This window comes from Haloterrigena sp. H1, from assembly GCF_005938085.1.
Classification (GTDB): domain Archaea; phylum Halobacteriota; class Halobacteria; order Halobacteriales; family Natrialbaceae; genus Natrinema.
The window spans coordinates 1-57,671 of sequence record NZ_SMZK01000006.1 but is presented as its reverse complement, the minus strand read 5'-3'; the positions used below and the strand labels follow the sequence as shown (position 1 = coordinate 57,671).

55 protein-coding genes and 6 pseudogenes (1 of these 61 running past the window's edge) are annotated in these 57,671 nt (G+C 53.0%); 22 read left to right on the top strand and 39 right to left on the bottom strand.

Annotation, left to right across the window (positions count from 1 at the left end; translation table 11 throughout):
* Positions 1–411 carry the 3' portion of a DUF790 family protein gene (locus E2L06_RS20960; RefSeq protein WP_138783382.1) on the top strand. The gene continues 921 nt to the left of window position 1, outside the view, so the window shows 411 of its 1,332 coding nt (coding positions 922–1,332); the start codon falls outside the window, past its left edge; it ends in the stop codon at positions 409–411.
* Between the two features lie 338 nt (positions 412–749).
* Here the strand turns inward: E2L06_RS20960 and E2L06_RS20955 are convergent, their stop codons facing one another.
* The 4 genes from E2L06_RS20955 to E2L06_RS20945 form a co-directional block, all read right to left on the bottom strand.
* Positions 750–962: a hypothetical protein gene (locus E2L06_RS20955; RefSeq protein WP_138783381.1), complete on the bottom strand. Its 213-nt coding sequence runs from the start codon at positions 960–962 to the stop codon at positions 750–752.
* On the bottom strand, positions 962–1,126 hold the full coding sequence (locus E2L06_RS22165; RefSeq protein ID WP_171052453.1) for a hypothetical protein: 165 nt from the start codon (positions 1,124–1,126) through the stop codon (positions 962–964). Before E2L06_RS22165 ends, E2L06_RS20955 begins: the two co-directional genes overlap by 1 nt.
* 157 nt (positions 1,127–1,283) lie before the next feature.
* The gene (locus tag E2L06_RS20950) at positions 1,284–1,844 is read right to left on the bottom strand and encodes an SWIM zinc finger family protein (protein WP_138783380.1); all 561 of its coding nucleotides are present in this window, start codon (positions 1,842–1,844) and stop codon (positions 1,284–1,286) included.
* A 758-nt stretch (positions 1,845–2,602) separates the two neighbouring features.
* On the bottom strand, positions 2,603–3,010 hold the full coding sequence (locus E2L06_RS20945; RefSeq protein ID WP_212750833.1) for a hypothetical protein: 408 nt from the start codon (positions 3,008–3,010) through the stop codon (positions 2,603–2,605).
* 428 nt (positions 3,011–3,438) lie between these two features.
* On the opposite strand from E2L06_RS20945, the gene E2L06_RS20940 reads away from it, so the two are divergent.
* Positions 3,439–3,882, top strand: a complete 444-nt coding sequence (locus E2L06_RS20940) for a hypothetical protein (RefSeq protein ID WP_212750832.1) — start codon at positions 3,439–3,441, stop codon at positions 3,880–3,882.
* 364 nt (positions 3,883–4,246) lie between these two features.
* On the opposite strand, the gene E2L06_RS20935 is transcribed toward E2L06_RS20940, so the two are convergent.
* The 11 genes from E2L06_RS20935 to E2L06_RS20880 all read right to left on the bottom strand — a co-directional run bounded on the left by E2L06_RS20935 (position 4,247) and on the right by E2L06_RS20880 (position 17,753).
* Positions 4,247–5,644: an IS701 family transposase gene (locus E2L06_RS20935; RefSeq protein WP_138783378.1), complete on the bottom strand. Its 1,398-nt coding sequence runs from the start codon at positions 5,642–5,644 to the stop codon at positions 4,247–4,249.
* Positions 5,645–5,928: 284 nt separating this feature from the next.
* Positions 5,929–6,204 (bottom strand): hypothetical protein, encoded by a 276-nt coding sequence (locus tag E2L06_RS20930; protein ID WP_249361545.1) that lies wholly within the window; start codon positions 6,202–6,204, stop codon positions 5,929–5,931.
* Positions 6,205–6,539: 335 nt separating this feature from the next.
* On the bottom strand, positions 6,540–6,974 hold the full coding sequence (locus E2L06_RS20925; protein ID WP_138783377.1) for a TRAM domain-containing protein: 435 nt from the start codon (positions 6,972–6,974) through the stop codon (positions 6,540–6,542).
* Positions 6,975–7,142: 168 nt separating this feature from the next.
* Positions 7,143–7,562, bottom strand: a complete 420-nt coding sequence (locus tag E2L06_RS20920; protein ID WP_138783376.1) for a hypothetical protein — start codon at positions 7,560–7,562, stop codon at positions 7,143–7,145.
* A gap of 323 nt (positions 7,563–7,885) precedes the next feature.
* Positions 7,886–8,086 carry an exodeoxyribonuclease VII small subunit gene (gene xseB / locus E2L06_RS20915; protein ID WP_138783375.1) on the bottom strand — a complete coding sequence of 67 codons (201 nt, stop codon included), beginning with the start codon at positions 8,084–8,086 and terminating at the stop codon, positions 7,886–7,888.
* Positions 8,083–8,418 carry a hypothetical protein gene (locus tag E2L06_RS20910; RefSeq protein WP_138783374.1) on the bottom strand — a complete coding sequence of 112 codons (336 nt, stop codon included), beginning with the start codon at positions 8,416–8,418 and terminating at the stop codon, positions 8,083–8,085. The genes xseB and E2L06_RS20910 overlap by 4 nt, the downstream gene beginning before the upstream one ends.
* A gap of 651 nt (positions 8,419–9,069) precedes the next feature.
* The gene (xseA, locus tag E2L06_RS20905) at positions 9,070–10,215 is read right to left on the bottom strand and encodes an exodeoxyribonuclease VII large subunit (RefSeq protein WP_138783373.1); all 1,146 of its coding nucleotides are present in this window, start codon (positions 10,213–10,215) and stop codon (positions 9,070–9,072) included.
* 306 nt (positions 10,216–10,521) lie between these two features.
* Positions 10,522–13,485, bottom strand: coding sequence for a type I restriction endonuclease subunit R (locus E2L06_RS20900; protein ID WP_138783372.1), 2,964 nt, complete (start codon positions 13,483–13,485; stop codon positions 10,522–10,524).
* Positions 13,482–14,810, bottom strand: coding sequence for a restriction endonuclease subunit S (locus E2L06_RS20895; protein ID WP_138783371.1), 1,329 nt, complete (start codon positions 14,808–14,810; stop codon positions 13,482–13,484). Before E2L06_RS20895 ends, E2L06_RS20900 begins: the two co-directional genes overlap by 4 nt.
* Positions 14,807–16,801, bottom strand: coding sequence for a class I SAM-dependent DNA methyltransferase (locus E2L06_RS20890; RefSeq protein ID WP_138783370.1), 1,995 nt, complete (start codon positions 16,799–16,801; stop codon positions 14,807–14,809). Before E2L06_RS20890 ends, E2L06_RS20895 begins: the two co-directional genes overlap by 4 nt.
* A gap of 772 nt (positions 16,802–17,573) precedes the next feature.
* Positions 17,574–17,753, bottom strand: coding sequence for a hypothetical protein (locus E2L06_RS20880; protein WP_138783368.1), 180 nt, complete (start codon positions 17,751–17,753; stop codon positions 17,574–17,576).
* A 616-nt stretch (positions 17,754–18,369) separates the two neighbouring features.
* Between E2L06_RS20880 and E2L06_RS20875 the strand changes: the two genes are divergently transcribed.
* The 3 genes from E2L06_RS20875 (at position 18,370) to E2L06_RS20865 (ending at position 21,261) form a co-directional block, all read left to right on the top strand.
* Positions 18,370–18,975 (top strand): hypothetical protein, encoded by a 606-nt coding sequence (locus E2L06_RS20875; protein WP_138783367.1) that lies wholly within the window; start codon positions 18,370–18,372, stop codon positions 18,973–18,975.
* Between the two features lie 88 nt (positions 18,976–19,063).
* Entirely contained in the window at positions 19,064–20,146 is a 1,083-nt protein-coding gene (locus E2L06_RS20870) for a hypothetical protein (RefSeq protein WP_138783366.1), read from the top strand.
* A complete protein-coding gene (locus E2L06_RS20865; RefSeq protein WP_138783365.1) occupies positions 20,143–21,261 on the top strand; it encodes a hypothetical protein in 1,119 nt (372 codons plus the stop codon). Before E2L06_RS20870 ends, E2L06_RS20865 begins: the two co-directional genes overlap by 4 nt.
* A 267-nt stretch (positions 21,262–21,528) precedes the next feature.
* Here the strand turns inward: E2L06_RS20865 and E2L06_RS20860 are convergent, their stop codons facing one another.
* Both E2L06_RS20860 and E2L06_RS20855 read right to left on the bottom strand, forming a co-directional pair.
* Positions 21,529–21,741, bottom strand: a complete 213-nt coding sequence (locus tag E2L06_RS20860; RefSeq protein ID WP_138783364.1) for a hypothetical protein — start codon at positions 21,739–21,741, stop codon at positions 21,529–21,531.
* Positions 21,742–21,811: 70 nt separating this feature from the next.
* Positions 21,812–22,804, bottom strand: coding sequence for a transposase (locus tag E2L06_RS20855; RefSeq protein WP_138781197.1), 993 nt, complete (start codon positions 22,802–22,804; stop codon positions 21,812–21,814).
* Between the two features lie 224 nt (positions 22,805–23,028).
* Between E2L06_RS20855 and E2L06_RS20850 the strand changes: the two genes are divergently transcribed.
* The 8 genes from E2L06_RS20850 to E2L06_RS20815 all read left to right on the top strand — a co-directional run bounded on the left by E2L06_RS20850 (position 23,029) and on the right by E2L06_RS20815 (position 33,540).
* Positions 23,029–23,334, top strand: a complete 306-nt coding sequence (locus E2L06_RS20850; RefSeq protein ID WP_138783363.1) for a hypothetical protein — start codon at positions 23,029–23,031, stop codon at positions 23,332–23,334.
* Positions 23,331–23,960 (top strand): hypothetical protein, encoded by a 630-nt coding sequence (locus tag E2L06_RS20845; protein WP_138783362.1) that lies wholly within the window; start codon positions 23,331–23,333, stop codon positions 23,958–23,960. The genes E2L06_RS20850 and E2L06_RS20845 overlap by 4 nt, the downstream gene beginning before the upstream one ends.
* Positions 23,961–24,219: 259 nt before the next feature.
* Entirely contained in the window at positions 24,220–25,086 is an 867-nt protein-coding gene (locus E2L06_RS20840; RefSeq protein ID WP_138783361.1) for a hypothetical protein, read from the top strand.
* Between the two features lie 427 nt (positions 25,087–25,513).
* Entirely contained in the window at positions 25,514–25,963 is a 450-nt protein-coding gene (locus E2L06_RS20835; RefSeq protein WP_171052452.1) for a hypothetical protein, read from the top strand.
* A gap of 95 nt (positions 25,964–26,058) precedes the next feature.
* Positions 26,059–27,150, top strand: a complete 1,092-nt coding sequence (locus E2L06_RS20830) for a tetratricopeptide repeat protein (protein ID WP_138783360.1) — start codon at positions 26,059–26,061, stop codon at positions 27,148–27,150.
* An 815-nt stretch (positions 27,151–27,965) separates the two neighbouring features.
* A complete protein-coding gene (locus E2L06_RS20825) occupies positions 27,966–30,206 on the top strand; it encodes a PD-(D/E)XK nuclease family protein (protein ID WP_171052451.1) in 2,241 nt (746 codons plus the stop codon).
* Complete coding sequence (locus E2L06_RS20820) at positions 30,203–33,142, top strand: exodeoxyribonuclease V subunit beta (protein ID WP_138783358.1); 2,940 nt, start codon at positions 30,203–30,205, stop codon at positions 33,140–33,142. Before E2L06_RS20825 ends, E2L06_RS20820 begins: the two co-directional genes overlap by 4 nt.
* A gap of 125 nt (positions 33,143–33,267) precedes the next feature.
* Positions 33,268–33,540, top strand: a complete 273-nt coding sequence (locus tag E2L06_RS20815) for a hypothetical protein (RefSeq protein ID WP_138783357.1) — start codon at positions 33,268–33,270, stop codon at positions 33,538–33,540.
* 126 nt (positions 33,541–33,666) lie between these two features.
* On the opposite strand, the gene E2L06_RS20810 is transcribed toward E2L06_RS20815, so the two are convergent.
* Entirely contained in the window at positions 33,667–35,364 is a 1,698-nt protein-coding gene (locus E2L06_RS20810; RefSeq protein WP_138783356.1) for an ATP-binding protein, read from the bottom strand.
* 90 nt (positions 35,365–35,454) lie between these two features.
* Here E2L06_RS20810 and E2L06_RS20805 point away from each other — a divergent pair, with 90 nt between their 5' ends.
* Positions 35,455–35,757 (top strand): helix-turn-helix domain-containing protein, encoded by a 303-nt coding sequence (locus tag E2L06_RS20805; protein WP_343192880.1) that lies wholly within the window; start codon positions 35,455–35,457, stop codon positions 35,755–35,757.
* Positions 35,758–36,026: 269 nt separating this feature from the next.
* Here E2L06_RS20805 and E2L06_RS20795 read toward each other — a convergent pair whose 3' ends face one another.
* From E2L06_RS20795 to E2L06_RS20775, 6 genes and pseudogenes are all read right to left on the bottom strand, one after another.
* Positions 36,027–36,962 (bottom strand): ArdC-like ssDNA-binding domain-containing protein, encoded by a 936-nt coding sequence (locus E2L06_RS20795; RefSeq protein ID WP_138783354.1) that lies wholly within the window; start codon positions 36,960–36,962, stop codon positions 36,027–36,029.
* Between the two features lie 181 nt (positions 36,963–37,143).
* The gene (locus E2L06_RS20790; protein ID WP_092935469.1) at positions 37,144–37,578 is read right to left on the bottom strand and encodes a PIN domain-containing protein; all 435 of its coding nucleotides are present in this window, start codon (positions 37,576–37,578) and stop codon (positions 37,144–37,146) included.
* Positions 37,579–37,830, bottom strand: coding sequence for an AbrB/MazE/SpoVT family DNA-binding domain-containing protein (locus E2L06_RS20785; RefSeq protein ID WP_092935471.1), 252 nt, complete (start codon positions 37,828–37,830; stop codon positions 37,579–37,581).
* Positions 37,831–37,909: 79 nt separating this feature from the next.
* The gene (locus tag E2L06_RS22160) at positions 37,910–38,062 is read right to left on the bottom strand and encodes a hypothetical protein (RefSeq protein ID WP_171052434.1); all 153 of its coding nucleotides are present in this window, start codon (positions 38,060–38,062) and stop codon (positions 37,910–37,912) included.
* Positions 38,063–38,235: 173 nt separating this feature from the next.
* On the bottom strand, positions 38,236–38,628 hold the full coding sequence (locus tag E2L06_RS20780; RefSeq protein ID WP_092935473.1) for a hypothetical protein: 393 nt from the start codon (positions 38,626–38,628) through the stop codon (positions 38,236–38,238).
* A gap of 168 nt (positions 38,629–38,796) precedes the next feature.
* Positions 38,797–39,087: pseudogene (locus E2L06_RS20775) on the bottom strand (hypothetical protein); the annotation flags it as partial.
* Between the two features lie 305 nt (positions 39,088–39,392).
* On the opposite strand from E2L06_RS20775, the gene E2L06_RS20770 reads away from it, so the two are divergent.
* The 3 genes from E2L06_RS20770 to E2L06_RS20760 all read left to right on the top strand — a co-directional run bounded on the left by E2L06_RS20770 (position 39,393) and on the right by E2L06_RS20760 (position 43,341).
* Positions 39,393–40,667 carry an IS4 family transposase gene (locus E2L06_RS20770; protein WP_138783233.1) on the top strand — a complete coding sequence of 425 codons (1,275 nt, stop codon included), beginning with the start codon at positions 39,393–39,395 and terminating at the stop codon, positions 40,665–40,667.
* Between the two features lie 288 nt (positions 40,668–40,955).
* Positions 40,956–41,933 (top strand): M48 family metalloprotease, encoded by a 978-nt coding sequence (locus E2L06_RS20765; protein WP_138783104.1) that lies wholly within the window; start codon positions 40,956–40,958, stop codon positions 41,931–41,933.
* 433 nt (positions 41,934–42,366) lie between these two features.
* Entirely contained in the window at positions 42,367–43,341 is a 975-nt protein-coding gene (locus E2L06_RS20760; RefSeq protein ID WP_138783103.1) for a hypothetical protein, read from the top strand.
* Between the two features lie 111 nt (positions 43,342–43,452).
* Here the strand turns inward: E2L06_RS20760 and E2L06_RS20755 are convergent, their stop codons facing one another.
* From E2L06_RS20755 to E2L06_RS20740, 5 genes and pseudogenes are all read right to left on the bottom strand, one after another.
* Positions 43,453–43,659 (bottom strand): hypothetical protein, encoded by a 207-nt coding sequence (locus tag E2L06_RS20755; RefSeq protein ID WP_138783102.1) that lies wholly within the window; start codon positions 43,657–43,659, stop codon positions 43,453–43,455.
* A 48-nt stretch (positions 43,660–43,707) separates the two neighbouring features.
* The gene (locus tag E2L06_RS20750) at positions 43,708–44,370 is read right to left on the bottom strand and encodes a hypothetical protein (RefSeq protein ID WP_092935479.1); all 663 of its coding nucleotides are present in this window, start codon (positions 44,368–44,370) and stop codon (positions 43,708–43,710) included.
* Between the two features lie 11 nt (positions 44,371–44,381).
* Positions 44,382–44,504, bottom strand: a complete 123-nt coding sequence (locus E2L06_RS22875; protein WP_262488537.1) for a hypothetical protein — start codon at positions 44,502–44,504, stop codon at positions 44,382–44,384.
* A 253-nt stretch (positions 44,505–44,757) separates the two neighbouring features.
* A pseudogene (locus tag E2L06_RS20745) lies at positions 44,758–45,122 on the bottom strand (hypothetical protein).
* Positions 45,123–45,128: 6 nt separating this feature from the next.
* Positions 45,129–45,629, bottom strand: coding sequence for a hypothetical protein (locus E2L06_RS20740; RefSeq protein WP_138783100.1), 501 nt, complete (start codon positions 45,627–45,629; stop codon positions 45,129–45,131).
* A 520-nt stretch (positions 45,630–46,149) separates the two neighbouring features.
* Here E2L06_RS20740 and E2L06_RS20735 point away from each other — a divergent pair.
* Together E2L06_RS20735 and E2L06_RS20730 are read left to right on the top strand one after the other, a co-directional pair.
* Positions 46,150–46,800, top strand: coding sequence for a helix-turn-helix domain-containing protein (locus E2L06_RS20735; RefSeq protein WP_138783099.1), 651 nt, complete (start codon positions 46,150–46,152; stop codon positions 46,798–46,800).
* 80 nt (positions 46,801–46,880) lie between these two features.
* Complete coding sequence (locus E2L06_RS20730; protein ID WP_138783098.1) at positions 46,881–47,300, top strand: HalOD1 output domain-containing protein; 420 nt, start codon at positions 46,881–46,883, stop codon at positions 47,298–47,300.
* Between the two features lie 394 nt (positions 47,301–47,694).
* Here E2L06_RS20730 and E2L06_RS20725 read toward each other — a convergent pair whose 3' ends face one another.
* From E2L06_RS20725 to E2L06_RS20710, 4 genes and pseudogenes are all read right to left on the bottom strand, one after another.
* Positions 47,695–48,057, bottom strand: a complete 363-nt coding sequence (locus E2L06_RS20725) for an ArsR family transcriptional regulator (protein WP_138783097.1) — start codon at positions 48,055–48,057, stop codon at positions 47,695–47,697.
* Between the two features lie 172 nt (positions 48,058–48,229).
* Positions 48,230–48,712 carry an Lrp/AsnC family transcriptional regulator gene (locus tag E2L06_RS20720; RefSeq protein WP_138783096.1) on the bottom strand — a complete coding sequence of 161 codons (483 nt, stop codon included), beginning with the start codon at positions 48,710–48,712 and terminating at the stop codon, positions 48,230–48,232.
* A 386-nt stretch (positions 48,713–49,098) separates the two neighbouring features.
* A pseudogene (locus E2L06_RS20715) lies at positions 49,099–49,418 on the bottom strand (IS5/IS1182 family transposase); the annotation flags it as partial.
* A 91-nt stretch (positions 49,419–49,509) separates the two neighbouring features.
* The gene (locus tag E2L06_RS20710; protein WP_138783095.1) at positions 49,510–49,941 is read right to left on the bottom strand and encodes a hypothetical protein; all 432 of its coding nucleotides are present in this window, start codon (positions 49,939–49,941) and stop codon (positions 49,510–49,512) included.
* A gap of 103 nt (positions 49,942–50,044) precedes the next feature.
* On the opposite strand from E2L06_RS20710, the pseudogene E2L06_RS20705 reads away from it, so the two are divergent.
* From E2L06_RS20705 to E2L06_RS20695, 3 genes and pseudogenes are all read left to right on the top strand, one after another.
* Positions 50,045–50,155 (top strand): annotated as a pseudogene (locus E2L06_RS20705) (IS5/IS1182 family transposase); the annotation flags it as partial.
* Between the two features lie 347 nt (positions 50,156–50,502).
* The gene (locus E2L06_RS20700) at positions 50,503–50,733 is read left to right on the top strand and encodes a hypothetical protein (protein ID WP_138783094.1); all 231 of its coding nucleotides are present in this window, start codon (positions 50,503–50,505) and stop codon (positions 50,731–50,733) included.
* 9 nt (positions 50,734–50,742) lie between these two features.
* A complete protein-coding gene (locus E2L06_RS20695) occupies positions 50,743–51,159 on the top strand; it encodes a PIN domain-containing protein (protein WP_138783093.1) in 417 nt (138 codons plus the stop codon).
* A gap of 23 nt (positions 51,160–51,182) precedes the next feature.
* Here the strand turns inward: E2L06_RS20695 and E2L06_RS20690 are convergent, their stop codons facing one another.
* From E2L06_RS20690 to E2L06_RS20660, 6 genes and pseudogenes are all read right to left on the bottom strand, one after another.
* Positions 51,183–52,073, bottom strand: a complete 891-nt coding sequence (locus E2L06_RS20690) for a hypothetical protein (protein WP_138783092.1) — start codon at positions 52,071–52,073, stop codon at positions 51,183–51,185.
* A gap of 915 nt (positions 52,074–52,988) precedes the next feature.
* Positions 52,989–53,817: pseudogene (locus E2L06_RS20680) on the bottom strand (IS5 family transposase).
* Between the two features lie 499 nt (positions 53,818–54,316).
* A pseudogene (locus E2L06_RS20675) lies at positions 54,317–55,208 on the bottom strand (DNA-binding protein).
* A gap of 834 nt (positions 55,209–56,042) precedes the next feature.
* Entirely contained in the window at positions 56,043–56,465 is a 423-nt protein-coding gene (locus E2L06_RS20670; RefSeq protein WP_138783087.1) for a hypothetical protein, read from the bottom strand.
* A gap of 193 nt (positions 56,466–56,658) precedes the next feature.
* On the bottom strand, positions 56,659–56,841 hold the full coding sequence (locus tag E2L06_RS20665) for a DUF3006 family protein (RefSeq protein WP_249361544.1): 183 nt from the start codon (positions 56,839–56,841) through the stop codon (positions 56,659–56,661).
* 84 nt (positions 56,842–56,925) lie between these two features.
* Positions 56,926–57,639 (bottom strand): ComEC/Rec2 family competence protein, encoded by a 714-nt coding sequence (locus E2L06_RS20660; protein WP_394348760.1) that lies wholly within the window; start codon positions 57,637–57,639, stop codon positions 56,926–56,928.
* Between the last annotated feature and the right edge of the window lie 32 nt (positions 57,640–57,671).

The window sequence follows — 57,671 nt, the reverse complement described above, 5'->3', positions numbered from 1 at the left end:
GACGACACTGACGGACTCGATTCACACTACAGTACTGGCAGACAGTTCGATAGCGATCTCGAGCAGACACTCGCCCAGAAATGGGAGCGAGCGACCACGGACTGGGAGTTACTACGGGAAAACGATGTGTTTGACCTCGGTGATGAGGTGATGATCCCCGATTTCGCGCTCGAGCATCCGGACGGTCGGCGAGCGATTCTCGAGATCATCGGATTCTGGACACCCGAGTATCTCGAGTCGAAGCTGAAGAAAATACGCCAGGCAGATGCTGAGAATCTCCTTGTCGCAGTCTCCGAACAGTTAGATTGCTCGAATGATAACTTCGGTGATACGAGCGAGCGGGTGCTCTGGTTCAAAACTGGGATTCACGTCTACGACCTAGTTGAACTGGCAGAAGAGTACTCGATTTGAGAACGGAACTCTCAGTGTGTTTTCGACTGGCAGATAATTCGTGTCACGCGCGGTCACGTCCGCGTAACTGGGAGTCGGGAAGAGATTGATAATGAGGCCATCGGATAGATCACCTGTCGCGTGATCCGCTGCACGCGACACTGCCCGGATTCAATCATCGCCCACCCTCAGTCCCGTCCGGTGCTGATCTTTGTCCTCGATCCACCGGACGTATCGCTTTTCGATACTCGAGACACACCGTGTGCAGAGTAAAATCTGTGTGCGTGGGGCATCAACTATCTGTGAAGGGGGAGTTTCATCCCTGTTTTCTCAGGAAATACGGTGTGTCTTCCGTCCCCCTACGTTCCGTGCCGCTGGTCGAGCACACCAATATCAGAATCTGTACTGTCAGGTCCAGCAACTGCCTTCGCACGCTCAAGTTCACGGATCTCTTGTTGAGCCTGTCGTTCGAGCATTTCTGCTCGCCGACAACGGCCACGAGCGACGTCGTCGACACCGTCTTCGTCACCGATCATAAACCGCTTGCCACGGTGATCGATCTGCTCGAGCATTAGTACCGATCCTCGGCTTCATCCACTGCAGCATCTCGAGCGTCCGCTTGTAGGTGCTCGTAGCGGACCTCACAGCTGTCCGAACAGAACCGACCAGCATATCCTGCACAATCGCGAGCAGGTTCCGAACACGTCGGCATCCGGCACTCGTCGCGATCAGTCATCTAGCGATCCCTCGGTTCAAGAGCTGAGTCGTTTCAGTGTCTATCGACGCGGTTGCTGTCTCTCTTTGTCTCATGGGTTGCTGCGGTGGCTCCCTTCGAGCCCCTGCACCCCTTTCGGGGGTTACAAACCGTCTCGCGTGACGAGATCACTCGACAGTCAGCGGCTGAACGTCCCATCTGGCGCAGGAACAAGTCCCGTCCGGATCTCGAGGTCGACACGGCGAAGATGCTTGCAGCCGTCGTCTGGCTGGCGCTGCTCGAAATCAGGACAGGTACACGTCGCTGCCTCGATATCGACCTTGTAGCTGTTCCCACTCTCACTCTCGACCTCGTAGATCGGGCCCACTGTCGCAAAGCGGACGTCCAGTCTTTCGTTCAGTGCACGGCGCGTTCGTGGGTCGTCGATCGAGTAGCCACCTGCCTCAAGGACAGTCGGTGGTTGGGGGTTGTCGCAGGGGGTGGTGAACTCGTCGCGATGGTTGCGTTCTTGACTGCACTTTCTGCAGCGCCAGTAGCGTGTGCGATACTCGTAGCCGTCAGTGAGATTGAGTTCGTACGGTGTTGGCTCTGCGCCCGGCAGCCACTCGTCGATCGCGACGAGTTCGTGTCCGTTCAGCCGGGCAACGTCTCCTGGATAGCTGCGATCGCGGTTGCTTGTGTACTCGTCTGTTGGTCGATCTCGATGCGGGTCGCTCTGGAGTGGTTGGTCTGTACTCATTCGTGGCCTCAAGGCACACGAGTGTGCGCCCGCTCCTACTGGCGCAGAAAAACCGAATGCGATCAGCTATTGGGTTCCGTTGGCAGCCTCGAGTAACCTCTCTACTTCTTCTTGGCTGAGCCAGACTTCATGTCGTCACGGTTCTCGTGCTGTTTGTGATGCCTGCCTGTCGGACAAAAGCCGACAGCAATCGAGTTTGTAGTGCTCGAGGGAGAGGTCAGGCCTATTCTGTTCGAGACTACCTGAGCTCTCGGACACCGCGCTCGCGGTAACTACAGATGCGCATCTAACGATGAAGAACGGAATCAGGAGAACCATACGGACGAATCTAAAATGCCAGTTTATGCCCTCCAATACAGAGACACTCTTCGCCAAATTCGTCGCTGGCTATTAGCCATTGCACTCTTGCTCGGGGTCGGAATTGTTACACTGGCTCACACTGGATACATTCTAACGGTGACGAGTCTTCTCTACTGGCAGAGTCTCGTATTTAGTGTCGCTGGTGTGATTGGCGGTGTAATCGCGCTCGTCGCGGGTATAAAGCTTCTCAGGAGTTTCTTCTCTCCTGAAAACTCTCCATATGAGTGATCACCATTCGATACGTACCTTCTCTATATTTATTGCTAACTCGAGATCGTCCGTCCGGGTCTGTCGCACTTCTCGGACACAGCACTCGCAGTAAGTGCAGAGCATGGATGTAGTAAACCGACATCGTTTGTTTCAAGCAACTCGCGCTGAAGTAGACGATCAGTGGACGTTCAAACGGCCCACCTTCGCGTCAGGGTTCCTGACGGAGTAATATCAAATGTCAGGCCACCACTCTCACTCTCGTCACCCGGATAGTAGTGGAAGTTGTCTTGTTCTGTTAGAAAGCCACTATCATCTCTGAAGAGGCTGTACTCTATAATATACTGTTGTCGTTCAGCAACGTCTTTACGGACAGTTTGCTCGTCTGGCCCAACATCGATTGATCCTGAGAACACCCGGGCTTCGCCTCTGGAGAGGTCTCCGTCTGTTCGTGAAAAAGCCATTTCGATTGTGTAGGAGCTCTCGGACTGGTTAAAGACGGTCACGGAAAGCATTGGTGAATTAGAGAGCAGTTCCGTACATCCAGCAAGCCCCGAGCAGAGAGGAATCGTGCCCAAAACAAAGGTACGACGTTTCATACAAGAATATCAAATTCAATCAATAAGTATTTTGTAGCAATTTTGTACCCCATATTGTATGATCATTGCTCTTATTGATTGAGTTCTGACTCGTGCTGCATCCGTGCCTTGCATTCAGCATGGATTGAAAAACGTCATCTGTAACTGGTAGATCTCGGACAGTAAGTTCGCATCTATACTTACTGAGAGGGTGTCATAGAACTCTTCCCACGGTGTTGATTACACCCACTCCGATGGTTAATTGGCTGATGAGTAGGGATGCGAACTGAACATTACATTTCTCGATTCAATATAAAAGACTCAGAGAACAGAGGCCTAATCGCTATCGCCAGAAAGATGCCAAAACCTAAGCCTCCCACAACAGCAAAATAATTTACGTTTGTTTTGATAATCACCATATGAAGATGACTTCATCTCGGCGTAAGTTCATGGCTGCGGGAGGTAGTTTGCTTTCAACTCTCTTTGGAGGGTGCTTAACTCATCTCCCTAATTACCCAAGGCTTACATTAAGAATTAATAATTTTGATGATAAAAAACACTGGGTGAAGGTTGAGTTTTATAGAGAGAATCAGAATGAACGAAGCGAAGCAATCGCGTTTGATCGGGAGTTTGAACTCCAGGCACGCCCAGAAGATCGTCCTACATATACCCTAAAAAAGCAGAATGTGGTTAAGAGCCAACCGTATATTGTTCGTGTTAGTCTGATAGATCTGCCTGCAATACGCGAAGAATACAGATTTTATCCGGATTGTGATGAAAGCGGTGAGTCATCAGAGATCCTCTATATTAATATTAAAGAAGAAGAGTATAATCATCACCCATCGATTTTATTCGACCAGAATGTGTGTAGCGAAAATTCTTGGTGGTATTAAGTGAGAACCTATAGAGAGTCACAGAAGAACCGACTGATAAGTAGGTGTGCGAAGGTATCGATTGGATTTATTTTGACCGAAGTCAATTAGACGATATGGAGCCGTCATTTAGACGCGACTCGCTCATTTTCATCATTATATATGTAACAGGCCTCGTAGCTGTCGGAGCTCTTGGGGCAGTTTTGCTCGGACGTACGCCCTCTGTGTTTCTTCGTGAGGAATTCACTGACCCTATCTGGCTATTCAACTGTATGCTATTGATTGTCCTCTGGTTTTTGACGTATCCAAAACTCCAAAGAAGCTACGAGAGACGAACCAGCTAATTCACCGCTGCTTCGGTAACTACTACTACTTCGGCGGTTGATCACCAGTCAGTAAACCCCCTGAGCATTGCCTCTGCTACTCGTTCAGCGGTCTGTCGATCAACTCCTTGTTCTTCGACTGTTCGTACCGCCATCTCGTGAATTGCGATCCGAGCAACCTGCGAAAACGGGGGCAACCGAGCGGCCGCGCCCTGCGCGGCTCGCTCGGTCATCAAAAACGAGTACGTCATCAACACCACTGATACGTGATGGTTCCACCCTGTCCACGTTCGTCCCTCGAACTGATCCATCCCCAGTACCTGCTTTGCATCCTTGTGAAATTGCTCAATCGGCCATCGTACGTGCGCATACTCGACTAACTCTTCCAGACCCCACTCATCAAGACCCCAGCACAGCCACGCCTTCGTCTTCCCATCTCGGTCCTCAATCAATAACCACGCCTCTTCGTCGGACACCCAGCGGCGCTGGGTGTTCGACACTACCCGTACTCGCTGTCTGTGGAACTGTCCCGACAGCGGTCCCTTCGTCCCTTCCGACCATGTTACCTCTTTCCAGTCCTCGATCTCATCGGCTATCTCACGCGGTGAGACAGCCTCCACATCCTCGGGATAGGTAGGATGAGTCCGCGGCCGGCCGGGTCCGTCTGTCGGACCCGGCGGCCGTATCGGTGTCTCTGCTGGAATGACTCGGAGTTCCGATGGGGTTACACCGAGAACGTACGGTTCGTCCCACGCACGGAGCTGAGAACGCAGCTCACGGTCATCTCCGTACCCAGCATCGGCTCCCACGCACGCGTGAGGAACCTTCGCTGATCGAGTGCGCTCGATCAGCTCTAGTGCGATCTCGGGTTTCGTCCGGAACTCAGTATCTTCCGGGAGTCCAACTTCATCCCGAAGCTCCGCGTAGCTATCCTCTTCAATCCATGGACGCGGGAGATACAGGTCCATGCCCAGCGGCCATGTGAGTTGGTCGGCGTTCCGGGCGGCGCCCGGAACAGCCGACACCAGATCGACCGCGACTTGACAGTTATCGACTTTCCCGACAGATCCAGCGTACTGGCGTGTAACACCGACGCTATGATTTCCTTTCTTGCGAAAATCGACATCGTCGAAGATCAGCATCGCCTCCCCCGAGGCGATGCTATCTGGAATATTGTCATTGAGATGATCCTGGAGGGCATCATGGTTCCAAGGGCTCTGAGTAATGAATCGCCGGATGCGGTCTTCATGAACATCCATTCGTTTCCCAATGCCACGCAAGGTTTTGTGGCTGCCGGGGCGCACTAACCCCTCAACGTAGGCAAGTGCCATCCGCCACGTATTGGCGGCACGCGCCCACGACGAGCCGTCGGGCCGCGTCGTGAACGCGGCCCGAACTGGGTCAAGAAATCGCCGAATCGCCAACTTTGGATTCCGTATCCGGCAGTTGATTTGGGCCATGCAAACTCAAAGGCGTCCAGCGAAGATTGCGGTGCCGATTCAACCGCCGAAGTAGTACTACTTGCCCTGTACTTATCGAATCAGGATGCCCGCATAGTAGGTGTGAGACGCGTTCTATGACACCCTATTACTGATGCTTGAGTTCGTCCATCCGGCCCTATCTGTGTTCTCAGACACCGCGCTCGCGGTAACTACAAATGCGAACCTAACGCGGCTTCTTCTATCAGCAATCGGTGATGTTGGCAGAGCAGTGCTGAACAGAGAAAATGAGTGCCGTAGATCCGCTACGGTTTCAACGGGAGGCTCGTTCTTCCGTTCGAGCGCATAACTTCTCTGTTTCGGTCGGGCCACGCCAATAACCGCTCACGAAGCAACTCGCCGTCAGCAGTTTTCGGATCGTATCCCCCGACTTTGGCAGTGAGCGTCAAGACAATCCAGCCGCCGTACCCGAGAATGACAGTCACACCAGTCAGTACGATGATCGAGACAATCACCCTCACGAGACGCTTCCTGAATCGCACCTCTAACTCTGACTGATTTTCCCTATCCATGACTGTCATACCGCTAACCACTATAGTTAATGTCAAAAACATCAAGGAGAATTTCTCTTGGTGACACAGTGCTATATTCAGCCCGTCCACTCACAGATATCAATTCCCGATAAACGTAATCGTATGGTGTTGGCTCTGTGCCCGGCAGCCATTCATCGATCGTGACGATCTCGTGTCCGCTCTGTCGGGCAATGCTTCTTGGTTAGCTTCGGTCACGGTCAATCTGTACTCATTTGTGGCCTCGAGGCACACGAGTATGCGCCTCACTCCTACTGGCGCACAAAGATCACCGGTATAAGCAGATTAGGGAAACAGATCAAGCTCTCGGCTATCTGGCTGGACTTTCACAGTGCTCGTGGATCGCTATCGACGATGCTCGCAAATGCGACGTTCTTCTGAACCTGCTCGATTTCGATGGTAGGTTCGTCACCAGGTTGGGCTCCAGAGACGATCACGACATAGCCACGTTCGACTTTTGCAATGCCGTCGCCCTGATCGCCGACAGTCTCGATTGTTACATTGCGTACCTCGCCTTCCTTGACAGGGGGTCCCGATGGAGTGCGGCTTACGGGCTCCTGAGAGGGAGATTGCTGTGTCCCCTGTTGCACCGATGACTCTGTTGAGGCAGGAGACTCAAGAATCGCTACGCGATACGTTTCGTCAGCTGACAACGCCTCGTGATCGACTTCACTCGAGGGAATTTCAACAACGTACGTTCCATTTCGCTCTTCGATTGGAGCGCTGAACAGAGAGCAAAGGGAATCGGGAATCTCGACCATTGAGTTTCTAGTGTTCAGTACCCACGGGACAAGTAAGTTTCAGTACTTCACAAAACTGGTCCTCGTAGACGTGGATTGCATCGTCTGCTTGCTCGATAGTAGACTCACCCAGCACAGGTGGTAACAGTCATCGGGACTACACCTCGTCTCTTCGGTTGCTATCGGGTATCAGCACCTGCTATCGGCTGATAGCATAAGGTCAGTGAGTTTACCATTACTATTGGATAGCTTATACCAGAAGGCCACTTGGAGACAAAAATCTCCATTAACGTTATCTACGCCAACGAACTCAACATTATCTGCAAAGTCGCCAACAGCCCCATGTAACGCTACGGGTGATGTATCCTCAGGTGGCGTAATCACAATTGATTTTGTGGTTTCTGCATTGACAGAGTGCGATTCCCATTCCATGATTTCGCTTTCGAGTTCGAGAGCGAGGTGAAACGTGTGAGTTTCGTCATCCCCGTTGTGGAGTTCAACGTCTACTTCCTGAAGTGAGCCAGTTGTTCTGAATGTATTCAGACAACCAGCGAACGCCGAACTTAGGAGGGTTCCGCCAGTGAGGAGCATTTCACGTCGGGAGGGCATAGTATGAGTTGTCAATTCCCCTAATTAAACTATTACGGCTCATCTGGCACCCGTGCTGCGCGAACTAACCGCTTCTCTGTGAATGGTCATTTCTCATTAAATTATCTACTTGTACTTAGCATACACCCATAGACATCGTGTATATCTGATAGATTCTTTAATGCTAAGTAAGCAGATCTACTTATCGGCCAATTCATCATATATCCGGGTGTAATCAACACTGGTGGGAGTGTTATACAGCACTCTCTTCTTTCTGATCAAGCAGGTAGACGAAACAGATTGACCCGGTACGGATCCGGTCAGGTTTGATGTCAATTTCGGGCCTATCGATTTTCAGTGATTGCCCCGTCGCCAATATCCAGATCTTCTCTCAAGTCTTCTAAAAGATGAGTTCCTTCCGTGTGAAGCTCATTTGCTCGCTCGAGGGAGACTTCTCCATCCTCAAGCTGTGCGATAATCTCTTCGAGGCGCTCTGTCTTCTCTGAAATCGATGCATCGTCTGGGATGTCTGGTGTGTCGTTCATAGGTTTAACAGAAGGATGCCGAGCAACAGCAACACGAGAATGACGAGTACGGCGATCGTGATCTGCTGCCGGCGTTGTGACTCGCTGTACTCTTGCGCAACTGCTTCTTTATCTTTCTCGTGGACTTTCTGCTGTTTGAAGGACTCTAGTGCGTGCTCGAGGTCTGTCTCAAGCGTCGTGAGCCGTTCAGACGTGACCGCTTCAAACGCGTGGTCGAGGTCTGCTGAGGACGTAGCGAGTTCGCTGGTTACATGCTGTTTGTAGGCATTGTCGAGCCTCTCCTCTGTGCCCTCGAGGTGTGTCTGGACTGTCCGCTGGTACGCACTGTTCAATCGTCCTGTAACAGTAGTTGGTAGCGCGATTCCTTTATTCAACTCTCTTCTCGAAACTGAACTCAATCGTTAGGCGGGATAGTAGCGGTGAGCTACCCCTGCCTACTCACCGCCGTATCGTTTTTATCGCGTGACGAGTGTGGTGACTGTTGCAGAGATGCCCGTGATAACAACCGAGATACTGCCAACGATTACTGCCACCATACCACCAATTGATATGTACCACATTGTAAACCAAGCGGCTGAAATAAATGCGAGACCCTCGGTTAACGCGACCATCATAAGATATGCGACAAGGACAAGACAGAAAAACACAATCGAACTCAACACATCCGCAATAGCCGCATAGACAATAGTGGTGAAGAGCCGCTCTTCACATAAGTATGCCACAGTGATGCCACAGCCGACCGCACCAACAAGTCCTCCTAGAGGATTTGCTACTGCCAATAAGCCCATTAGCCCAGTAAGAAATCCGATAACGACGCCAGCCGTTATCGGGTGCCACCCAACCGCAGGTGGCCGACAAAACCCCCACATGCCATAATAATTGTTGGATATCCAACCACAATAAACATTGCTACTAGGGGCATCTTTTCTATCGAAGTACCAATCACACTTTCACACGATTCTCTGAATAAAGAAACCGTATTATTAACTACTGGTAAGCTCCCGAACTTTCTGTTTCTCGTGGGCCTTTTGCTGTTCGGAAGATTCCAACGCATGCTCGAGTTCTGTCTCAAGCGCCGTGAGCCGTTCAGACGTGAGCGCTTCAAACGCGCGATCGAGGTCTGTTGAAAACGTCGCGAGGTTGCTGTCGACCTGCTGTTCGTAGGCAGTATCCAGGTTATCCACAGTCGTCTCGAGTTGGGTCTGGACGGTTCGTTCGTATGCACGGTCCAGCCGGTCAGTGACGTCCCCGAGTTCGGTTTCGAGATCCTCCTTTTTGGGTACGATCTCGCCTGCGTGTGTCGGCGTCATGACGCGCTTGTCTGCGACCTCGTCAGCCAGTGTCCGATCGTTCTCGTGGCCGACACCGACAACGAATGGCGTTGTGGTGTTGTGAATCACTCGACAAAGCGGCGTCTCGTTGAATACGCGGAGATCCTTTTCTGATCCCCCACCACGGGTTAGAACGATTACATCGATGTGGGTGTTGTCATCGAGTTCACTGATCGCTTGCATCATCGATAACATCGCACCGTCGCCCTGGACGGTCGTATGGTGGATGACGATATCCACGTCAGGGTGGCGGCCGTGAATGCTGGTGACGGCATCTTCACGGGCATCACTGTCTGCGCTCGTGACGAGTCCGATCCGGCGAGGGAACTCTGGGAGTGACTGCTTTGTTTTCTCGCTTAAGAGGCCGTCCTCCTCGAGGATTCGCTTGTTCTCTTGATACGTTTGCTGGTAGTTTCCCTCTCCGACTTCGACAAAGTCCTCCACGATGAGCGAGACACTGCCATTTGCTGCGTAGTACGACAGCTCTCCTTTGACTGCGATGTGCGTTCCGTCACCGATCGTGATGTCGAACGAACGGAGCCGATGACTGAAGATTACACAGTGGATCGTGGAGTCCTCGTGGACGAGATCGAAGTGTGCATGTCCGTTTCCGGAGACGCCATAGTCGGAGACGTCGCCAAGGACGTAGTCGTACTGGAGATCGGACGTATTCTCGAGGACCGTGCTAATTTCGTCGTTGAGGGCGTCGACGAACGTGATGTTGTCTGTGTCGAGTGTCTCCTGATGTGTCTCAAGGGTGGTTGTGGTCTCCTTGTCATCCCTCGAGTTGACACCCATTACGTCGTATCTGTTCGTGTCGGTACTAAAATACTTGCTTTAGTGATTCACATCGAATAGCGGAATCTATCGATTCCGGCGATCTGCCCCTCGGCTACACACTTGGTTCATCGTTGAGAGACCATTCATGAGACTGCTACGAAATCGGTCTGACGGCAGGTCACTATCCAACTACTCTAAACCGAGTGTGCCAGACGCAACCACATTTACAGATTCAATCATGGTACCGTACTGGAAAAGAAAGTGATCTATGAACTATTGCCTCGGAGGACTATTCGAGTGTTTGAATGTGATCAGATGGGACATTTATCCTTCTGCGGTTTGGCTTTCCTGATACACTTGCTCTCGAAGGTGTCTTGTGATGACTTCTTGAACCTCTTCGTTGTCCATGAATTCCGCGAACAACTCCTGGTTCTGGTCCATTCGATCGATGAACATGCTAGTGAGCGCGTCATCAAACTCTAAAGCAAAGTTTTCCCGACTGTTCGCCTGCGCAGATCGTCGAAGATGATCGTCCTCAAGCGCATCTTCTTTCAGCTGTTCAAGAAACAGTTGGTCGCCTTCTGTGAAATCTGTTCCAAGTTTTTCGTTGATTTTCTCGACAATCGTTGAGAGTTCAACTTCCTCGTCCTCTCCAGAGCCGCCTGTTCCGGTCTCGGTCGGTCCCTCGACCTCCCCATCACTTGCACTCAGTCCAATGGAGCCTTCTTCAGACTTCTCCAACCGGTAGTACTGCAACGCGAGCTCATCGTCGAACTCTATTGAGGTTTCTCTAGAACTCTTCGGGAGTTCTTTGTAAAGGAATCTACCGAACGTATAGAGCTTCTCTAGATGAGTATCCGCGTAACTGACAATCTGAGATTGGAACTTATATAGTCGAAGGAACGAGCGGAGAGTAGACCGGAACTCCTCCTGAGTTTCCTCGTCCTTCGCTACGAATTTATCCCGGGGTGGCTGTACGAGGCTACTGAGTTTCGCATGCGCTCCTTCCGTCCCCGTGTTCGACGGGTCAAAGAACACCTCCGCGAAGCGGTCAACCTCACGCTGGTCATAGATACGGAATGCGTCCAAGTCAGAGGCCAATTGTTGCAGGTGCTGTGGGTCCGCCCTCTCAGAGACTGTCGTCTTCCCATAGAACGGGTCGAAGGATTCCTGGATTTCCTCGTGCTTGTTCTCGAAGTCCAAGACAAAGGTGTCCTCTTTCCCCGGGTGAGTCCGGTTAAGACGAGACAAAGTCTGGACAGCCTGGATCCCGGACAGCTTCTTGTCAACGTACATAGTGTGCAGGAGCGGCTGGTCAAACCCAGTTTGATACTTGTCGGCAACAACGAGTACCTGATATTCTGGGGTATCAAAGACATTCGGGAGTTCAGACTCCTTGACACCCCCATTCATCCCCTCCTCAGTATAACTCTCTCCGTCATCCTTGACAGTACCAGAGAAAGCGACCAACGCGCTCAGGTCGTATCCCTTCTCCTCAATATACTCGTCAATAGACTTCTTGTATCGAACTGCATGGGCACGCGATGACGTGACAATCATCGCTTTCGCCTTGCCACCGATTTTGTGCTGCGTGTGCGTCCGAAAGTGCTCTACGATGATCTCGACTTTCTGCGCCACGTTATGCGGATGAAGTTTTAGGAACCGCGAAATAGCCTTCACGGCTTTCTGCTCAGGTACTTCCGGATCTTCTTCGACTACCTTCGCAACGTTGTAGAACGTCTCGTAAGTCGTGTAGTTCTGGAGAACATCGAGAATGAACCCCTCGTCGATCGCCTGCTGCATCGAGTACAGGTGGAACGGCTCGTAACCGCCATCACCGTCAGGCTCGCCGAACGTCTGCAGGGTCTTTGCCTTCGGCGTTGCCGTGAACGCGAAGAAGCTGAGATTCTCTTGTTTGCTTCGGGCCTTCGCATTCTCAGCGATAGCGTCTTCCGCGTCTTCAATCTCGTCCTCATCGATACCCGAGAGAATACCCTTCATCTCGGCGGACATCTCTCCGCTTTGGCTACTGTGTGCCTCATCGACCACGACCGCGTAGTCCCGTTCAGGCAGAGATTTAGCGTGTTCGATAACGTACGGGAACGTCTGCAACGTAGTGATGATGACTGGCTTGCCTGCCTCCAGTGCCTCGGCGAGTTCCTCAGATTTCGGCCCGTTCTCGCCCTTGATTGGGTGAACGACGCCGGTCTTGTGGTCGAGCTCGTAGATCGTGTTGCGCAGTTGCTCGTCGAGAACAGTCCGATCGGTCACGACGACGACGCCGTCGAAGACCGCATCATCATTCTCGTCGTGGAGGGAAACGAGTCGGTGAACCAGCCACGCTATCGACTTGCTTTTGCCACTCCCAGTAGAATGCTGGATCAAGTAGTCTTCGCCAGGGCCTTCCTCACAGGCGCTATCAACCAACTGGCGGACACACTCAAGTTGGTGGTAGCGCGGAAAGATCATCGTCTCCTCTTCCTTGACCGTGATGCCGTCCTTCTTGATCTCCTCCGTGTCGATGTGGATAAAGCGCTGAAGGATGTCCATCCAGCTGTCCTTCGCCAAAACCTCCTTCCACAGGTACGCCGTTCGATGGTCGTCTTCCCGCGGAGGATTGCCGCCGCCTTTCTCGTGGCCCTTATTGAACGGGAGGAACCGGGTGTCCTCGCCATCGAGTTCAGTCGTGTAGTGGACCTCGTTCTGGTCGATAGCGAAGTGTACTAGCGCGCCGCGCTTGAACCGCAGCACGGGCTCACTTGGATCACGGTCCTTCTTGTACTGTTCACGGGCGTCTCGAACCTTTTGATCGGTGAAAGTGTTCTTCAGTTCAGCTGTCGCCACCGGAATACCATTGACGCTTAGCGCGAGGTCAAGACTCCGACTTGGGTTCGTCGCGGAATGGTAAAGCTGCTGTGTGACCCCGAGAATGTTCGCTTCGTACCTCTTCTGTAGTTCGGGGTTGATTCCCGTATTCGGCTTGAACGTCGCTAGGTCGATTTTCGTTCCAGTAGTTCGGAGGCCCTGCCGAAGTATCTCCAAGGTACCTTGGCGTTCGAGCGCGCTGATGAGCTCTTGGAGGAACCGTTCCTTGGCGTTGCCCTTGTAGGCTGTTTCAAGTTTCTCCCACGCTTCCGGCTGAGTTTCTTTGACGAATGAAACGACCTTGTCTGGGAAGATACCCCGCTCGGCGTCAAAGCCCTCACTTGGGACACGGGTGTAGCCCCGTTCAAGCAGACCGGCGGCTATCTCGTCCTCAAAGGTTGCCTCGTCGTAGGGCTTGCTCATGTAGGGATCTTACTCATACCTTGATCTTCAGACATATCAATTTGTCCTGTAATTGCGGCGGTAATTATCGCTTGGCGTTTCTCTTCAAGGACATTTCGGAGCTTCTTTATCGAACTAATAGATTTCTCGATGTTATCAACAGACTCTGAGAGCCTCTTCGCTATCCTTTCTTGTTGCCTGCGTGGCGGAATTGGCATCTTCTGGTTGCTCAGTTTCTCTGTCGTAATATGTTCGATGGTACTCTGGTTTGCCCGCGAAGAGAAGAGTCCGGATTTAACAGCAAATTCCATGAAGTAACAAAAGAACTCAGGAATCTGATCTCCATTAATCGGCCTAACTCTATGTAATGCCATCTGATAATATGTCTCTTTATTATCACCTTTCCATATTGCACTTCGTCCCGCCTCCCCACCTTCACATACTAGCACATCTCCTTTTTTGAGTTGGAACTTTGACTGCTCTCGTGGTGAAAAGTCCATCTTTGGAAGATTGTCGGTATTCACATCCCACCATTGAACATCTTTGTTTCTGAGATATGGATATAGGTTTTCGCCAGTAATTTCTGATTCGTTAAGCTTCTTACCTAATTGTATGTCGAATATCCAACCTACCTTTGCCACACCCCATTCCTCTGGAACCTTTCCTAACCAAGGAATGTCTGTCTGCTTTTTTCCAGTGTGTTCTTTCCCAGAATGAGTTATCTGCTCATATATCTTTGTAACTCGCCTATTTTTTAGTCTATCTTCAAGATTAGATGTTTTCTCAATAGCATTGTCTATCTCTGATGTCTTTTTATTGAGATAGGATGTAATCGTATCTTGTTGCTCCAGTGGAGGGGTCGGGATCCTAATACGAGATAAAGACTCTCTATTTGTTTTAGGCATTGCTACTCTTTGTGATTGGAGTGAGACTAATTCAGTAAATGGTTTAGAAATGAGTAACCAAGCTAAGAACTGATTTCGATATGCAGATCTACTTTTGATAGGATACATGTCTGCACTGCAAAGACAACGCTCCGGTGCAATTGTCGCCTTTGCCAACTCTGGTCGAATTTTAGAGTAAATAATATCTCCAGGTTCACAGAGATATTTTCCACTCTGTGCCCCCTGTTCTTCGGCTGTTTGTCTGTCAATCATTTTTCCGGTTCCTGATTCAATATGTTTCGGTGAAACCAGTAGCATCGAGGAGTAGGACTCTTTGGTAGGATCCACTTGCCCCCCTTTTATTTCAATCCCGTGGCCCAGTTTTCTGTATTCCCATTGCTCGGGCAGTTCTCCGAACATTTCTCTGCTCAGCGAATTACTTTTAGTGTTTGAGATATTCATTTTTCGAGAGTTTCCTCAACTCGATTAAAAAGTTCCGCTGCTATGGTTTCTATTTCTGAATCGATCGAGGTTACAGATCTCGGCTCTTCATATTGGTAAAAATACCTATCAAAATTGATTTCATATCCAACAACTCCCAACTCTCCATCTTTGTCATCGTGGTACTTTTTGCTATCATTTATCCAAGTATTTTCTAAATGTGGTTCTACTTCCTCAGTGAAATATTTCCGCGGGTTGGTATTCAGAGGTACCCGTTCACGTTCGCGTCGGTCTATGTCGTGCTCGGGATTTCCATTCCCATCACGGCATATTTCAGCGTCGTCGTTTTGTTTCCCTAGTGCCCGTTCTATCGCGTTATAGACACTATTGCGCACGTCAATATCGTTCGAATTCAATACCAGTTCCACTTCATTTATGAAATCCCCTCTATTCATCCACTGCTTTTCAGCATCAAGCGAATGCAGCGCATCCTTTACTGCCTCTTGTGTTTCCTTGTCACGGTTGGTAAATGCCCGTTCGTCATCTAAGCTTTCGATACGTTCGTCAGTTGCTCGGAAGCTCATGCGTAGCGGGCGGTCAATGACGATGCGACGGTAGCCGAATTCCTCCGTGGGGACGAGCTTGGATCGACCGTTCGCTGTCAGGTCGCCAAAGATGCGGGAAATCTTTTCAATGTGTTCCTGCATGAGTTCATAGCGCTTCTCGCCAAGGCTCTCATCCATCTCAACGTACAGATCCTGTGCGTCAATGAGCTGCACCCTGTCCTTACGCTTCTCGGGCTTGTCGTTTGAGAGCACCCAGATGTAGGTTCGAATACCGGTGTTGTAGAATAGGTTCTCTGGGAGGCCGACAATGGCCTCCAGCCAGTCATTTTCCAGAATCCAGCGCCGAATCGCTGACTCTCCGCTGTTGGGGCCGCCATTGAATAGCGGTGAGCCGTTAAACACGATGGCGATACGCGAGCCGCCGTCCGCGGGCGATTTCATCTTGCTAATCATGTGCTGGAGGAAGAGGAATGCACCGTCGCTCGTGCGCGGTGTCCCGGCACCAAAGCGGCCTGCATAGCCTTGCTCTTCGTGCTCACGCTCGATTTCCTCCTTCACCTTCTTCCAAGAGACACCGAAGGGCGGATTGGAGAGCATATAGTCGAAGCGCTGACTCGGGAAACCGTCCTCAGTGAAAGAATTGCCATAGATGATGTTCTCAGGCTCTTGGCCCTTGATGAGCATATCTGAGTTACAGACCGCGTAGGATTCGGGATTAAGTTCCTGGCCGAAGACGTGGAGCTTCGCGTCGGTATTGAGTTCACGAACATATTCCTCGGCGACGCTCAGCATCCCGCCAGTCCCACACGCCGGGTCATAGACCGTGCGGATAGCATCCTGCTGTGTCAGCGCGTCGTCGTCCTCTTGGAATACGAGGTTCACCATGAGCTCAATGACTTCTCGCGGCGTGAAGTGCTCACCAGCGGTTTCGTTGCTGAGTTCGTTGAACTTCCGGATGAGCTCCTCGTAGATGTAACCCATCTCTTCGTTCGGAACCTCCTCGGGGTGAAGGTTGATCTCAGCAAACTGCCGAACTATCTTATAGAGCAGGTTAGCGTCGTCAAGGCGCTGGATTTGGTGGTCAAACTCGAACTTCTCGAAAATCTCCTTGGTCTCCTCGTCGTACTGGTTGATGTAATACTGGAGGTTCTCCGCAATGTCCTCGGGGTCGTTACACAGCGACTCAAACGTGTATTCGCTAGTGTTGTATACTTGAGCATCAGCAGCTTTCTTCAGCGCCGGTGCAACGTTCTCAATACCTTGTTGCTGAAGTTGCTCGTAGCGCTCCAAGACATCCTCCTTGTTCCGTTTGGTAACGCAGTCGAGGCGGCGTAGGACTGTCAGTGGGAGGATTACCTTCTGGTATTCGGACTGCTTGTAGTCTCCTCGGAGAAGGTCTGCAATAGACCAAATGAAATCAGCCTTCTCGTTAAAGTTCTCGACCATCTATGGGAGAAATGGTTATTGTGGATTCTTAAGTGATGCGGAGAGTCCATCGGATGGAAACCAGCTGTGCTACTGTTTAGGCGCGGGACGGAGATCGCGCCAGCGAAGGTGTTCAACGTTACCTTCCTCAGTTTCCACACAGAAGATGTGAGAATCTCTCGGGTCACCAGTCTCTTGGCCAGCGTCATCTTTGATGATCTCTACGACCGTTCCTTGCAAACCGTGTAATCGGTCGTGGTCTGGATCAGTTTCGTCCGGGATGTCTACGCGCACGTGATCCCCCTCCTCGAATATCCGCATTAGGTCAGAGTGTGCGCGCCATAGGGGAGATCGTTTCGGTTACGCGTCACATCCAACGTCCCAATGATTATACCCTTTCTACCCGTGCTTAGATGTACGCGAATCTCCAGGGCACCGTTCTCATTCGGAATCATTCGGCCACCGAACGAATGGGCGCTGCTAAGCTTGTCAAGGTCGCGGTCGTAGTCCAATCCGCAGGTGTTTCAGACGAACCTTTGTAGGATTACTCGCGAACTGGAGAACATCGTGGGTGCGTCGACGTCCCCTGTAGACTACAGACCGAAGCCACTTCTGTGCCGTTGAGAAGCGTGATGGAGTTGATAACCATCACACTGGTTACACCACTTGTCGCGGGGAAGCGTGACAGAGACAGAACCAACAGTCTGTTCGTCTCTATTCCACTACGCTCAGTGGCTACTACCCTGTGCCCATCCGAGTGGTTTGAGAACTACTCGAGGATGTCGAGTTATGACTACCCGATCTCGAGTGCGTCGACGGCCTCGGCGGGCCCGACGTCATGCTCGAGGAGGCGATCGGCGGCCAGCTGCCATGCTCTTCGCGAGAGGTCGGGATCGGCATCTTCGTAGTGGACTGAGAACTCGGTCAGTGCGACGGCGATCAGGAGAACTTCCTGTTGATCCGTGAGAGGCATCGCCAGCATTGGCTCCGTCTTCGTATATAAACACTAGCAGAAAGCGCTGGTTCCGAACTGGTGTTGGGGCTTCACCTTTCGGTGCGCAATCGAACGAATAGGTTCCACGGTCGGAAGACAACGTGGCTATTGACTTCACAACGCAATGACCGTAGTGATGAGGGATCGTTAGCTCCAGATGGTGAGTTGTCTCTATCTGGGGCACCAATTAGGCTTCCCCCGTCGTCGGTGTGCTCGTGCGGCTTAAGCGCGGAGTCAGCACCGCGATTCTTGCGTGGTTGTTTCGTGCTTTGTCCGAAAGCCCCTTAACGGGTGTCGCCAAGGCGACAGCACCCAAAAATAACAGTGCCCCCACCCCACCTCTGCACGTAGATCTCCAGTTGAAGCACATGAAACAGGGGTTCATTTGCAAAAGTGGCTGAGCTCAGGGCTCAATATCTGTTATACAAAGAGGAGAGTTGATTTACCCGACCCGAATCGATTTGTTATGATGATTCAATAAGGTTCAATGTCTACCACTGTAATCGTCGTAATGAAATGTCGGGTGCCAATGGAGACCACTTCAAGACCTCCGAAACGTGAAAATTGATCGCTTACAGTCATTTACAGTATGAATATGAGTGAGAGTCCTTACGATTGGTACACAGTGGCTTTTGACTTACTTTCGATAGTCACTTTATTAGCTTGGTTGGGCGCAATGGAGATCCTTTTTGCTGTGTCTGAAACATTTCAAGTCATTATTGCGATGGATGGTGGTATCTGGATTCCAGCGGTACTCACCGTTTCAGGTAGCTTTCTACTGTATCGAAAAAGAAAAATAGATGATAAGAAGCGTTTGGAGTTAGCTTTTATAGCTGAAATCAAAGAGCTTTCTAATCTTGCGAAACTTCCATCGCGACTTCGGGATTTGGAGAAGCCGCCCACGAAGGACCGTATTCCTCCGGATGCTGTTCCATCTGCAGAGTCCCTTCCTACAATTGTTTATGAAAATAATGTTGGCAATATATCTCGCTTGGATGACGAATTAGCGGAAGAAATTGTCGGCTTCTATTCTCTTTTAATGCGCCATAAGGCAACAATCTCTATGATCCAAGAAGAAGACCCTCGAGATGCTGGCACACATACCCTCCCCATGTCTGATCATAAAGATTTTTTCGACGATGTTGGTGATTTACGGAGGAAAAGGCGGAAACTATTGAATGAACTTGAAAAGAGGCAATAGCCTGATGATTGAGAAATATTTAACAGTACCCTATCATAGATACATGTGGAAACCGAACTAGCAGATCGCAAATTCAAATGGTGTAAATATGTCTGAACTGGATTTCCTCGACGTTGGATACGAGTCCTACGACGAGTTCGATGAATTTGTAGAATATATTAAGAAAGATATTGATCTTTCTGATATCGATGGTAAGCTGAGCCTCGTCGGCTCTTTGAGCGATTATGAAACAAAAAATCAGTTCGTCGAGAGCTTAGATCCAGTCTTTAATGTAGTTAGAGACTTAGGGAATCTATTGCTTCTTTCAGGTGGTTCTAACGATGTGCCCTTTTATGTTCATCTCAATGATTTCTGTCCGGTGTTCTTAACAACAGGAACTAAAACAGAAGATCTTCCCGCAACTGTTGATACTTACCTCAACAATACTGGAAATGTTAGTAGACTTTGGGTCGGAAAAAAGCAAATGGATTTGATTCGTCGTAGCATCGTTCAAAAGCACCCTGACGTGAGAATTCCATATTTCACTGCTCACCATTCCCCCACATCAGAAGATAATCTTGACGGCATTACTCGGCCAGAATTTGAGAGGACCATTCAATACTACGGAGAAGATGGTAGACGAGCGTTCCAAGAGGTAAAACACAAGTATGGTGTATTCCCAACCAACGTTCGTTTCAAGAAACCAAATGGTTTCAAATTCCGTATTACGAACGATGGTGTATTCACAATTAACACAGGTATCTCAGAACCACTATCGATAATCCAGTCATCAATCGATCGTCTACGGGAAGTCAAAGAAAAAATAAAGACTTCTGAATATGAGGAAGTGGAAAATGAATTTGTTCCTGACCAAAATCTAGAGATGATTGAACCATGGGGGATTAAATTAAATGGTGGTTTAAATAGAAGAGATATAGACAATTTTGAAGCCAATATACAGTCTAGAAACTGGGATTTCGATCTATCGCGTATGAATGCATCATTTGGCGATATTCCGGGCTTTAGAGCGGAGATTATCGACGAAAAAACATACGGAAGGGCGGCTATGAGAAGTAATAGAGATTTGATTCGTGTTTATCCTAGAGAACACACAACCTTCAGCCAATTTATGCGTATTTATAGTTTCGTGAGCGATCATATCGATTCTAATGCACAACCTGTCGCTCTATGATTCCGGAAGAGCCAGATGTCAGCGGATATGCAGAGCGTTTCCATCCAGACAAAAAGTCTAGATTTGAAGATCGATATGAAGAGATACTATCTGACATTGACATTGATGATGTTAAGCCATCTACCAAAACGGAAATAGGTCTTGAAAGGGAGCATGTTGATTTGGTAAGAGCGATCTCTTCAGGCTTTCATCAGAATAAGAGAGCACCAGGTGCAGATAGCGGTTTCAAATTTTCATGTGTCGATCCTCTTGCTAATCATCTCGATATCGAATGTGAAGCAGACGTACTCTTAGCCAGAACTCGGGAATTCAATCGAGTACAGCTCTGCGTAGTCGCCTGTGAGGTTGATGATTCAACAGTTCCAAGTTGGATAGAAAATGCTAACAAGATGCACGAGGTATTTAGCGATCCTAATCATCAAAATAAAATTTTATCACAGATTGGCGCAGGGTCACGAACTCTTGATGCTATACAGTATATTACTCTAGTAAAGACTGAGGATTATGAGGGGCTGTCTTTTAGTGAAATTAACCGCCAGTGTACACCATCTGAATACGCAATCTGGACTGTTGAAATGAACGGTGTGTCTGAGCTGTGTCATGAAGACGGGGATATTATACACAAAGATCTTCTGGATGCTGTAGACGATTGTTTTGACTACGATCTCACAGAGAACCCCATTGAATACACCTTGAGTTCAGACCCAATTATCCCTCTGTCGAACGTTGTCTATCGTCTTGTTCGTGGAAAAGACAAGTATGAAAATACAGAGGAACCACTCGAATTCACGCGAAAAGAATTCGCGGAGAGATATGCTGGAAAGCTCAAACTAAGTGTGTCAAATGATGAGAAGGAAAAAGTCATTTCCAATACTGTCAGTAATCTCCTAGAGATAGGCGAAGATATTGGCATCTTCTCAAAATCTAGTACGAAGTTGGATAGAAGTGACTACCGCGTCATGTATCAAGGGTCGGCTGATGCAAAGACTGCCGAAGACGCCGTATCGGAAAAATATGTATTGGAAGCCTCAAAGAAGCAGTCAAAAATGAATGCGTTCAATCTGGTAAAAGACGAATTTGATTCAGACCAGAAAGGTTTGGACGAGTTTAGTTAGAACGACGGTGTGGCCTGTTTTTCTTTCTCCTCTGGGGGGTACACGTTGTCAGAACCTGATTCCCGAATATGCACACGAGCCGTGACTTGTGTACCTTGTCAATTTGGCGATTCCGAAGTAAACGACCTGTCTGTGTCGATTAATACGATCTGCCTACGTATCGATGTTGATCTCACTTGAAAAAGCTGGGTTCGTGTGTACGAATTGTCTCAGAGCTGCTGCTGAGAATCTCAGCACTGAACCTCAAGATCCGACAATGGCTGCCGGTTACTCATGGTGATCACGCTCCTCGCAAGTGACATCGCGAAGCTCCTCAAGCAGCTTCGGGTGGTGTTCCTCGAGGATTTCAATATCCTTCGACAGTTCCTCATCGATGCGCCGGCGGACACGAGACGTCGCTTGGTAGCGTCGCTGGTCTCCGTGCTTGCCGGCGATCTGCTCTCGCTCAGTCTCCGTGAGGAGCGCCCGGGTCTTCGACATACGATCCCGTTCGGCTGTGCTGGTTGTAATATTTGCTCACCTCTTCCCAGAGCCTGTCATAGAATCCATCTCATAGCTTCTCACAGCCCGGATTGTTTCCTCGCTCGTAGTTGGTGATCGCCACGACGAGTCGGAGACACAGCGCAAGGAACACTTCTGTCCGTGCGTGGACGCGGCCTCGGGCGCGGACGTGCCCGAGGCCGCAGTCCTTGACTGCGTCGTTGGTTCGTTCGACTCCTGTCCGGTTGTTGTACGTCTCCTCCAAGATGGACTGTTTCAGCTGCACGTCCTCGCTGTGTTCCTCGATTCGGTCTTCGACCCTGTACTCGATGTCTATCGGGTCGTCAGTGTTTCGCGGATTGTATGGAGCGATTGGCACGACCCCTGCGGCCAGCAGGTGGTCGTGCCAATCGAGGATGTCGTAGGCGCTGTCTCCCAGCATCCAGACCGGTGTATCGACGGCGAGCGCGTCACGTGTGACGCGCATCGCCGTCTCCTGATCCGCTTGTTTGGCCTGTGTGAACTCCGCTGCTATCGGGATCTTTGAACCGGTTGAAACGATCGTACAGCCGAAGCCGTAGTAGTATTCTTCAGCTGTTGGATCATAATTCCACGAGGCAGCGTCGTTGTGTTGGATCGCTTCAACGTGGGTCGAATCGATGGAGTACGTGGAGTCGAGCAGGCCGCGGGCAGCGGCCTGCTGGACGAGTCTGTCGAAGACATCGTCAATAACGTGTTCGAGGTCGGTGAGAAAGCGATCAACCGTATCTCTGGATGGCGGTTTGTCGAGTCCGCAGTAGTACCAGACAAGGCCGTTCTGAAGTTCTCGTGTAACCGGACGCGTGCCGTAGACATCCTCGTAGTAGCAGTGCAAAAAGCCGCGAAAGAGATCAGGTGGCTCGTGAACTCGTGTTCGCCCCCGCTTCGAGGGGGCGAACACGTCGTATTCCAGTAGAAACTCGAACTCAAGATGGTCGAACAGCGGTACCGTCTCGGTAGCCGCGACATTCAAGAAGTCGTCTACCGAAGCTACGTCTTGCAGGGCTGTGCTGGTGTTGGACACACTTCGCGCACCCTGCCGCTTCGTACGTGACGCTTTCTATGACAGGCTCCTTCCCATACAACACTTAGCGTATATTCTAATAGTTATCGAATGAGCTAATGTTAGAGCAAATGCTAACCTTTATTTGGTTAGTAAATGTACTAACTACTGTGAAGCACGGGGTGGTCGGGAGAAACTCTCGGCCCGGTGTTGGAGCACCGGACCTGTGCTTCTGGAGAGAAGCAATGAGTGTTCAACCGCGAACCCACGAAACGGTTTCGGAAGCACAGACTACTGACCCACGCGCCGACTACATCTCCGTCGGCGTCGACAACGAGGGCGCACACCACGTCTACCGGACGACCGACGAGTCCGTTCACGTCATCGAGAACGGCGAGCGCACCGTCCGCTACGATCTCGAGGGCGTCGAGAAGACGATCGACGACTGGATCGACTACATCACCGACCGTCGCGGCGGCTTCGAAGTGCAGTACCTGTTCAAGACGATGGCTGACGCGATCGTCGGCGCTGTCGAGGTGAGCGACCAATGACGATCGTCAACGATCACGAAGCTGTCGTAGAGCGTGCCGAACGACTCGAGCGCGAAGGCGCTCGTGAGATGCGCCTGCGAGCAGAGGCCCGCGCCGTCGCCGGCTACGAACTGGGCGGCATCGAAGCAACCGATGTCTCGGAGATCATTATCGCTGACGACGATACCCGAGCCTACGATCTCGAGACCGAGGACGGAATTCTGCTCGTCGATGCCGATGACGACCCACGTCTTGCAACCGACGGCGGCTGTGACCAGTCCACCGAACCGACCGTCGAATTCGTGTTCGAGTACACGACGATCAACGGTCGTCGCCGCCGGGTGATGGTTGTCCCCGATACCGATGGCGAAGCCTGGCGGATCGAACACGAACGCCGCAATAGCAATTGGAGAGAAACTGGTCGCGAACCGATTACCGAGGTTGACCTTCACGTCCAGGGACGGCCCAGCGAGCACGATTCTAGTGAAAGCGATCAAAGACAGTCTGCCGTGCCCGATGGCGGCCACACGAAACATGAGACATTCCTCACGGAGCAGAGACACTACTGCGATATCTGCGAGTGTCCGTTCGACTCGCTCACCACGCTGGTAAGCCATGACTGTCGACTCCAACCCGAGGGTGGCTAGCTGATCCAGCACACCACCTCGGGATCGCGTTGACTTATCCAGCGCAGTAGACCGCCGCACCTCGCTACTCGAGACGGAGCTACCAACCCCGGTAGACCGACACCGGACTTTCGAACACGAAGACATCTTTCGGGGAGACGGCCACTGCACTCCCTCGAGACGGCTCTCGAGTCGGTAGTCTACTGCTCTACCAGCGTTCCCGACATCGACCAGCAGCGCGAGTCGAATCGCCCGACAATGCCACCGAACCCAGAATCAAATGAGCGCGAACACAGACTGTCCCGGCCCCGATGCACAGACACTCCAAACACTTGCCGACGAACTCGAGCGCCTTCGTGGCCGTGTCACAACCCTTGAGTCCGAACTCTCTCGAAAGGACGACCGCATCGATCACCTCGAGGCCGAACTCAAGGAGGCCCACACCGAAAACAGGAATCTCGAAGCACGGCTCGAGGACCTGGAAAAATCACAGACACCCATCGAGGCACGACTGGACGCCCACGAGAAGAAACTCAACGCCAACAAAGACCGCGTCGGTGAACTCCAGGCACGCGAACTCGAGAAGGGTGCACACCTCCTAGAGGAACATATTGATAATGGGGAGATCGACGTTGTGGATGGTCGACTCGAGCGCATCCAGAAAGACGACGGTGAGAGCTACTTCCGATTGCCCGAGAGTGACGACCCACTCGAGCGTGGTGGCGATGTCTCCCTCTCGTATGGAGATCTGCTTCCGCTCCAGCAACTCGCGAAGATGGATGAGGATATGCTCCGGGCGACAACATCGGCGCTTCCGTCACGGCTCGCTGCAAAGCTCTGGAAGGCACGTACCAATCCGGCGGTTGGAGACAACCCCTGGCGGAAGGGGAGTGCAAGCGTTCGAGAGTACGTCACCGCCGGCGATATGAAACACTGGATCCGACGGCAGGAGAAGGGCATCAGCGACGACTACGCGAAGAAATTGGTCTCTCGAACGATCGACGCGTTACTCGATCTCTCGAAGAGTCGGCTGGCAGTCAAAAAGCGGACACAGCGCAAGAACGGCCTCGAGTACACGGAACGACGCGTCTTGTTGATGGATGACGTTGCCATCCCCGGTGAGATGGCCGGTTCCGGAGACACCTGACGTCGACAGGTGAGGGTGTCTCCCGACTACCCACAACCCCTGAGAGGGGTCTCACTCGATCCACCCACCTACTATCCAGCACAAGAGCGGTTGTATGCAGTGTACTGTTAGTCTATAGTACGTCATTTGATCGGTCGTTGTCGGTCTTACCCGAACGACTCTCCTGTGGGTGTCCCTGAAGACGCCAGCTGTCACCGGAATCCTCTCGAGAGCACTGTGGAGATTCTCGGATCGACGTTAATACTGTGCGCTGACTTGACTGGGCCAGTCGGCTGTTGCAAGATAGCGAAGTCACTTATATATCAATCAGCTATTATGCAACAGTATGCTCACTGATGGCGAGCTCCACACCCTCACTGCTCTTCACGGTGAGCAGACGCTCTCCGAGTTCGATGTCAAGTGAGGCCATCACACCACGGTGATACCTATGAACGATACCACGCCGCCGCTGCACCCGATGGAGCGCGAACAGCTTCGGGCCGAATCAACCCTCGTCGTGACTGTCAAGTCGTCCAGTGAGTTCCACGATGATGTCACCGACGGCATTGAGGCACTCGAGCGGGGCGACGCGGTGGATTCCCCGCCGACGCTCTCGTTCACCAGCCACGACGACCTCATGGAGACGCTGACGCCGCGCGTCCTCGATCTCATCGAAGCCATCCGCCAGGAAGAGCCATCCAGCATTAACGAGATCGCACAGGTTGTTGACCGGGACATCAAGAACGTCCACGAAGAACTCAGTCGACTCGCCCAGTTGGGAATCATCTTCCTCGAGGAAGACGGCCAGAGTAAGCGCCCGGTAGTCTGGTTCAACGAACTCGTCATCAGTCTCTCGTTCGATCCAGCGACTGATGACACGGTAGCCGCCGCACCGTGAAGGCGACGTCTCAGGCTACACACTCCTCGTCGATCTTATACATACGCCCCGTCCACACCTGTTGTTTTTCCTACCCGCATACGTACTCTCGAGTAATGGTTGAGTGTCGCTACTGTGAGCAAACCTTTGAGCAGGAATCTGCACTCCGTGAGCATCTCTACGAGGACCACGAACGTGACGAACTCAGTCGGATTGACCGGAAGCGTGTCGAGCAATACGTCGACGAACACGGATTAGGTGAGAGTGGCAACGAAGAGGACCAAGAAGCAAGTCAACCCGCTCACCGTGAGCAACGAATAGCCGACACATCAAACGGGACCCACCCTGCTGATGCGTGGGAACTCAGCGATGTCGAAGCCCTCTCGACGGACGAAATTGTCGAAAAACTCGCCGATCACGGCATCGAAACGAGCGAGTCGACGTTTCGGAATCGGATTGAAGACTTAAACTCGGCGACGACACTCTCTGAGCAGTGGGAAGCTGAATACGAGGTTGATGCCACGGGCTACGATCAGGACTTCATCTGGATGGCGGCAGAAGTACTCTGGGAGCGCTGGGCACCCGACACCCCGAACAAAGAACGGATCTACGACTTCGTTCAGGAGGGACGCGATCTCCGCGAGAAAGGAAACCGCGCTGAGGCTTGTGATCGGTGGCTAACTGCCTGGGAGTACATCGTCGCCGTAACACCCGACGAAATCACGACTATCGAGGAAGCAGACCGAAAATTGCCGTCGTTTCTCTCACTTGAGGCCTTCATTCGATCAGCGGACAACGACCTTGCCACCGTAGCGGAGGACGAGCAGACGTACCACGAGCACCGACTCGAGTTCTGTCAGGAGGTCTGCGAGCAGTTCCCGGATGCATCTGACGAGTTCCTACTCGACTTTCGCCACTTCGTCGCTGACTCGCTTGCGGAATTGGACAGAACCGCCGACAGTAGGGTCGAATTCGAGTCACTCATCGAGGAATATCCCGAGGATCCGTGGGCGTACAAGAAACTCGCAGATAGCTACTGGCTCGAGGACCCAGACGAACTAACGAGAGAGGAGATGGAACGTACTGCAGAACTGTACCAGGCGGCACTGGACGCCGATGGTCCCCTCGAGGGAGCGTCGATAGTAGCCGAGCGCTGTGAGGAAGTAGAAAGCCGACTAGCTGATACAGAAACGTCCAACCCAGAGTGAGCGCTTGAGCACGAGAACTTACTTATTCGATGACGCACTATCTGTCTGTAGAGGAGCACACTCCCGTACACAATGGAATTCGAAGAACAACTTCGGTCGCTGGAAGAACGGTATGACATCTCCGAGAGCGAGCGTGCTCGGGAACTCGGACGGACCGTTGCCCAGCTCCGGGACTAACGCGTACGCCTTACTCGCTAGATTCCAGATACTCGAGGAACTCCTGTTTGTCGATCCCATTCTCAAAACGCAGATGCGACGCTCCGGCTCGCGTCACTGACTCGATCATGAACTCGGTACAGAGTTCGGCGTAACTATTTTTTGCCCCAGACGAAACCAAAAGAAGAGACATATAGAACGCTAACAGCCATCGGCAAGCAACTTCTCAACGATGTCGATAACCCCCTATACCTCGCGATAATATATCGAAAATTAGTTAGGTTCAAGTAAACTGACTTAGTTCTTTGACTGTGCCATTACGAGAAGCACGGTCAATCGATCAGCTCTATTCGAGGGTTGCGAACTGCGATATTGCTCTTACTGGCGAAGCACCCCTCGCACTTGCGCTTGATAACCGAGTGCAAAACCCTCGAATCGGTCGGTTGTCGGCTACACCGCGAAGCTATGCCGTCCAGGAGATGTTTCCCGATGACATCCGACCGCTCTTTTTCGAAATCGTCGCACAGACGGATCTCTCGTGGAAGCAAGCAGTGAGAGCACTCGAGCTGTGTATCGATTGTTGGACAGCGACGGGCGACCGTGAACAGATACTCGAGTATCCTGAGTTCGACACCTCCGCTATCCGATTGGTCGTATCAATGCTGGGGGAACTTGAGAGCAGCTATCGGTCCATCGAGCGCACGACGCTCTCATCGGAGCAAGAGATTGCGGTAATTGACGAAGCTCGTCTGTCCGAACTCGACCGAAAACTTCTCCCTCCTGATGGGTACGAGACCTATTCGTCGCTGGGCGACACTCACGTTCCCTTCCCTAAGCTACACATCTTCCCATCAGCGACAGCAATCGTCTCGGCAATCGTCGACCAGATCGATCCAGACACAGCGGATCGATTTGGGATCGTTCTTGCCGAGGATAGTCTGTATAGTGCGCTGATCGAGTCTGCCCTTGAAGCACGGGAAATTCCCTATCGCGGTGGACCTGGATTCGAAGATGATGACGATGTTCGGGCGTTTTTCCGGCTGCTAGAAGCGACATTTTCGGGGTCCGATCAGCGAGTCACGGAAATCCGACCGGTGCTCGCGACGGCTGGGATCGACCTTCCCAAAGATGTAGAAGAACAACGGGTAGATTCGCTCGAGCCAGATCAACTTGGGGGCTACGTTGAATTCCAGGAAGCCGTCGACGAAGGAACGTTCCGTGATGTCGTGTCGGTGTACGAGTCGATCAGCAGCACAGGGTTAGCTGAACTTCGACGCGAGCTTCAGAACCTCGGGATACTGGACGCGCAGGTCACAGAGGATCGCGTTTCGCGTTTCCGGTACTATCTCGATGCGTTTACTGTTCCAACGGACTCGAGTGCTACTGACGGAGTTCTCTTAGCGGATGCGACATCCACAGCATACGTTGACCGACCTGTCGTCTTCTACGTCGGTCTGGGCCCGGAGTGGGCACAGAGCCCGCCGGACTATCCTTGGATCGACCGAGAAGCATACTTAGAACGCGACCTCGACCGCTTCGAGCGACTGCTCCAGAACGGGACGCAACGGTACTATTTCGTCCAAGAGACGCAGGCCGGAAGCGACGTGACTCCGTGCGTGTATCTGCGACGACTCCGTGACGAGCCGTTTGACTCATTCGGTGATCTCCCACACACACGATATGGCGGGCACACTACCTCATCTTTGACGTCGCCGTTTCCTGAACCAGACGGTCCCTCGACACCATCCCAACGCATGGAGACGATTAGTCAATCTCGACTGAAAGCCCTCGCAAATTCGCCTCGAGATGCGTACTTCGATCGGTTGGTCCAATCGCCGTCGTCAGTTCACATGGTTCGCGGAACGCTTCTCCACGAGGCCGCTGAGATCTACGTTTCCGATCCATCGATACTAGAAGACCAGCGCGATCGCGTGCTTGACGCGATGTGTGAGCGGTTGAATCCATACCTAAGTAACTCGAAGCAAGCTGTTCAGCGAACGTATTTGGAGGTCGGACTCGATGCGATCACGGCGTATCTGGACGAAAACCCGTCGGAGGAAGGAAGGTACAACACCTACGATCATCGAGACCACGAAAACGAACTCGCTACCGAACTCGGTGTTAAGTGTGACTCGAAGCTAACGGAACGCTGGTTCGCATCGACGTCGATCGGTGCTCACGGATACGTTGATTTGATCCAGAGCAAAACCTCGATTGTCGATTACAAGACCGGAAACAAGAAGGACGCTTCGGACATACTCGAGGCGGCATCGACCGATCCGGTCGATGAGTACCCCAATTTTCAGGCGCTTGTCTACCTTGCTAAACATCGAGAGGAACAGCCGGACGAGCGTCTCGAACTCCATTTCGTTCATCTGCTCGACGGGGTCGATGAAGCTCTCACGGAATCTCTGCCTGATCCAGCAGATCTCGTTACGACGATCACCTACGTTCCAGCGACGTTTAGCGAGTTTGTTGCGAGCCGAGATACCTTCGAGAGTGTAACCGATTACGCTGATTCGAACAAGCGGTGCCGGGCATTGTACCCGCTCGGGTACGAAGCCTATAGGGACTTTTTCGAGACTCACGAACTTCCCCGGGCTGGAGACGATCCCGATCGACGGGCGACAATCACCGAGGAGTTCGTCACGTATGCCCAGGAGCGCGTCGGCGAATACAAGTACGTCCGTCAAGGCTGCAAAAAAGTGATCGACGATCTTGACGATGTGCCGACCGGATATGTCCTGCAATCGGACCTCGATGCTTTCGAGGCGTTCGTCGACGAGCAACTCGAGGCCCTGAACGAGTATCGAAACAGTCGGTTCCCGGTAGCCTATCGGGAGGAAGGACCGACTTGGGACCGCGTCGATCATCGAGACCTCATACTCACAGACCGATGACTGGAATCTCACCAAACCAGGAGCAAGAAACACTGATCGAACATACTGACGGGATCTATCTCGTCGATGCCGGTGCAGGAACGGGCAAGACGTTCACTGTAACGCACCGGTATGCGAATATCCTCGAAAAACCGGATATTGAACCAGATGACATCCTTTTGACCACGTTCACGCGGAATGCGGCTGCGGAGATGGCTGATCGGATTGCTCGCCAGTCCCCATACGACCCGGTCCAGTTACAGGACGCCCCGATTAGTACATTTCACGGCTACTGTTATCAGCTGCTTCGACGCTATGGTCACGAAACCCCGGCCAAAATCGGGATTGACGACCAGATTCCACAATCACTCGAGTTAATCGAGGATGGGATTCGGGAGGGAGAGCTGTTCAATACGTTCATCACTCGTTTCGAAGACCGTCATCCCGAACACGAGCACCTTTTTGTAGCGCTGGACGATCCCAGTTCTCTGCGCTCGTTGATTGCCGAACTCGCTGCGAAAGGTATCATTCCTGAACGCGACGGGTGGTACCGAGATACTGGTACTCCGCTTCTGGGTGACCGGGAGGCGTTCATGGACCTCTTCAAACGGGAGAATCGACCGAATGAAGGGGCAAACGGTCCCACACAATCCGATGCACGCTCGTCAGTAAGTGGGTGGGATGCAACAGAATACGTTCCCGATGCACCGACAGCTGACGAGGTTGTCGGGTACCCACAACTTCACTCAGAACCTGTCGAGCAGGCATTTGATGAGGTCCGTGAGGACCTACTCGCCTTTGTACACGATGTCTATCTCGAGTACCTCGAGTATGCGCTCGAGCGTAACTATCTCACACAAGGGCTCATGCTTGTGATGGCGTTCGTGATGCTGTGTGAGGACGCAGCTGTTCGCGAACAGGTTCGCCACCGGTACGTCATGGTCGACGAATTCCAGGATACCAACGAGTTGCAATTCAAACTCACGCTGCTCCTTGCTGCTGATAATAATATCTGCGTCGTCGGCGACTGGAAACAGAGTATCTACGGGTTCCAGTATACCACGGTCGAAAACATTCAGAATTTTGAGGAACGGATCTCGCGATACAAGGCGGAATTGAATCGTGATGAGACTCGAGTTCAGTATGCCGTCGACGAGGTCGAAACGATACCACTGAAGAAGAACTACCGCTCCACGGAATCGATTCTCTCACTGGCGTCGGAGACGTTGACAACGCCAGCAACACACGGTGAGTCTCTGGATGCGGAGGAAATAGAGAACGAGATAACGCCACTCGAGGCCACGAGCCGCGTTAATAACAGCCACATTCAGGCGGTTACCCACGAAGATGAGATGGAACTGCTTCTCGATCGAATACAGCATGTCGTTGGAAACGAGGACTACAGTGTCGAGGTAAGAGATGAACCGGCCTCGACAGCAGAGATGTCTGTGGAGGAGCAAGCGGCTGCTGAACGAGAACGGCTCGGTTCCCCATCGTATAGCGATATTGCTGTCTTTACTCGAACTCGATCGTTTGCTCGTGACCTTCTCGAGAGGGCGAACGAATACGGTATTCCAATTGCGTATGAGGGTGGGGTGGAGTTATTCGATACCGATCAGGCGAAGCTTCTGCTAGCATGGCTTCGGATTTGTGAATCGAACGATCAACGAGGATGGGCGACTGTTCTGGAAGAAGCCGGATACACGCTCTCGCACGCTCGTGAGATCCTCGAGACTGAACAGTATCCCGACGCAATGGTTGCGTTTCGGGACTCCTTACAAGAGTGTGAAACCATCGGCGGATTTTCCCGAATTGTCTTCGACGAATACGGATACGATGGAGCGTATGCAAACGGTTTGCTCGGCGAACTCACCGGTATGTACGAGACGACGCTCGCAACCCGAAGCCAAGCAATCACCTACATAGAGGAACACATCGAGGCCGGATCCACGATAGAAATCGATTCGAGTCCGGGTGAGGATTCCGTCACGCTTCAGACGATACACAGTGCGAAAGGGTTGGAATATCCGATCGTATTCTGCGCGAACATGAACCGACGAGCGTTCCCCCATTACGGGCGACCATCAGCAGGTATGATCCAGTATCGGGAACTGATCGGGCTCAGACAACGATCCATCTACAGCGAGGCGAGCGGTCAGCCTTACGTCCACAAACACTGGCCGTACGATCTCCTCACCGGCTGTTTGCCATCGGAATATGACGAAGAGCGTCGACTCTTCTACGTCGCGGTGACTCGAGCGAAGCGACATCTGTTCCTCACAGCTGGTGACTCGCCAAGTCCTTTCTTCACCGAACTCCCGCTCGAGCCGATCGAACTCGAACCATCCGTCGATACTGAAACCGAATATCGGGAAGACGAGGTGCCGTTTTCAATTACGCCACCCGAACGAACGAGTCCCCACCGGATGAGTGTCCACGACATTATGGATGATAGCGTGTACGACGAGGTCACGGAAGGACGAGGGACGGAATTCGGGGACGAGCTTCACGAATTCGCCGAAAAGTATGCACGAGGGGACGATCTCTCACCGAGTAATGACGATCAGGAACACGTTGCGACACTCCTTGATACCCTTGACGGGCAATTCGAACCAGAAGTTACGGCGATTCTTCCCCTGGATTTGAATCCACAGGCCACTCTTGTCGGCATTATCGATTTACTTGTAATCACATCGGAGCAGATCCAGATTATCGACTACAAGACGGACCTCTCCCGCCATGCAGAGTCCGAATACAGGAAACAGCTCAGCGTCTATTATCACGTCGCAGCCGAGCAGTACCCAGATCGCACTATCTCGACCAGCATCTTCTATACCGCCGATAACGAACGTGCGGAAGTATCGCCGCTCACACTCGAGGAGTTATACGAAATAACGACGCCAGTGGTCGGTGAACATATCCACTCCAAAAAAATACAAAAACCTTCAACCTACTAATATTAGCTTTGACCTTTATTTTAACCTTCTAATCTCACGTGCTGCAACTGCGGCTTCAGGATCAACGCCGTATTCGACGGGTACTGTTAAGCGGATGACTGTCGAAACAACCAGACAGAACTGCAATGGCTCGCGTCACAGATCCACGGCCACCACTTCCGGAGTGGATTCTCGAGTGCTACGACCGGCTGTGTACGCAGGCATGTCGGCCAGATGCTGGCGAAGACAGTGTTCCGCTGATCAATTATGACGATGCCACTGACATTCTGGCCGCCGATGCAGAGTTAGCACTCGAGCAACGGGACGTCGAGTACGCACTGACGCGGCTCCTCGAGCGGGGCTACTTCTACGAAGTTGAAGACGAACTTCGGGTGACGTCCCCAGATAAGCATTGTTAACGGCTCTTCGAAGGGTTGTCCTGCATACCGATCTCGTGCCACTGCACTCAACTCGGGTCAGTTCGACATCTCACCGCTTCATTCACTCCATTACCGGAATTGTCCAGAAGTGATGGCCGCGTTCTGCTAGATCCCCACCTCATACTCGTCGAATACGGACTCGAATCCCTCGTCAACGACTTGCTGGACAAGCTTCGCGAACGAACTTCGATTATCTGGATCCTCCACGAGTGACCGATACGTGCTCTCGAAGTGATGTCCGTGCGAGGGTCGATCCCGACTCGAGGTTTCGTGAGCGGCTTCGTGTAACATCACGAGATACAGGTCGTGCATCCAGACGGCACGCTGGCGACTCGTCACGGCTGAGCCGGTGATCACGATGTACGTCCTGCCGTCGGTCCAGGCATCGGCACTCGCCTCGCCGTAGTACACGTCCCGCTCAATTCCAAGCTCTCGTGCTAGCACTCGAGCGAAGCAAAGATACCGCTGCTGATCAGCGTTCAACTGCGACTCATCCTCGATACGATGATAGCCCGTCCAGACTCCCTCTGACTCTGCTTGCTCGCCAACATCGAACGTCTCTGGTACCACTATCGATGTATCTTCGTCATTGGCGAGATCGCGAAGCCGTTGGGTTGCTGCATCGCTCGTATCGAGGACGACGTAGCCACGCTCGACGAGCTTGTCCGCCCCTTTCTGGGCTCCATCGACCCATCCAATCTTTCGGGTCGCTTGGATCTCCTCGAGGCTGATACGGGACTCGGTTGCCAACTGGAACAGCTTGCGCTCGGCCCACTGCTCGTCCGATGACTCGGACGCCATCGCTTCGATCATTACCTCCCGACTCTCGGCGGTCAGCCGATCGTCCGAGACATCCGCATACAGATCGTCACGTGCCTGCTCAAGTGCATCGTCGATCCGCTGCCAGCGATCACAGCCCGACTGGATGTCGTTGCGCGCAAAGTTCAGCGTTAAGTTCCCTTTCGAGACGACAACTCCACCGAGTCCGTACTCACGCATCGTCGTTACGTACAGCCCATTGCTGTAGATATCGAGCCCTTCGTGGGGCGTGTACTCGAGTGCGAGAACCGCATCGTCAGTTTCGCGTATGAGAGACGGATGTGGTGAGTCAGTCACCGCCTCGAGTGGATCGCCGTTGTCGACCGATTCGCCGTTGATCACGACCGAGACGCCGGTTCGTGACTGCACGTACGCGAAGCGCTTGCGAAGATCGCGAACGTAGCGCCGCCAGCGGTAGCTGTCCGGGTCCGGCACTTTGTCTTCGTAGTGATCGATCTCGACGAGCATCCCCTCGAGATGATGCTCAGCGTCCATGAACTGGCCATCGCGTCCGCTGACGTCTGCCCACGGCCCAGAGTTGCGTCGATCTCGGTAGTCAAAGCACAGTGCGATGTCGTGACTCCAGATACGAACGGCACCCTTCGCGATGATCGCACCCTTGCCGATGCCCCACTCGCCGATCGTCTCGTCATCAACTCGCTGCTTGCTTCCCGCACCCAGCACTGAGAGGTTGCGTCGTCCCTCGGTTGACTCGAGGTCAACACCAGCACCGTCGTCGAGGATGATCGATCGCTCGGGTGAGACGCTGACCAGCACACGGGATGACTCAGGACTGTCGATGCCGTTTTGGGCAGCTTCGCGAATCGCGTCTGTGAGATCTGCCATCTGATCTTCGATGAGGTACGTTGCAACCCGCTCGTCAGCCGTCATCGTCACGGTCTCGTCAGTCGATGGCTGACTGACCGGCATCGAGTCAGTCGCTTCGCTCGTCACGAACTCCGATAACGTCGGATGATCTGTCATGGTGTCCACCCATCTGGCACCACACAAACCGAACCGTGCGGTCACTTGGCAGCCAGAATGAGTTCCGGTTCGACCTGACGTAGTCTCCCGGTGCTCTCGAGGAACGAGTCGAACTGTCGAAGCGAAACGACCTATAGCGTCTACTTCGAAGAAGTACTACAGACAGTGAGCAGCGCAAAACAACGGCTCGAGGACTTGCCACCGAGTGCGAAGTTGGTCCACAAGACGCTGGAATACGAGGGCGAGTGCACACAGAAAGAACTGGTCACGGAAACCAGACTTTCATCTCGGACTGTTCGATATGCGATCTCTCGGCTTGAGGAAAAGGAGTTAGTTGAGCAACGAGTGTCCTTTCGAGACGCCCGTCAGAAGCTCTATTCGCTTGCGAAGTAGCCATAGTCCACGTGGACTTTTGGGAATCCTCTGATACCCTTGTCTTGGTAGCCTGTTCTACGAAGTCTTGAGCACAGTCACATCAGATGGTATCACTACCACGCGGAACGCGCCAATCCAGAACCGAACTTCGAAATCAGTATCAGTCTGTGTGCCCGTCGAGTCCACAAGTCGCTCGAGGGCTTCTCGATCACCTGCTGGAGTTGATGTTCGTTTCGTTGGGGCCCTGTTTTTCGAGCGCATCAATAATCTCGAGCAGAAGCGGTCGATCACTCATTGTTGGTTACCTCGCTGATGATATCGATAATCATCTGGGCGGTTGAACTGATTCGCTCAAACCGGTCGAGGATCGTCTCCGGCTCGTCTCCGTGCCACGCGGCAAGGTAGAACGCTGACCCACTGGTATCTAATTCGAAGTACCGTCCAACGATGTAGCCGACTGCTTCGGCCTCGAGTTCACGTTTCGATCGCTCACCCTCGTCGTCGACGCCACTGTGTAACAGCGCGTGGGCGTACTCATGAATGAGCGTGACGGCAAGATCAGCGTCGTTCTCACGATCTCGGACGGCGACGCGTGGCTGCTCTTGAGGGTGGTACTCACAGATTCCCTTGGCACTCCCATGCGACCAGTCCTGGGGTGGCACGACCTCTACGTCCACCTCGAGGGGATCTGCTGCCTCGAGAAGTGCGGGGACCAAATCGTCAGCCTGTCCCTTTGCTTCGGTCTCGAGGTCGGGCAGTGGCTCGCCGTCAGTCTGTGAGATATCGAAGACGGGTGCTGGCCGAAAGCCCACGAGTCCTTTTTCCCAGCTGTCCGGAGGGGTTTCATCGTATTCACAGTCACTGCGCTCGTGGTACGACGGGGAGTTCCCACAGTCAGGGCACTGCTTTGCAATGATGGGTGCCCAGATCCAGATCGCTGTCTCTCCTTCCTTCACGTGCCGGTCGAACTCGTTTTGCCATGTTCGATAGCCGGCAACGCGTGTCGCGTGTGGACACTGGAGTTTGATCAACAGCGTGTTTCGGTGGGAGTAGTCGTGGAAGCGGCTCTGAACGTCCAACCACTCTGTGAACTGCTCGCTCGAGACGGCGTCATCGACTTCGTCGACGAGGTCCTGGATCCATGCCTCGATCGTACTGTGCATCTCGTCGTGCCGGGTGTCCGAATCGTCGAACGTTTCCCGGGAGCTGCTGCTCGTAGCCATATTCGATTACTGCTTCCCGAGTCGAGTCGAATCGAACTGAACTCGAGAAGACCTCCACCCCTCAGGGGGTCTCAAAAATACGCCAGACTCGAGCAGTTGGAGAGTTGTTAGTCAGTGGACACCGGCGTCTCGTTTCTTCTGAAGACAGTGACTGGTAGCAATTCATCACCGCCCGTCGGCGTCAGTCGGGATCGTAGGGGTTCGTAGCTGTGTCAAGTCGATAGACATCCTCTGCTGCATCGAAGTCATCGTCGAACGCATACAGATAACCGAGCCCCTCGGTCTGCATATACGCAATAATGCAGCTATCGACAAAGGACAGTGGTTCGTGCTGTCGGAACAGTGCTTTTCCCGTCGCAAGGGCGTTGGCAGTGAGCGAGTCGATATGGAAGCGAGCGTTTTCCTCAATACGGTCGAGGAGGTCGACAGCTGCGTCGTGGCCCGCGTGGGTAACGAGGCCGTTGAGCGTTTCTGCGAGGACGTAATCAAGGACCACTGCTTCTGGAAGGGACCCACTGTCGATGCCATGGAGTATCGGGAGCGCGGCTTCGTGGGAACTGTCTCGTCGGTATGCTGCTGCGAAGAGGACCGTTGTATCGATGAGAGCGCGTGGCATTTACTTCACATCGACGCCCCAAGCGTCATGATCGGTCGTGACGTTAGTGGCCGTCTCTCCCTCGTAGCCATCGAAATCGGTGAACGTGCCTGTTTGCTGTTGGATGACCTGAACGCGAATGCTCCCATCATCTTCGATATACCACCGAAGCTGATCCCCGTCGTCGATATCGAGTTCACGCCGAATCCGAGCCGGGATGTTCGCTTGATTTCCTGACACCTTGCTTTCGGCGTCGATCCGCTCACTACTCATATCTATCACTATGAGAGTGGTCCTGAAAAACCTAGTGTGTCGCCACACTACACAGAGATATATCCTATATACAGCAGTTTCATGGCCGTTCGCGGACGTCACGGATCTCTTCGACAGCATCAACCTCAATGTCGATAGCCAGTTCCTGTAACGCATCACCGAGGGGAACTTCTTCGTTGTCCTCTGGATCACCGGCCATGAATTTGGCGAAGTCGTCAGTGGTGTGGCTCATAGTGCACGGTTACAGGGCTGTTCGCAAAACCTGCTGGTGATCTGAATTGACAGTCGTCCCGCAGACTCAATCGACAGCGTCTCGGGAGCAGGTTATTGAACTGTCAGGATGCTTGCTCGAACACGGTGTCCGTTGGACCGCCCTACCGAAGCAAGCTGGAGTGGTCGTTCACTTTATGTGCTATTTCGATCGAGTCTTTCACTACGGGTATACTGTCCATGATAGACGAGCATGTCAATACCCATTGCCGCTAGCGAAAGTCCACCGATGGCGGCCACTAGAACGAAAAAGAGACTGTTTTCACTTCCCACGAATCCGAGTGGGAGTGACAGTCCGAGAAGGATGTTTCCAAGGCCGCTCCATTGATACCATGCCCAGCGGTCAGTTAGTCGCGTGTCGGTCGCTGCCACGATATCGAAGATGCCTGCTAGTCCTAGCAACGTTACCTGGCTGAGTAGGAGTGGTGTTTTAAGCAGATTCTCAACAAGTAGGACGACACCACCGGCGATGAGGACAAGAAACGTACCAACGATGGCACTCAGTTGACGATTTCGTTGTTCATTCATGCGTGGGCTAGTATCTGTACGTGGTATCTATTTGAAAAATTGTGTGACCGAAACACGTGGTGGATATAGCTTGGCCAGTCGAGAGGTTAAATTCCGGGAACACTGATACTGGTGTTCTCACCGTTGTTGAACCCCTCGCTGTTGGCAACAGGATCTGAACCGAGGTCGTTACACGGACTCGACTTGCAACGCCTTGAGAGCAGTTTCCAGCGGTCCATGAAACTGCCACGAGGCTTGCTCGAACGCCTCGTCTGTCGGCCCATCCCACCGCGGAAAGCCGGCGTGGTCGCTCACCTTGACGGTCCATTCTGCCGGTTCATCGAATGGGGTTCGCGTTGGCAGTTCGACGACGTAGAGATACTCTTCGTCACCGTGAATGCCGGTGGCAGGATCTTCAACGCCGTGGCCGAGCAGGAACAGCGGTTGCTCGAGATGCGCCATGTTCGACGAGTTCAGAAGTGGTGTTTTGATAGTGGAATACCCATACATAACAACATATGGGTCTGTCAAGACAATTGATTGTATCCGCAACAGTTAGCATTCTATCCGGGATTCTCTTTGTATATGCACTATATATGGGAATTGAAACATCTGGTATGGTGATGATTGGTGGCGTCTGTTTGGTCTTTTTGGGTCATTTGTTTGCCACCATCCGTCTTTAGTTAGGAGACGAATCGCGTGACAGCGGCGGCTTATCGAGGTATGTTTGCGGAAGGAACGAGGAGGCGGCAAGTGTGCACCAAGACGCCTCCTCATCTCGGATTATGCGTCGGCTCACTACATTGTTTCCCTCTGAGTTCCTCAAAGAGCACGCCGAGGAACTCGGCGTGGTCGAACGTGATCGCAAGCTCCAGATCCCTGCCTTCGTCTGGGCGTTCGTGTTCGGCTTCGCCGCAGGCGAAAGCCGAACACTCGCTGGCTTCAGACGAAGCTACAACGCCACCGCTGACGAGCCGATCTCTCCAGGCGGTTTCTATAACCGGTTAACGCCCTCGCTCGCGGAGTATCTCCGCGACCTCGTCGAAGTCGCACTCGACGAGGTCGCTGTTCCGGATACAGTCGATGCAGATTTTGACCGATTCCGTGATGTGATGGTCGCTGACGGGACAATCCTGCGGTTACATCGGTTTCTCGCTGATGCATACGAACCACGGAAAGGGGAGCAGGGTGGAGCGCGGCTCCACCTGCTCCACAACGTCACTGATCAGACGATCGACCGGTTCAGCGTCACTGACGAAAAAGCACACGACAGCACGGAGTTTGACACGGGACCGTGGCTCAAAGACCGGTTGGTACTGTTCGATCAAGCGTACTTCAAGTACCGCCGTTTCGCACTGATCGACGAGAATGACGGCTACTTCGTGAGTCGGCTCAAATCAAACGTGAACCCGGTGATAACCGGAGAATTACGGGAATGGCGTGGCGACGCCATTCCCTTGGAGGGTGAGAAAGTCCACGACGTGGTTGATGACCTCTATCGGCAGTATATCGATGTTGAGGTCGAAGCAGAATTCCAGCGCAGAGAGTATGCAGGGACGCAGTCGTGGGACACGAAGACGTTCCGCGTCGTCGGCGTCCGCAACAAGGACGCCGACGACTACCATCTGTATATCACGAATCTCCCGCGAGAAGAATTCTTACCGGCAGACATAGCGACGATCTACCGCTGCAGATGGGAAGTTGAGTTGTTGTTCCGCGAACTCAAGACGCAGTACTCGTTGGACGAGTTTTCCACGAGCAAGAAGCACGTCGTTGAGATACTGCTGTACGCGGCGTTGCTGTCACTGCTGGTCAGCCGTGATCTGTTGGATCTGGTCACCGAGCAGGCAGATGATGAGCTCGTGTTTCCACCAGAACGCTGGGCGGCGACCTTCCGGTCGCACGCCCAGCTCATCCTTCACGAACTCGGTGAACACCTCGGCTACTCTCCGCCACCGTTGCTGGAACGGTTGATCGACGACGCTCAGAAGATACACCAACAACGACCGATACTCCAAGAGAGGCTCGCTACCGCTACACAACCGAGGACTGGGGCCTAACTAAAGACCAATGGTTTGCCACTATATCTGGGATGTCAGACAATTTTCTTCAAGTCGGAATAATTGGCTTAGGAGGAGTTGCGCTCTTTTTAGCGTTGTCTGGCAGTCAAAATGAACTAATATTCGGCGCAATAATTCTTGGTGGAATAAGCGCGATTGAATCAGTGTATGAACAAGTGTAGTTACCGAATCGAGCGTTCCAGTTTCGCTACGAATAAAGAAGGCGTACACCCTCACCAACCACTGACATGATAAAATCTTTGAATAATCGCTCAAAATTCAGCCATAATGCTCTCCAGACCAACCACTCTTCAATTACGGATGGTCGCTGTCCTTCTTGGACTCGCTCTTGTCTCAGTTGGATTTCTTGTGGGAGTGTGGGTTGTCTTCTACGGTGTACTCGTCTTTTTTGAGAGTGCGCATGCCACTCAGATAGCGGGTATTGTTACTGTTGCAACGCTTGTGACGATCGGTTATCTCGAGTACAGGCAGCTCGAAACGATTGAACGACGTGCAGATGCCTATCCAGTGGATCGGGAGACGGCACCGGAATTGTATCAAATAGTGACGCGAGTTGCTGCCCAACTCAATGTCCCTGTACCAACGATTGCGATCTCAGACCGCGACACACCTGAAGCGCTGGTTGTCGGGTTTCGACCGGAACACATGCATCTGGTACTCTCTCTTGGAACGATCGATGCGCTCGACGGGCAGGATGAACTGGCAGCAGTGATTGCACACGAACTCGCACACGTCAAAAACCGAGACGCGATGGTAATGACGGTTGCGTCGCTTCCTGTTGTGCTCGCCGATGGCTTACGATCGCGGATCACACAGACAGACGATCATGGACCGATTGGGATCGTGACCGTGCCACTTGCATATGTTTCGACCGGCGTGTGGGTTGTCGGGCGAACACTCACGGCTCGCCTGTCTCGAGCCAGAGAACGAGCAGCGGATCGGGCGGCTGCGGAGCTGACCGGATCACCTGCTGTGCTTGCGACTGTCCTCCGGCAACTCGACGAGGAAATAGCCGACACACCGACTCGAGATCTGCGTGAGGCCTCCGGCATCTCGTCGCTTTCAGTGCTGCCACTCGAGCCCGACGAGCCAGCGAAAGTCATGCTCGGGCCGGACGGCGACACTGAACCGTCGTATTGGTGGCTCGTGACGTGGACACACCGACTCAAACGCTACCTCTTTGGAACACATCCACCAACCGATGAGCGAATCAAGACGCTCTCAGACCTCGAGCGTGAACAGTAAAGAGAAGCGTTATATCAGTTATCTTGTTTGCTTTCTTGATACCCTGTTCGTCCTGCTTTGGCCGACGTTCGGAGTATCTTATAGAGGCCTACAAGAAGTCTGACCGCGAGAACAGTCACTCCGAGTATTCCAAGTATCTCTCCAACTGGCGGATTGCTAATCTGGACGAATGAGGAAACGAGCGCGCCTGTGAACAGTAAGCCTAGGCCTATCCAGAATGCCTCATTGCGTTGGGAAAGTGCGGTCAGTGTGTCAGCTACCATATGGAATATTTCTCGTGTTTGAGTATAGTATTTTGGTGTGTGAAACGAATATAGTTGTACACCTACTTCCCGGCCAATTCACCGCAGCATTCGGTGGATCAAACCAGTTGGAGAATGCTCTGACACCCGTCGAGAGCAAGGTTTAGTCGGGACGGTACGTAACTACCCCTATGCCATTCAGCGTCAGTTGGCACACGCTTCTCGAGCATCTTGATGACCTGCCGGCGGACGCGACACTGATCACACCATTGTCGCACTCCCACATCCACATCACAGATATCCAGGAACACCGCATTATCGTCCAGTTCGACGAGTCCAGCGAGAAGCGCCCGCTCCAACGCGATCAGTTCGAGTCGCTGTATCATCAGATACAGACCGCGCACGATGGGTTCGATCTCGACCGGCTGCCGCCAGATGCTGACCCGTATCCAGCGGTGTTGAGCGTCCATCCCCGCTTCGAGATTGACGAGGATGCGGGTGTGATCGCTGAGACAGACGGGCCGACGACGACCCAACTGGCCGACACAGCACACGAACCAGATACCGACGATGACCGCACCGAACCAGACGGTCTGGACGTCTACTCGGATGCCCTGCTCCTAATCGATGCACTCGAGCGCCACGACGTAACCGACCTACCTGACTTGGAGACGGCCACCCTCGTAAATCTCTACACACTGCTGTCGGATGTCCAGCGTGACGCTAACGACTTTCGACAGGAAGTCGCCGATGTGCTTCTCTCACGGCTCCATCACGACCGGCCTGTTGCCGGTCAGTACGGCTCCGTCCAGCGTACGAGTCGCCGCAACCGATCGCTCAAAGATGACGAAGACGTCCTCTCGATGCTCGAGGCAGAAGGGATCGACCGTGAGCGCGTCATGAGCGTTGACCGCCAGAAGGTCGACGAAGCACTCGAGGTGACGACGCTCACTGAGTCCGATGTCTACGAGATCGATGAGAGCGAGTACGTTCGCAAGGCGGAGGTCGACGACGACGTCAAGGAGTCGCGCCTTCAGGGATTGAAGGATCGACTCGCCGCCAGCGAGGAGACAGAAGCCGAGGAATTGCGACAGGAAATTGAAGCACTCGAAGAGCGTATCGATGACCTCACGAGTTTCCGAGCAGGGACGGAGGTACAGGGATGACTACTGACGGCTTTTGTGGCATCACGTACAGACAAGGAATCAGCAGGGTTCCTCCCGGTCGTCCTGCAATCTGACACTGGCAGTATCGAGTTAGTCATCGTCGTCCTGTGATCAGAGTTCGATAGCCCGCTTCTCGAGCAGGCGGAGGATCGGAACACGTTGTTGGTGCTGGTTTTCGTAGGCGATGCAGGCTCGAAGCGTCTCCATATCGTTGATCGTCGCGATGCTGGCGTCAATCAGTCGTGTGTTCGGTGCCTCGAGCCGCTGAGCTGGTGAGAGTTCGCTCGAGTCTTGAGAGTGCTCTGGCGTGTTGCTCATTGGATGTTGCCTCTACCCCTGTCGAGGCACGAAAAACGAGTCGCAAACTCAGGCTCGGTTTTTGCTACACCACTCTTCGAACGCGTTCTCAAATTCGCTGAATAGGTTCCGATGAAAGTCACCGATGTACGGAAGTGGATATCGCTGATCCTCATCCGGAGCATGCGCTAAGTAGTCGCCAGCGCTATCGAGATCGCCTTTTGGCGTTGCTTCAAAGTCTTGTTTCTGGAAGTACAATTGATAGCAATCACTTCCATCTTGTGTCCCCTCATATTTGACCTTGAGGCACCAGTAGTCGCCATGTTGGAAATCGTTCCGTAGTCCCCAGAGAAACGTACCCCGGCGAGCATAGTCTGGTGCAGCCTTGTCATCTCGTGCTGGGAGGAACTGTCCCTTCCTGATATGCTGGTTTAAGCGCTTGTTTAGGATTGAGCGAATCTGTTCGTTATAGGAGTACAGCGATGAAACATAATTGTGTACACGTCGGTAGACCTCATTTTCCACATCTGTTTCATCAGCTCCTTGCTCAACGATGACCGTTCCTGTGGTTGAAATGTTGTCACACATCTGAGCCAGCTCGTGGAAGTTTCCGTGAACAATATAGGCTGATGATCGCGCTCGCGCCAAATCACGATCAGTAACCGGCTCTGCCGGCCCTTTTGTATGGCCCAGTAACTGGTCTACCGTATTCGTCGAACCACAGTTGCCCATTTGATCTACCGCTACTCGTCTTCAGAGTCGCTCGACATCTTCGCTGCTGCCTCGCGGTCCTTCAGAAGTTGTTCCTTAGACTGGCCAGTCGTTTCGGCCAGTTCATCTACAGTGGGAATGTCCTTCAGGGCCATCTTCTTACCTCTAAATTCCCTGCTTAGACAATTATACCTTTCGCACAGTCAGATACCGTTTTCTCTAGGCTGAACAGGGCGAGGGGATCGTGGCTTGCCCTATAGTATTTCATGCCAAACACATCCTCTCCAATTTACACTGAAATACGCCTTGTATGCCGTATGACGCTACGAACTTGGTGAATCACCTCGGGGTCAAGCCCCGAGGCACCTGCCTTGCACTTCTATAGATGGCTTGCGCTCTCACCTGCTGCTAGCGTTCTGCGCCATAGACGATTTTCGAGGGGCTTCGTAGCCACAGTCAGGACAGTCGAACCATCGTTTGACTTTTGCACCAGCAGCAGATTTCTGGCCGACAATAACGTCGTTGTTCGGACACTCAGGACAAGCGAGTTCGGGGGCTGGTCGGTTCCAAAGTTCATCCCGAACGCTGGTCGCTTCTTTTGACTCGAAGCCTCGTGACCACACCGGATAGCCGTCGACGAGAATCGCTGCCCGCCACTTGTACGCATAGGAGTCAGGGGCACGATGCAGGACGGCTCGCGCACCTGTCTCCGTATTTCGATATGCCAGCGTGGGTGTTCGACTCTCTCGTGTCCAGTTCGTAATTCGGGGCATGAGTACTCAGAAATGGACATCTGCCGGCACGATCCAGCACGTCTCGCGCTCGTCAGTCTCCTCGAGGAGGCGATCGAGGTGTCTGCGATGGCGGATGCCTGCCGCGTGTTGATTATACAGGCAGATCGACGGGCCACGGGAGGCACCGACCTGCTGGAAGGCGTGCCGAGCAAGGCCCTCATCGCGCATGATCTCGTCGTCGTTGTGTTCCTCGAGTGCCGTCTTCACCCGATTCAGATTGCGTTGGAATGTTTCCGTCGTAGTCTCCCAGGCCCGCTCGAGGAGTTCTTCGCCGTCGTCGGACGTAACGGGCGCAGCCGTCGGCAGGTCGCCCCACCGTGCTTTTCCAGCCACTGTTGTCTCCTCTTCGTCGAAGGTGACGTAGTAGTCGAACACTGCACAGGAATGCGGCTCCGCGCCAACCAGTCGGTCGAACACGGTCCTTCCGGTTGACAGTGCCTCGTCTGCTGTCGATGCCTCTACCAGTGCGTAAATGATCATATGCATCTGGGATACCTCACTGCGCCGACGCTCTGGTCAGAGTTCGCTTGATTCTGCTCAGAGCGCCGGCAGCCATCACCGGCGCACAAAATCACTACTGGAACGCACCTGTCTCACGGAGGAGAACGATCCGAACCGGTAGTAGCATCGACAGCGATTATCAGGTCGCTCGACTCGTCGGTAGCTTCGAAAAGACCACGGGTGCCTTTGGAAACTTGCACTGCCTCGAGTGGAGCACATCATAGAAGACTCGTGAATTGTTTCTTTCAACTCTCTTTTATTGAATCAGCCGGTAAGTAGATGCGCGAATCTAACGCTGACACTCAGTCAGAACGGTTGAATAGCGCTACCGCCTATCCAGCTCAGCGATTTGTGTCGCACAAGAGACTTTTTGTTTAGCAGGAAAGAGAGGACACTGAGCCCCCGTGCTTAACGAGCGACAGAAGGGAGCGAGTAGACAGGGTAGTTCACTTCACCAGAATGTACATCACCACCTCTTATCATCGCGAGTCGATCATGTCTGTTCATGGCTACCGTTGCTGAGTTCACGATACCGGCGGAGGGATTTCCCTTGGGCAGCGTGTTCAATGATTTCCCCGGCGTCGAAGTTGAATTGGAGCGAGTCGTCCCCACGAACAAAGCGATAATCCCCTACTTTTGGGTCCGTGGCGTGAGCGCCGAGACGGAACACAAGATCGAGGAGGCGTTCCGTAGGCATACAGATGTACAGAGCGTTCACATGATTGATGAAGTGGACGGAGAGTATCTAATGCAGGCCAAGTGGAAGCCAGGGTATCAGGGCATTCTCAAAGCAATTGCCGAACATGACGTCGTCCTGATTTCCGGGGCAGGGACGGCAGAGAACTGGAAGTTAGAGGTGCGGAGCGAGAATCAAGAGGAGATTGCTGATTTTCAGCAGTACTTACGCAAACACGAGATGTCCGCTGAGCTTACTAGCTTGCACGCTCTTGCAAAGCTTCGGTCGGGAACTGAATACGACCTGACTGAAGGACAACGAGAGGCATTAGTGCTCGCGTATGAACGGGGTTATTTCGACAGCCCGCGTGAAATCACGTTAGCTGAAATCGCAGAGGAGTTCGGTATTACCGCTCAGTCACTCGGCTCTCGACTCCGGCGTGGAAATAAACGCCTCATTCGAAGTACTCTTATCGAATGATAGAGATACTCGGTTGTATTTAAACGCCCTTCGAGATAAGAAATAACTGTAAGGCCATTCCGTAGATAACTTGTGGACGTATGAACGCAGGAGATGATCACGCCGCAGATGCATCCGCTGCACAAGAATGTGATTCTTCACTTCCCGCTCGAAAATCGATTTCTGTAGATGGTCTCAATTCGATCGGGACGTTAGAATACGATGAGAGGACCGGCCGATACCGAGCTACATACGACCACGGGCAAGACTTCCCAAGTGAGGTCATTATTCATGCAGTCGCCGCGGTTTCGAATACCTTCCCCACAGACCTCGAACCTCTTTACTCGGTCATTGATCCAGACGCCCTCGATAGCCTGTGCGCTTCTCTGACACAGGGGCGTCACGAAGGAGATGCTCGAGTCACGTTCGAGTTTCACGGCTACACTGTGGCTCTCAACAGTTACGGAGTAGTGGAGGTTGATCCGACGACGCACGAGATGGCGAGCGGTGAGGAGAGATGAAGGCGCTCTATCTGAATTGCAAGGAGGCACACGGGGAGCGGTTTCGCGTAAGCGCGGCAATCTCGGAGGGGTAATATATTCCTTCGAATGCCCTGAGTACGGGCATGAGTGGAAGATAATCGTCTAACGAGACTGTCTGAAGTCTTCTCACGGTGTTGATTACAGCCACTTCCACGGTGAATTGGCAGATAAGTAGGTATACGTATCTATCGTGAACAGTATTGAATTATTTCTGAGGGGAATCTCGTTGCGCTTCTTTGATCGACTTTTTTGGTAGGTATCTCGGCTTCCGGGGAGCGTTGCGAGCAGTAACGTGGGGTAACATCCGGCACAGACGCTAAGAGATTGTCGTCTCCGAGACTCCGAATTCAGCCTACCGCAAAATCAGCGGTGTTCAATCGTCAGCGGCAATCTGGTTGTTCCACTCAATCTCTGCAGTGTCGGTCAAGAAGGTATCGAGCCCATCTATTTCACAGAGTTCGACAGTCTCTGACTCAGAATCGACCGTGACGACACCCGTGTCTGCGAGTTTGGGAAGGTGTATATGATGGAGCGTGGTCCGAATGCTCTCGACAGTCTCGTCGGTGGCGGTCATACCAGTGTCGTTGGCTTCCCATGCGGCGAGTTCGGAGGCAAGAGTATCAAATTCCACTGGATCGGCGTGGTTGGTTAAGTAGTACAGGACGTATCGCCGCCGTGGATTCCGGAGCAAGTCGAACAACTGATTTACGTCTCCGGTATCGAGTCGTCCAGTCACAAATGAATGCATGCACGCGAATCGCATAAGTGTTATTTATATGTTAATTGTAGGAAATTGACCTTCCCAAGCCAGACCTCCTGTCCGGATTATATTCCCAAATTAGATATGGAAATTATCGCAGCACAGGTAGACACAGTTAAAGATTACAAGTGACCTATGTGTGGTCGAGCTACTCTTCGTCTTCGGCGAGCTCGATATGGAAGTGGTTCCACGGTTGGGTGGTTTGCTCGGAAATAATGTCGCTTCGATGAATCTGCAGTCCGATGTCGTCGAGCTCCTCGGTGATTTGTTCGATGCGGTCGGTCGATTCGGCCACGGCCTGAACCTGAATGTTTCGTTCCCCGGCGAGCAACTGTTTCACATCCACGACACCCAGCACGTCGAGGGCTTGCTCGGCGGTGGATTTCCGATCCGTGACGGAGACAGTGCCAACGAACTGGATGACGAGTGGGTACCCGGCCTGTTCGTAGTCAATGTCGGGGTGGTAGCCCTGAATGATACCCCGGTCTTCGAGGCGCTCAATGCGATTCCCAACGGTCGTGCCAGTCACGTCCGTTTGCTCAGCGATATCCGTATCACGCTTGCTCCGTGCGTCCACCTGCAATAAGTGGAGGATTCGGCGGTCGATATGGTTGAGTGGTTCGTCGTCCATACGCTGTACACGCTGTCGAACGAGTAGAAGGTTCAGGTCGGACATTCTCTGATACGTACCAGTCACGATAGAGAGACGCTCTGTACTGAGCGATCATCACCGTCGCAGGTCGAACCCGACCTCATGTGACATTCGCATCCAGTATTCAGCAGGCGGCTTTTAGCACAGCTCGGATAGATCGATAGCCACTTCGGCACCTGCTTGCCCTGTACTGACTGTTCACTACAGCGTCAAATGGGTCCGTGACCGATCCTATGACCCGCTCGGTTAGGAATCAATGTGGGTATCAGTAGATTCACCGCGCTCTGGTCAAGTGAGAAGACTCACTTCTTCCAAGAGCGCCGTTGCTGTCTCGACTGCTCTGTTGAATAGATGCTGAGTTACGGTTACAGCAGCTTACACACTGATTCTATGTTGACGAAGGCGAACATCAGGACAATTTCACGGAACTGCCGACACCAGCCGAACGCTCGCACGGCATCGCCGACCGAGCGCTTCGTTGTCGAATACGAAGTCTCGGCCATCCAGCGCTGAGAGTAGCCTTTTGCCCGGATGAGAGCGTTGTTCACGACTGCTTTCGGTGATGAGCCACGGTAGTGAACAAGGTGCTCGACGTCAAGTGCTGAAATCTCGTACTACGTGTGCCAGTGTTAGAAGTCGTTGTCCGCAGCACGGTCAGCAGGTCGTCCGCGTTCCGGCGGACGGGACGGAACGGAACCCGATCGACTGTTCGCCACCGCGGCTCCGTCACACGAATCGCCGCGAGAGTCGAACTCGAGTTCGAGTGTCGCCTCGACTCAGGCGAACTCGTCGGCGAAGACGAGACTGTCGGACCCGTCGTAAATGACGTGCAGGCCGCCACCACTATCGGGCGTCCAGTTCGCCTCCTTTGCGTACCCGCTTTCTAAGGACACAGACACCGCGTACTCCGACCCGAACCGCGTTCTGTTGTTGATCTTGTGCGTCGCCGCGGACTTGAGTGTCACCGTCTCGTCGATCGGAATCTTCTCCTCCTGATTTCGATTCTCCTCGACGTTCTCGACGCGAATCGAGACGGTGATCGACTCGTCATGGAGGTTGTGCACGGAGACGTCCGAAGCACCCTGTGCACTCGACTGCGTCGGAGCGGGTTCGTCGCCCTGCGTCTCCCGGAAACTGGCACATCCCGAGAGGACCGGAATCGATAGGACGGCGGCGCACTCGAGCAGGGAACGTCGGCCTAATACCATAGCAGTCCAACAATTAAATTTTCCGTAATAAGCGTTGGTACCGAACGCGGTGCCTACCTTCGGGTTGCGACGTTCGATGGAATGAGTGGGTCACGAACCGTCGAAGTGCTCGCTCGGCGATGCCGTGCGAGCGCTCGGCCGGTACCGGCAGTTCCGTGAAATTGTCTTGACGTTCGCCCTCGTCAACATAGAATCACTGTGTGAGCCGCTGTAACCGTGACTCAGCATCTATTCAACAGAGCAGTCTCGACACGTTCTCTGTCTGCGTCAGTCAGTTGATCGCCCTCGTGATTATTGAGTTGACTGAGTGCACGATGCAGTCTGTACCCTGGTGTGTTTCGTGGGTCCATTGAATGCGCCTCAGCCGATCGCGGCGCGGATAAACACGACGTGATACGACAGTCATGGAGGGACTGACCTGTTACCAGTTAACGGCAGGCCGCTATCCAACTACCAGTTTAATTGTCTAACGGGCACCGTTCTTTTCCGCGTGAGACTCCTGAATACATGGCTGTGATTTGACCGGAAGACACATTATTCTGTGTGTCCATAGGCTTCTGTATGCCCAGTATCACGGTCAACGTAGATGACGATCTCAAAGACCGAATGGAAAACCATCCGGAGATCAACTGGAGTGAGGTTACGCGCCAAGCCATCCAAGAGAAGATTGAAGCACTCGAAATGATGGACGAACTCACTAGTGAAAGTCAGCTCACTGAGCGCGACGTTCTGGAAATCGCCAATAAGATCAACGAACAAGGACGTAAGCGCGTCGAAGAAGAGTCGGCGTAGACTTGACGAATGAAGCTGGTCATTGACGCCAACGTCGTTATTTCTGCACTCATTGCTAATTCGAGAACACGGGAACTCATCGTCACACTCGAACCAGAGCTCTTGACACCTGCCTTTGTTTATGACGAAATCGAGAATTATGAAGAACTGATCGTAGAGAAATCCGGAATGGAGCCGGAACGAGTAGCACAACTCATCGACCTCTTGTTCCAGTACATTGAGGTCGTTCCTGCTGACGACTTCTATCCGGCTATCGAAACAGCAGAAGCGGAAATCGGAGATACCGATCCTGACGATGTGTTGTACCTCGCGTGTGCGATTGCCAGTGATGCTGCTATCTGGAGTGACGATTCTGACTTCGACGAACAAAACCTAGTCGAGACGTACTCAACGAGCGACGTGATCAGGTCGTTTGATACGATTTAACTCGGTATATCTGTCTCTCAGTTTCATTCTGGAGTCGGCCCATGGCGCGGCATCTCGCAGACCTGGCACTCCCAGATTGCGTGACCGGTCCAGGTTTCGTCGGGAACCGAATCATGATCGCTGAATCGATGATCGGTTGTGCGTCCGCACTGGTGACACTCGAGGCGGTCTTTGGTCGGAATGCCACTGTCTTGGTGCTCAGGTTCACGTTCTTTAGGTGCCTGTTGGAGGGCAATTGCAGGAACTAGCCACGCATCATTGCCGGCGTTGTCGAGCAACGTCGCAAGTCGCTGCTTGTCGCGAATGCCGGATCCACTTTCATCGTAGAGATACGTTGTCAGCTCGTGGTCACTATCTGCGACTGGGTGGAGTTGGTCACTCCATGTTGTTCGATCACGGGCGGCCGCGAGAAGTTGCTCACCGTCAGTGGACGAGATTCGTACTGTAGCAGGAAGCACGGGCCACCGATCAGCCAGTTGGGCTGCGGGCTCGTCCTCGAGATCGTAGATGATCGTGCAGTCGTCGACAGTCTGTTCGGTCGCATTCGACGCAAGAAGCGTCGCAGCCGCCGCACCTTTCGCGACGGCGCCGTAGAACGTCGACGATTCGACAAGCATGTGGACGACGCCAAGCAGCATCCACTCTGTTGCTGGTGTGTCTGTCTCAGAAGAACAGTCCTCGAGATGGTTGGTGAGACAGAACAGGCACTTGGTCTGGTCAGGTGGGGTCGGTGCGCCACAGGAGCGACACTCGGTATCTGCTTCTGCTGGAGTATCCGGATATCCAGTTGTCGCCGTCGCACTCCGCTGTCGATCAGGTTCGCCGTCATCATCCTCGCTGAGTGTTTCATCTGGGATATGCGACGCTTCGCCGGTCGGACGAAGCTCCTCAAAGTCAGAATCTCGGTCAGTCATTGGCTGGGTAGTGGATCGTGTTGTCTCACGTCTCGATGCAGGCACCAGTTCGAGAGAGAAGATCTGGAAATGAGATCACTGAGACGCTATTGCTGACGGAGTCCTGCTTCTCGAGCTTCACGGTTGCTGGCACAATGAATACACGCTGGCAGATCACCATCAACAGCGAAAACCCGGTAGTAGTTCTCCGTGACATGAGAGCCACAGCCATCACATTCTGGCATTATTCAAATCTATGTTGTTACTCCAGTAAATATCTTGTTCCAATACTTGGTGTGATTTTTACTAATGGCATTCTATCTAAGTGGGATTGACTCTTTTCTGGGTCTGGTATTGTTGCGGTTCGAGAAGGAATCCACAGTCTTCACAACGAGTTTCGACTGCGTTGTGGTCACCCGTCCGTTGCAGTTGGGGCACGGACTGGCGCTCGAGTTGGGCTGGACATCTCGTCGAATGTTGTCTGGTAGATCTCTCTGAGAGTCATGGTGTTCACGAGGGCAATGAGTAACTCCGACTGCCCCTCACCCACTCGTGGGGCACAGAAACCTCTCTCAGGAGACAGTAGCAGAGTTCTTTGTGAAACTCGCCATAAGTACAGGCGAACTATTGAGCGTCTTTTAGGTGGACATACGAATCCTCGAGCGCAAGGATCCACTTGTATGTAGCTCATCACATCTTGCATTTCCTGGGAAAAACACACACTTGTCAGCTTCTCCTGGGTCTTCAATCAAGACATGGATAAGTTCATTTTGATCCGAAGTGTCGGTTGGAGGGGCGTTTTCAGGTATTTCATCCATGTCATGTCTGCATACGGCTTCTGGGGTGAAAAACCTTACATATGGACAATAGGATGCAGGTCTTAAGACAATAATTGTAATTTCTCGGCTGTGTTGAATCGCCATACGGCGTTGGATTTCACTGTTTGACGGCCTGCTTGATGTTATAGACGACACACATCAGGGCGATTTCACGGAACTCTCGATACCAGGTACGCGCTCGCACGGCGTAGCCGAGCGAGCGCTTGACGGCTGAGTTGACGGTTTCGGTCATTGACCGCTGAGCATACCGATCTTCATCCAATACGAGCGTGTGCGCGTGATCGTACGGCGCGAAATCCGGTGTTTGATCAGCGGTCGAATGTCGAGTTCACGGAGTCGTTCTCGGAGTTGTTGCTTGTCATAGCCCTTATCAGCAGCCAGTGACTGCAGATCGCCCGCGTTCCGGCGGGCGATCTGCTCACAAAATCCGCGTCACTGCCTTCTAACGTCGTCGAACAGTGAAGGTCGAGTACAGCCTGCGTTGCTGTATCGACGAGCTTTGTGACTTTGAGCGTCTGGACGCGATAATTCGTTCGCTGGCAGTAGTGGCGGCTCGCACGATCTCGTTCGTAGAATGTTGCGTCGATAGCAGCGTGTTCGGATGGATCGTGTAGCTGCGCCGACTGGCGCAGCAACACTCGACAGACGCTCATGCTGATCCGGTCGAACGCCTTACACAACGTGGATGGCGAGGGGAGATCGGCCGCGCTGAGGCCGATCTCCCCGGTTATTTGTGGCATCTCCTTGAGCAGGTCAATCGTCATTCGGTAGGACGTATCGAGGTAAATCCGCAGACAATGCAGGGAAACAAGGGCATAGTCGGCGAATCCGCCGCCACCTTTTGGGGCGGCGGATTCGTCTCCATCGCCAGTAACGTTTTGAGCAATCGGCACAACTGCCTCAATGAAGCGGGAGATTTGGGTCATGAACAACTGAAGTCTCCCGCTTCAAGACCTTCGATTTAGCGAACCATTCCGCCGCCGTCTAGTGATTCAACACAGCCAATTTCTCTTTATGAGTCACTACGCACTGATATATCTGTGTGGGCGTTGTCGGCCCGATTATCTCGAATGAGCACTCGGACTGGACAAGAGATAGTCGCCATCTGTCCTAACTGTGATGCCGTTTATCCTGCTATTCGGCTTCCTGATGGGAAAATAAGACGGAAGGGAAGGTATCCGCATTGTCAGTGTGGAACCAAATCGCTTGTCGAAATTGAAATCGAACAGTAAGCATCTGTAGTTACCGAATTGCTCGACTCGGTTTCAGGCATACTTCTGAATGAAGAAGTCGTGGGACGGATTCATGCGGTGGGCGAAAGCCAGGCAGCGCAACGGCCATCGGCCGTGAGCAGCCCGGACCGTGGAGGTGGTGGGAGGTGGCGGTGACCGCGTTCACACCAGCAAAAAAGGGGCTTCGCCACGGCTATTCCCACCAGCAGCCGCGCTCCGGGAAGTGGATCATCGACCACCCGGTCACGGCCAGTGAAACACGGCCTTCGTGCCAGTTCCGGGCAGCCTTGTGAATTCGCACCTGCTCGCCTCCTCGATCCACGGCGCGTCTGATGACTTCCAGATCGTCACGCGTGTCTGTCCACTGTCGTCTGCGATGAGCCCGACCTGTGCGATACTCGGATGCGAGGGATCCCACAAGGTTTCGACACGCCCTTGGATGCTCACCTCCTTCCGAGAGACCTCCTCGAGTTTTCCAATGGGGATGACGTGTCCAGGCGCCGTCTGCAGTTCCTCGAACACGTTGACAACCGCACTCGTCAGGTCCTGGCCACCGACGACGGCCTCACTCAACCGCCGGCTAATCGCCGCTCGAGACCAGCCATCCAACTGCTTTGCGAGTCGCATCGACTGCTTGTTCACGGCCGCCAACTGCTCGAGAGAGCTCTGTACGAGGATCCGCTCGTTCCGGGTCTGCCATTGGGTCCACTCGCCGCCCGTTTCTGGAATTCCACACGCCGCGCTTTGTTCTGGTTCGCAGCGATCGTTCGCGTCCGTCTCTCACGACCCTCCTGCGTTCCTATCTCGGCCTGGGCACTGATCCGCTCGAGTTCATCCTCTCGTGCTCGAATCCGCTCTTCCTGCTCGAGGGTCGCGCCATAGATCCGCTCATCATTTGTATCGACGATTCCGTCTGGGTGGTTCGCATCCACCTTTGCTTGGACCTCTTGCTCGACTGTTGCCTCGAACTCCGGCGTCTCGCCGACGACCGGGAAGCCGTCTTCATCGACTGCCTGCTCGTCCGCCTGTTTGAGTGCCTGTTCATCGACCGTAACGACCTTGCTACTCGAGTTGTTACTAGACATTGGAGTTCAACTCTGAAGGCGCTCATGCGCGCCTGCCACCGCGATGCTAGGACATCGCGGTTTTCCGACGACACTGACCGACTAGATCTATCTGCGCGCTCGCGCTCGCGCCTTCGTGAGCGCCCATCTGGGCGCGAGCGAGAGCGCGCCTGAATGAGGTAACCCAACCAGCACCGCGCGGCGTCCCGCCCGAAGCAAGCGGCCAGCTTTAAGCCGTTTCTCGTGTCCGGCCCGAACTGCGGGTCCGCGTCCAGCACGACTGTCGTCGAGAACGCGCGCCGCAGTGTGGCGCGCGACAGCGCAGGCGGCACCAAGCGCTGGAACGCGAAAGCCCGCGAGGGGCGCAACCGAAAACGCGCTTAATGCTGGCGTCGAGACCAGATTCATTTTAGCCCGGAACGGTGAGCGACGCCAGGAGCGAACCGCAGCCCGGAATGGTCGGTCGCGAGCGACGCGGAGGGCGGCACGCGGCGAGCGGGGTGGGCCGATACTCAAGAGCGAGCAACCAACGCTATAGCCTCCCGATCAATCCACAGGGTGGGATCAAAAGGGGCTGGCGCGCTCGAGGAACCCCGCCGACGCAAGCACCACAGCCTGTGAGGAGCGCAGCGAGGTCTTCGCGAGTAAAACGAGCGACGGGCAGCGAGACGCCTGCGTCTCGACAGGCGCGGGACTCGAGCGAGTCAGGGGCTTTCACCCTATTATCGAAAGCAGTGATTGCAAGCCGTTCACTGAGATTTACTTCATGATAGCTGTTTCAGTGACCCATCTGCACACTACAGATGCGAATGTAGTAGACGGAACTTCCATTGTTCTAGTCCGTCACCACGCCAGTCACTGAGAAAAGCTCATATTCCAGTGCCGCTCGATGCCCCAGAGAAGCACCCAAACCAGTACTGGCACGAGGGTTATCGACAGCAGTAGTGCACCATCATATCCTGCATTCGGCTTTTCAATGAGTTCTAACACTGCAATCAATCTGAGGAAACCGAGAGCAAGAGCTCCAAAGAGTATGGCAGTTGGAAGTTTAAAATCATTATTTTTCACGAATAAAATACCAAGCAGTGTGATGATTGTGCCAAAGAATACCGCTCCTCCGGCGATTAATAGAGTCAGGGCCACCCAGCCACTATGGTTCGGTATAGTAAGTATGGTTACACCAGTGTCTATTCCCAACCCCGCTCCAAGTAGCGCAATGATAAGACCAAGCAGCGCGAATATGGCCGCAGGTATGTCATATTTAGTGATTGATTTCATTAAGTGGTATCCCATTAGTCTCGGCAAATGTTTTCTGGTATTGAAGGATACGTGCTTCGCCTGTACTGTTCGTTTGACAATCCACGATTCTTACCTTATCAGAGGGAGCTTCGGAACAGAACCAAGTGTCCACTACGGACTTTTCCTCGAGAGCCGCTCTTCATCACCGCCAGCGTCGACTCACTCCTCGCGATCATAACTTCTCCGACAACCGATCCAGTTTCTCCTGCGCAGACTCACGCCGGTCGCAAGTGGCGTCCGGTCGGTACTCCATCGACGTGATTTCACCATCCTCAAGCATCACCGAAAGCACGCCACCGTCCGTTTGAGCGGGCTCAGGCAATCGACCCACAGGGACATCGACTTGCTCGATCACCTGCTCATTCCTCGAGCAAGATGACGGCAATCTCACCGTCTTCAATTCGATCGACAACGCCAGTGTAAGTCCCATCCATCTTTCTCACCCCATAGCAGGAGCGACAGCTCCATCAATTCCACTGGCGACACTATCTGCGGTAAGCTGAGGAGATATCAGGGAATTCGTCTCGTCGTCGGAATCAGGTGTCTCCGCAAGGATATCCTCGGCGTCCGTCGAGAACGACTCTCTCGTCTCTACGTCGACCGACGTGCCGTCAGTGCGAACCACAATATCGCCGTGGACTCCCGTCCAGTACGTTTCGATCTCTCGCTCGGCAAACCGTTCGAGGACCTCATCGCTTGGGTGCCCGTACTGTGAGTCGTAGGCACTCGAAATGATAGCCATCTCCGGATCTACGGCATCCACGAAGGCGTCACTCGAGGAGGTCGATGACCCGTGATGGCCAGCCTTGTAGACATCGCTCTCGAGGTCGCTTCCCCACTCGTCGACCAAGCGCTGCTCAACGCCAGTATCGACATCACCGGGTGCCAAATACTGGAAGTCACCAAACTCGAGCGCCAGTACCACACTGTTATCGTTAACGTCACTCCCAGCGTCCCCAGCAGGCGGGTTCATCACCTGGGCAGAGACATCGCCCTCAAGCGGCAGTTCATCATCGCTTTCGACGATGAGAAATTCGACATCATACTCGTCGACGGTATCGAGGTAGTTCCCATAGGTCGCAGAATCCGATGGGACACCCGAATCGTATGCGGTTCCAATACCCTCACCAGTCGTCTCGAAGTGCTCGATCACAGCAGCGTGACCACCGATGTGGTCGCATCAGC

Coding starts and splice junctions, on each gene's coding strand:
- E2L06_RS20955 (WP_138783381.1), bottom strand. CDS start 962: ATGCTCGAGCAGATCGATCACCGTGGCAAGCGGTTTATGATCGGTGAC.
- E2L06_RS22165 (WP_171052453.1), bottom strand. CDS start 1,126: ATGACTGATCGCGACGAGTGCCGGATGCCGACGTGTTCGGAACCTGCT.
- E2L06_RS20950 (WP_138783380.1), bottom strand. CDS start 1,844: ATGAGTACAGACCAACCACTCCAGAGCGACCCGCATCGAGATCGACCA.
- E2L06_RS20945 (WP_212750833.1), bottom strand. CDS start 3,010: ATGAAACGTCGTACCTTTGTTTTGGGCACGATTCCTCTCTGCTCGGGG.
- E2L06_RS20940 (WP_212750832.1), top strand. CDS start 3,439: ATGGCTGCGGGAGGTAGTTTGCTTTCAACTCTCTTTGGAGGGTGCTTA.
- E2L06_RS20935 (WP_138783378.1), bottom strand. CDS start 5,644: ATGGCCCAAATCAACTGCCGGATACGGAATCCAAAGTTGGCGATTCGG.
- E2L06_RS20930 (WP_249361545.1), bottom strand. CDS start 6,204: ATGACAGTCATGGATAGGGAAAATCAGTCAGAGTTAGAGGTGCGATTC.
- E2L06_RS20925 (WP_138783377.1), bottom strand. CDS start 6,974: ATGGTCGAGATTCCCGATTCCCTTTGCTCTCTGTTCAGCGCTCCAATC.
- E2L06_RS20920 (WP_138783376.1), bottom strand. CDS start 7,562: ATGCCCTCCCGACGTGAAATGCTCCTCACTGGCGGAACCCTCCTAAGT.
- xseB (WP_138783375.1), bottom strand. CDS start 8,086: ATGAACGACACACCAGACATCCCAGACGATGCATCGATTTCAGAGAAG.
- xseA (WP_138783373.1), bottom strand. CDS start 10,215: ATGGGTGTCAACTCGAGGGATGACAAGGAGACCACAACCACCCTTGAG.
- E2L06_RS20900 (WP_138783372.1), bottom strand. CDS start 13,485: ATGAGCAAGCCCTACGACGAGGCAACCTTTGAGGACGAGATAGCCGCC.
- E2L06_RS20895 (WP_138783371.1), bottom strand. CDS start 14,810: ATGAATATCTCAAACACTAAAAGTAATTCGCTGAGCAGAGAAATGTTC.
- E2L06_RS20890 (WP_138783370.1), bottom strand. CDS start 16,801: ATGGTCGAGAACTTTAACGAGAAGGCTGATTTCATTTGGTCTATTGCA.
- E2L06_RS20880 (WP_138783368.1), bottom strand. CDS start 17,753: ATGCCTCTCACGGATCAACAGGAAGTTCTCCTGATCGCCGTCGCACTG.
- E2L06_RS20875 (WP_138783367.1), top strand. CDS start 18,370: ATGAGTGAGAGTCCTTACGATTGGTACACAGTGGCTTTTGACTTACTT.
- E2L06_RS20870 (WP_138783366.1), top strand. CDS start 19,064: ATGTCTGAACTGGATTTCCTCGACGTTGGATACGAGTCCTACGACGAG.
- E2L06_RS20865 (WP_138783365.1), top strand. CDS start 20,143: ATGATTCCGGAAGAGCCAGATGTCAGCGGATATGCAGAGCGTTTCCAT.
- E2L06_RS20860 (WP_138783364.1), bottom strand. CDS start 21,741: ATGTCGAAGACCCGGGCGCTCCTCACGGAGACTGAGCGAGAGCAGATC.
- E2L06_RS20850 (WP_138783363.1), top strand. CDS start 23,029: ATGAGTGTTCAACCGCGAACCCACGAAACGGTTTCGGAAGCACAGACT.
- E2L06_RS20845 (WP_138783362.1), top strand. CDS start 23,331: ATGACGATCGTCAACGATCACGAAGCTGTCGTAGAGCGTGCCGAACGA.
- E2L06_RS20840 (WP_138783361.1), top strand. CDS start 24,220: ATGAGCGCGAACACAGACTGTCCCGGCCCCGATGCACAGACACTCCAA.
- E2L06_RS20835 (WP_171052452.1), top strand. CDS start 25,514: ATGAACGATACCACGCCGCCGCTGCACCCGATGGAGCGCGAACAGCTT.
- E2L06_RS20830 (WP_138783360.1), top strand. CDS start 26,059: ATGGTTGAGTGTCGCTACTGTGAGCAAACCTTTGAGCAGGAATCTGCA.
- E2L06_RS20825 (WP_171052451.1), top strand. CDS start 27,966: ATGCTGGGGGAACTTGAGAGCAGCTATCGGTCCATCGAGCGCACGACG.
- E2L06_RS20820 (WP_138783358.1), top strand. CDS start 30,203: ATGACTGGAATCTCACCAAACCAGGAGCAAGAAACACTGATCGAACAT.
- E2L06_RS20815 (WP_138783357.1), top strand. CDS start 33,268: ATGGCTCGCGTCACAGATCCACGGCCACCACTTCCGGAGTGGATTCTC.
- E2L06_RS20810 (WP_138783356.1), bottom strand. CDS start 35,364: ATGACAGATCATCCGACGTTATCGGAGTTCGTGACGAGCGAAGCGACT.
- E2L06_RS20795 (WP_138783354.1), bottom strand. CDS start 36,962: ATGGCTACGAGCAGCAGCTCCCGGGAAACGTTCGACGATTCGGACACC.
- E2L06_RS20790 (WP_092935469.1), bottom strand. CDS start 37,578: ATGCCACGCGCTCTCATCGATACAACGGTCCTCTTCGCAGCAGCATAC.
- E2L06_RS20785 (WP_092935471.1), bottom strand. CDS start 37,830: ATGAGTAGTGAGCGGATCGACGCCGAAAGCAAGGTGTCAGGAAATCAA.
- E2L06_RS22160 (WP_171052434.1), bottom strand. CDS start 38,062: ATGAGCCACACCACTGACGACTTCGCCAAATTCATGGCCGGTGATCCA.
- E2L06_RS20780 (WP_092935473.1), bottom strand. CDS start 38,628: ATGAATGAACAACGAAATCGTCAACTGAGTGCCATCGTTGGTACGTTT.
- E2L06_RS20770 (WP_138783233.1), top strand. CDS start 39,393: ATGCGTCGGCTCACTACATTGTTTCCCTCTGAGTTCCTCAAAGAGCAC.
- E2L06_RS20765 (WP_138783104.1), top strand. CDS start 40,956: ATGCTCTCCAGACCAACCACTCTTCAATTACGGATGGTCGCTGTCCTT.
- E2L06_RS20760 (WP_138783103.1), top strand. CDS start 42,367: ATGCCATTCAGCGTCAGTTGGCACACGCTTCTCGAGCATCTTGATGAC.
- E2L06_RS20755 (WP_138783102.1), bottom strand. CDS start 43,659: ATGAGCAACACGCCAGAGCACTCTCAAGACTCGAGCGAACTCTCACCA.
- E2L06_RS20750 (WP_092935479.1), bottom strand. CDS start 44,370: ATGGGCAACTGTGGTTCGACGAATACGGTAGACCAGTTACTGGGCCAT.
- E2L06_RS22875 (WP_262488537.1), bottom strand. CDS start 44,504: ATGGCCCTGAAGGACATTCCCACTGTAGATGAACTGGCCGAAACGACT.
- E2L06_RS20740 (WP_138783100.1), bottom strand. CDS start 45,629: ATGCATATGATCATTTACGCACTGGTAGAGGCATCGACAGCAGACGAG.
- E2L06_RS20735 (WP_138783099.1), top strand. CDS start 46,150: ATGGCTACCGTTGCTGAGTTCACGATACCGGCGGAGGGATTTCCCTTG.
- E2L06_RS20730 (WP_138783098.1), top strand. CDS start 46,881: ATGAACGCAGGAGATGATCACGCCGCAGATGCATCCGCTGCACAAGAA.
- E2L06_RS20720 (WP_138783096.1), bottom strand. CDS start 48,712: ATGGACGACGAACCACTCAACCATATCGACCGCCGAATCCTCCACTTA.
- E2L06_RS20710 (WP_138783095.1), bottom strand. CDS start 49,941: ATGGTATTAGGCCGACGTTCCCTGCTCGAGTGCGCCGCCGTCCTATCG.
- E2L06_RS20700 (WP_138783094.1), top strand. CDS start 50,503: ATGCCCAGTATCACGGTCAACGTAGATGACGATCTCAAAGACCGAATG.
- E2L06_RS20695 (WP_138783093.1), top strand. CDS start 50,743: ATGAAGCTGGTCATTGACGCCAACGTCGTTATTTCTGCACTCATTGCT.
- E2L06_RS20690 (WP_138783092.1), bottom strand. CDS start 52,073: ATGACTGACCGAGATTCTGACTTTGAGGAGCTTCGTCCGACCGGCGAA.
- E2L06_RS20670 (WP_138783087.1), bottom strand. CDS start 56,465: ATGAAATCAATCACTAAATATGACATACCTGCGGCCATATTCGCGCTG.